Raw genomic sequence first — 56425 nt, 5'->3', positions numbered from 1 at the left:
CCAGCTTGTGTTCCAGGGCGTAGCGCACCAGGTCGGCCACCGAATGTGCCGCCAGTTTCTGCATCAGGCGCGCCTTATGGGTGCTGATGGTCTTGCTGCTCAGCGCCAGCTTGCCGGCGATATCGTTCACCGAATCGCCCTGCACCAGCCGTTCGAACACCGAATATTCGCGTTCGGAAAGCAGCGCATGGGGCGGTCGCGAATCGGTCAGACCCACCTCGAAGACCATGCGGTCGGCCAGCGCCGGGTCGATGTAGCGACCGCCGCCGGCGACCTTGCGCAACGCGGTGAGCAGCAGCGCCGGCTCGCTGTCCTTGGTCGCGTAACCGGCGGCGCCGATCTTCAGCGCCCGCGCCGCCATCTGCGCCTCGTCGTGCATCGACAGCACCAGCACCGCCGGTGGCTGGTTCAGCGCGCGAATCCGCGGGATCGCCTCGAGACCGTTGACGCCCGGCATGGAGATATCCAGCAGCACCACGTCGCAGCTGACCTGGCGCAGCTGGTCGAGCAGCTGCTGGCCGTTGGCGGCCTCGCCGACCACCTGCATGTCCTGGGCCATGCCGATCAGCTGCTTGATTCCCTCGCGGACGATGGTGTGATCCTCGGCGACCATGACTCTGATCATGACGACAGTGCTCCCGTGCTGGCGGCTGTTGAAAGCGGCGCGGGGTCCAGCGGCACCCGCGCGGTGATGGTGGTGCCCCGACCGGGCTGGCTGTCGATGCTGAGCTGCCCGCCAAGCATCTGCACCCGTTCGCGCATGCCGACCAGGCCGAACGAACTGCCCGGTCCGCGGGCCGTCTCGGCAAAGCCACAGCCGTCGTCACCGACGCGCAGGCAGAGCATGTCGCCCTCGACCGTCAGCTGCACGCTGACCGTCTGTGCCTGGGCATGGCGCATCACGTTGGTCAGCGACTCCTGCAGGATGCGAAACAGGCCGATGGCCTTGGCGTTGCCCAGCGGCAGCGGGCATTCCGGCACCTCGACCAGACAGGCCACGCCGCTGCGCTCCTCGAAACGTCGCCCCTGCCATTCCACTGCCGAAGCGAGGCCGGCGTCGAGAATTGGCGGGCGCAGCGCGGTGGCGACGTCGCGCACACGCTGGAACAGCTGGGCGATCAGCCGTTTCATGCTCTGCAGGCGTTGCGCCAGGGCCGGATCGAGGCCGGCGAAACCGAGCTCGCACATCGAGATTTCCAGCTTGAGCACGGTCAGCACCTGGCCCAGCTCGTCGTGCACTTCGCGAGCGATGTGCGCCTTCTCTTCCTCGCGCACCGTCTCCAGGTGCGCCGCCAGCTCACGCAGCTGCACGCGCGAGGCCGCCAGCTCCAGCTCAATGCGCTTGTTGTCGGTAATGTCCCAGACGATGCCGTCCCACACCTGACGGCCGCCCGGCTGGCCACGCACGGAGGCGCGGATGTCGGCCCAGCGCACTTCGCCGTCGCGGTTGAGGATGCGCCCCTGCCAGCGCCAGTCCTTACCCTGCTCCAGCGCCAGCTGCTGGCTGGCCCAGTAGTCGGCCTCGTCGTCGGCATGCACCAGACTGCGAATACCCCGCTCCGGCTCCAGCAGGCGCTCGGCGGAATAGCCCACCAGGCGCTGACTGGCCTCGCTGATATAGGCAATGCGCACCGCGCCCTGCGGCGTCTCGCGCTCCAGGCGGAACACCAGCCCCGGCACGTTGCCAGCCATGGCCTTGAGCCGCGCCTCGCTCTCCTGCAGTTGCGCACTGGCACGGCGGCGTTCGGTGATATCGGCGAGAAACACCACCAGATACTCGCGACTGCCGAAGCGCAGGAAGCTGTAGGTGATCGCCGCGGGAAAACGCTGGCCGTCGGCGCGCTGCCATTCGCACTCATGCACTTCGCGGTCGTTTTCGCCGGTGCGTGCGGCGCGCCAGCGCTCGAGCCAGGCATCCATCTGTAGCGCTGGATCGAGCGCATCCAGCGGGCAGTCCAGCAATTCGCCGCGGGCATAGCCGAGCAGCGACTCGGCCGCCTGGTTGGCGTAGCGCACGCGACTGTCCCAGTTCAGCCAGAGGATACCGACGGTGCTGTGATCCAGGCAGAACTGCGTGAGCCGCTGCGACTCCTCGGCGGCCTCGCGCAGCTCGATGTCGCGCCGCGCGGCCTTCAACCGGGTTTCCAGCAGGCCGTGTTGATGGCGCTGCCAACCGAACATCAGCAGGCAGATCAGCAGCAACACACCGAGCAGCAGGCTGAGGCTGCGCCAGTAGCCAAGCTCGCGGCCGAGGTCGATGCTGCGCGGCTTGAGCCACTGCTCCTGCAGCTGGGCGAACTCCCGCGCCGGGAACTCGCGTATGGCGCTGTCGAGCAGCGCGGCAAGCGCGGGACTGTCGCGCCGCGAGGCGATGCGCAGCAGTTGCGGGCTACCCAGATCGCCGACCACCGCCAATGGCGCGTACTCGATCTGCTGCGACAGGCGGCCGAACAGCGGCTCGTCAACGACCGCGTAGCTGGCCTTGGCTTCGAGCACCTGGCGCAGCGCATCGGCCTGGCTGGCTGCGGTCAGCACGGTGATGTTCGGGTAGTTGGTGGCGAGGAATTCGGTGACCGAGCCCGGCCCCTCGGCCGCGATCAGCTCGCTGGGATGCAGCAGCTCAAGGTCGATGGCGCGCGGGCCGTCGCGGTCGCCGACGAGCAGGCGCGCAATGCGCAGAAACGGGTCGCTGTAACGCCACAGCCGCAGGCCGGCCGGCGTCTGCCGCAGACCGGGCGCCACATCGATCAGTCCTTCGCGGGCGGCCTTTTCGAGCGCGGCCTCATCGTCGAAGCGGCGCCAGTGCAGCCGCACACCCAACTGCGCGGCGATCTGCTCCATCAGCTGCACATGGAAGCCTGACAGGCGCCGCTGACGCTGGTCATACTCGGCATAGGGCGCGCCCATCACCACTCCCACGCGCCACTCGCGCTGCCCATCCAGCCAGACTCGCGCACCCTCGTCCTGCGGCGCGGCATGCGCAGCGAGGGGCAAAAGCAGCACGAACAGAAGGAGGCGGCGCAGGGTGGAAGCAAGCATATATTCACGCAATTGATGGGCGTGCCGACACGCTGTTGTAATGCATAAACCCTGCCGGCGCCAGCATGGCTCCGGCCTCGATACGGGAGATACTTCATGCGTCGCGTGCCTGCTTTCGCGCTGGTGCTCGGCTTCGCCATTGGTGGCGTTGCGCCACAGTTCGGCGCTGCGCAAGAGCCGCAGCCGCCAAAGCAGAATCAGGCGGACGAAGCCCCGACCACGCCACGATCAGCCGTGCAGCCGCGCAGCGCCGCGCTGGCCGACGGCTTGCGCCGACAGCTCGACCGCGCCGCGCAACTGCAGCTTGGCGGCGATGACGCCTTTCTCGCACTGTGGCAGCCGGCGAATACGGCCAAGCCGCGCGGGGTGCTGATCATCGTGCCGAGCGAAGGCGAAACCGCCGACTGGCCGCGCGTCGTCGCACCGCTTCGCCGCGCGCTCCCCGAGCATGGCTGGCACACCCTGAGCCTCACGCCCACCGATGCAATGACCGACCCGCTGGCGCGCCTGACGACGCCCGCGCAAGCCTCCATCCCAGCATCGACCGAGGACGCGGCAGAAGCCGATGCGGCGGGGGACGACGCGGATGCCGATGCCGATGCCGATGCCGATGCCGATGCCGATGCCGAGCAAGCCTCGGCGCAGCCCGCCAGCGCCGGCTATCTGCCCGAGCAGACCGCTCCCGCCGATGACGAGCCGCCCGCGGAGCCGACGCCGCCGGAGCAGGACGCCACGCCCGCGAGTCACGTCGACCGCATGCAGGCGCGCCTCGCCGCCGCGGTCGAGCATGCACGGTCCGCGAAGCCGGCGGAGATCGTGCTCGTCGGCCACGGCACCGGGGCCTACTGGGCGAGCCAGTACCTGGCGCAGATGCAACCCAAGGACATCCGCCAGCTGATCGTGATCGAGCCGCAACGACCGGCATCGGCCGAGCAGTCGCTGGAAGACCTGCTGTCGGCGCTACCGACCGCGGTGGGCGACTTCCATACCGATGAACGGCCGGCGGCGCAGCGGCAGGCGCTGCAACGACGCAACGCGGCGCGCCGGACCGGCCATCCGGACTATCGTCAGGTCGCCTTGCCGACGCTGGCCGCCGATCGCGACGGCGCGCAGCAACAGCTGGTGCGCCGCGTACGCGGCTGGCTGGATCGCCAGCCGTCACGCTGAGAGGCGCTCAGCGAAAGCCGCGGCGCTCGCGGATCAGCGTGTAGGCGCTATGCAACTCGCGCGTGCGCTCGGTGGCCTCACGCACAGCGGCCTGACTGGCGCCGGCGCCGGCCTGTTTGTCCGGGTGGTGCTTGCTGAGCAGACGTCGATAGGCTCGCTTGATCGTCGCCGGGTCGGCATCGTGGCGCACACCGAGCAGACGCAACGCCTGCTCGTAGGCGCCGCCGCGACTGGCCGGCGCCTCCTGGCCGCGTGCCGCGGCCTGATCAAGCGCCGCCACGGCGGCGCCGTCCCAGCCCATCCACTTGCCCCAGAGCAGGATCAGCTCGTGCTCGCGCGTGCCCATCTGCCCGTTGGCCCGCGCCATGCGCCAGCAGGCTTCCAGCAAGCGCGTCGCCTCCTCGCGGCGCTGGCGCAGCCGGGCGAGCGGCGCACGCAAGGCCACGTCGCTTGCCTTGCCGCGATAGAACGCCTCGATCGCCGCGCGCTGGGCCGCACCGTCCAGACGCAGGCGGCGCATCTCCGCCCGTGCCGCCTGGATGTGCGCCTCGCTGACGCGGCCGCCGCTCTTGGCAAGGCGCCCGAGCAGAAAGAACAGCAGTTCGTTGCCGCGCATCTCCTCGCGACCCGCCAGCCGTTCGCGCAGGCCCGCCCACGACGTCCAGCCGAAGCGGCGATCCAGCATCTGCCCGAGCAATCCGCCGAGCAGCGCGCCGGGAATGCTCGCCAGCAGCCAGCCGATCAGCGCTCCGAGCGCGGTAAGCGGCCAGAACATCAGCAGCGCGCCCCGAGCAGCTGCTCGACTTCGGCCAGCCGCTCATGGGTGCCGACATCCACCCAACGCCCGCGGTAATGCTCGCCCGTCACCTGCCCGCTCGCCATCGCCTGGCGCAGCAGCGGCGCCAGCTTGAAGGCGCCGGCCGCGCATTCGCGAAACAGTGCTGGATGCAGCACGGCCATGCCGCTGTAGGTCAGCTTCGAGGCGGCGCCGGCCTCGCTCACCCGACCATCGAGCAAACAGAAATCGCCCTGCGGGTGATGCGCGGGATTGTCCACCAGCACCAGATGCGCAAGACCGCTCAGCGGCTGGCGCAGCGCAGTGAAATCGAAGTCGGTCCAGATATCGCCATTGACCACCACGAACGGCTGCTCGCCGAGCAACGGCAGCGCACGCTGGATGCCGCCGCCCGTCTCCAGCGGCTCGCCTTCGGCGGAATAGCGAATACGCACACCGAAACGCGCGCCATCGGCCAGGTAATCCTCGATCTGCCGGCCGAGCCAGGCATGATTGACCACCAGCTCGGCGAATCCCGCCTGCGCCAACGCCCGCACGTGGTATTCGATCAACGGCACACCGGCGGCCCGCACCAGCGGTTTGGGCGTATGCAGTGTCAGCGGCCGCAGGCGCTCGCCCTTGCCGGCGGCGAGGATCATCGCCTTCATGGACGCGGCTCCGCTGGCAGGCTGCGCAGCAGCGTGGCCAGCTCGGCCAGCTCCGGGCGCCGCGCCAGCACCGTCTCGATGTAGGCGAAGAAGCGCGGCACATCGGCCAGGTAGCGCGGCTTGCCGTCGCGATGACAGATGCGCGCGAAAATGCCGATCACCTTGAGGTGCCGCTGCACGCCCATCAGATCGCTGGCGCGCTGCAGTTCCTCGAAGCTGTCGGGCACCGCGATTCCGGCGTCGCGCGCCTTCTGCCAGTAGTCCCGCAGCCATCCCTGCACGCGCGCTTCCGGCCAGCTGACGAAGGCATCCTTGAACAGCGAGGTGATGTCGTAGCTCACCGGGCCGAGCACCGCGTCCTGGAAATCCAGCACGCCCGGATTCGGCTCGCTGAGCATGAGGTTGCGCGGCATGTAATCGCGATGCACCAGCACCCGCGGCTGCGCCAGCGCCGAGTCGATCAGCGTGCGACAGATGCGCTCCCAGGCGTCCTGCTGCGCATCTTCGAAGGTACAACCGAGATGACGCTGCACGTACCACTCGGGGAACAGCTGCAGCTCGCGCCGCAGCAGCGCCTCGTCGTACAGCGGCATCGGCACCTGCAGCGGCTGTCGCTGAAAGGTCAGCAGTGCGTCGATGGCGTCGGCGAACAGTCGATCGGCGTTGTCCGCATCGATCACGTCCAGGTAGGTCTGCCGCCCGAGATCGCTCAACAGCAGGAAGCCGCGTTCGAGATCCGCCGCCAGCACCTGCGGCACATGCACGCCGGCCGCCGCCAGCAGACCGGCAATCTTGACGAAGGGCCGGCAGTCTTCCTGCGGCGGCGGCGCATCCATGACGATCAGGTTGCGGTCATCGCCCTCCCAGCGGAAATAGCGGCGAAAGCTTGCGTCGCTGCTGGCTGCGGTCAGCTGCGCAACCGGCACGTGACCCCAGCCGTTGGCGGCAAACAGGGCAGGCAGTTCTTGCTCCAGCCAGGCACGAACGTCCTGCAGGCGGTGATCTTGGTGAGGCATCGGGCGGTCTCCACGGCGCTAGCCGATAGGCGGGTCATGCTTTATTATCCGGCATCTTTCTCAGCCCATCGAGAGGCGTGCGGCTCAGCCGGACGATGGCTCGCCGCAAGCACGGACCCCAGAACAAGATGGCAGTCAAATATCCCGCGTTTCGTAGAAAATTCCCTCTTCTGATGACTGGCGGCCTGTTGGCGATGCAGCCGATGACCGCTCCGATGCTGCTGGCTGCCGAGCAGTTCGCCTGCCAACCCGGCGCCGGCGGCGGCTGGTCGTGCGCCAGCAGCACCCCGACCGCCAAACTGCCGCCCCGGCCGAATCAGGCCACGACCGAGAGCGCCGCGGCGTTCGCTGCCAGCGATGGCAAAGCAGACACCAGCGCCAAGCTGGTGACTGAGAGCAAGGGCCGTGCCCTGGCCTCGCGCAGTGCCGACTACAGCCATCTGGACTGGGTGCCACGCGATCAGCTGACGGCCGCCCAGCTCGCCGAAACCGGCCCCTACTGCGCCGGCACCTACGTCGAACCCGACCGTCCGGGCAAGCTCGACGACACGCCGATGAGCGAAGCGCCCACCTACGTTTCCGCCAAGGCAACCCGCTATGAGCAGGAACAGGAAGTCGCCACCTTGGCCGGCGATGTCGTATTGCGCCAGGGCAGCATGCAGGCCGAAGCTGATGAAGCCAGTCTCTATCAGCTGGAGAACCGCGGCGAACTGAACGGCAACGTTCGCCTGCGTGATCGCAACGCCCTGATGGTCGGCGACCGCGCGGAAATCTTCCTCGACAACGGTGAAGCCAAGGTCGAGAACGCCGAGTACGTCGTGCACTCGGGCAAGGTGCGCGGCAGCGCGCTGTACGCCAAGCGCGAAGAGAACGCGATCATCCGCCTCAAGGACGGCACCTATACCCGCTGCGAGCCAGGCGAAAACAGCTGGCACCTGAAGGGCAACAACGTCACGCTGAACCCGGCCACCGGCTTCGGCTCGGCCACCAACGTGACGTTGCGGGTCAAGGACGTTCCGGTGTTCTACACACCGTACATCTATTTCCCGATCGACGACCGCCGCCAGTCCGGCTTCCTCGCACCGAGCATCGGCTCCTCCAGCGACACCGGCCTGTCGCTGCAGACGCCCTACTACTTCAACCTGGCGCCGAACTTCGACGCCACGCTCTACCCGCATTTGATGACCGATCGCGGCCTGCTGATGGAAGGTGAATTCCGCTACCTGACCCGCAGCAGTGAGGGCCAGATCGGCGCCGCCTACCTGGACGACAGCAACGACGATCGCAAACTGCAGTCGGAGTACGAAGACCAGCGCTGGATGTACAGCTGGCAGAACCGCAGCGGCCTGGATTCTCGCCTGCTCGCCGAGGTGGACTACACCGACCTCAGCGATCCGTACTACTTCCAGGATCTGGATACCAACCTGGATATCGACCAGCCGGATCACCTCGATCAGCGCGGCACCCTGACTTGGCGCGGCGACAGCTACACCGCAAGACTCAACGTCCACGGCTACGAGCGCGCCACGGTTGCCGACGTCACACCGTACGAGCGGTTGCCGCAGCTGACCCTGGACGGGCGCCTGCCCTTTCAGCCGGGCGGGCTGAATTTCGCCTACAAGACCGAGTTCGTCAGCTTTCAGCGCAACCTGCGTGATGGCTTCTTCACTGACGAGGATGGAAATACCGGTCTGGCAGAACACCGCTGGTACGACGATCGCCTGCGCGGCCTGACCCGCGCCGAAGGCGAGCGTATCCATCTGGAGCCCGGCGTGAGCCTGCCGCTGGACTGGAGCTGGGGCTTCGTCAAGCCATCCCTGAAATACGCTTACACCCAGTACGATCTGGATCTCGACGCCACTGGGCAGCGCACTCTGGGCGCCTACGAATCATTCGATCGCAACCAGAATCGCGGCGTACCGATCTTCAGCGTCGACAGCGGCCTGTATTTCGACCGCGATACCCAATGGTTCGGCAAGGACTACCGGCAGGCGATGGAGCCCCGGCTGTTCTATCTTTATGTGCCTGAAGAAGATCAGACCGATATTCCGATCTTCGACACGGGCGAAAGCAGCTTCAGCTATTCCTCGCTGTGGCGCGAGAACCGCTTTTCCGGCCGCGACCGCATCGGCGACGCCAATCAGGTATCGCTGGGCGTGACCAACCGCTGGATCGAATCCAACGGCTTCGAGCGGCAGCGCTTCAGCATCGGCCAGGCGTTCTACTTCGAAGATCGCAAGGTCCAGCTGCGCGGCATTGATTACCGCACGCGCGCCAACGCAACCTCTTCGGTTTCGCCATACGCGTTGGAGTACATGTACCGCTATAACCGCGACTGGAACTTCACTTCGACGTTCAACTGGGATCCGGACGAGGGGCGTACCCGCTCGGGCAGTGCCATGTGGCACTACCAGCCTGAGGACAACCCGAACAAGATCATCAATATCGGCTATCGCTACCGTAACGACACCATGCGTTTCGACCAGGCGACCGGCGAATGGACCTATGGCGGGGACTATGGACGCCCCGGCCAAGCGAACTACATCAAGGACTACTACAAGATCAATCAGCATGACTTCTCGTTCATCTGGCCGGTGGTTCCGCAGTGGAGCGTCATCGGGCGCTGGCAGCACGACTACAGCCGCAGCCGCACACTGGAAGCCTTTGGTGGCTTCGAGTACGACAGTTGCTGCTGGAAGCTGCGGCTGATCAACCGCTACTGGATCGACTACGACGAAACCAGCCTCAACCCCGCTCTCAACGACGAGCCGGACACCGGCATCTTCCTGCAGATCGTGCTCAAGGGACTGGGTGGCGTGGTCGGCAATGCGACCGAAACATTCCTCGACGAAGGCATTCAAGGCTACCGTGAACGTGAAGACCAAGCTTTCTGATTACCTGCGCCCGCTCGTGGCGGGCGCCCTGCTGGTGGGCAACGCTGCACTGATTCCTCTCGCAAGCGCCGAGGTACAGCCGCTGGATCGCGTGGTCGCTATCGTCGACAACGACGTCATCATGCAGAGCCAGCTGGAACAGCGCATTCGCGAGGTTCAGCAGACCATCGATAAGCGCGGTGCCGATGCGCCGCCGATGGACGTCCTGCGCCAGCAGGTGCTCGAGCGCCTGATCACCGAGAACCTGCAACTGCAGATCGGCGAGCGCTCGGGCATCCGTATCTCCGACGAAGAGCTCAACCAGGCGATGGGCACCATCGCCCAGCGCAACAACATGACCCTCGAGCAGTTCCGCAGCGCCCTGGCCAACGACGGCCTGAGCCTGGAAACGGCGCGCGAGCAGATCCGTCGCGAGATGATCATCAGCCGCGTGCGGCAACGGCGGATCGCCGAGCGCGTGCCGGTTTCCGACCAGGAGGTACGCAACTTCCTCGCTTCGGACCTGGGCAAGCTCCAGTTGTCCGAAGAGTACCGGCTGGCGAACATCCTCATTGCGGTGCCCGAGGGCGCCGACTCGACCACCATTCAGGCGGCCGAACGACGCGCCAACGAAACCTACGAGCAGCTCCAGCAAGGCGCTAACTTTGCCCAGCTGGCGGTCGCCCGCTCGGCCAGCGAAAACGCCCTGGAAGGCGGCGAGATGGGCTGGCGCAAGGCCGCCCAGCTGCCACCGCCGTTCGATAGCGACGTGCGTGAACTGGCGGTGGGCGAATTCACCCGTCCAGTGCGCACACCGCCGGGTTTCATCATCCTCAAGCTGCTGGAAAAACGCGGCGGCGATACCCAGGTGCGCGACGAGGTGCATGTTCGCCACATCCTGATCAAGCCAAGCGCCATCCGCAGCAACGACGAGGCGCGCCTATTGGTACAACGTCTGCGCGAGCGCATCGTCGCCGGCGAGGACTTCGCCGAACTGGCGAAGAGTTTCTCGGAGGATCCGGGCTCGGCGCTCAACGGCGGCGACCTCAACTGGATCGATCCCGCCGCGCTGGTGCCAGAGTTCCGTGAAGTGATGGCCAACACCGCCAGCGGCAAGCTGTCTCCGGTGTTCCAGTCGCCCTTCGGCTACCACATTCTGGAAGTTCTCGGGCGTCGCGCCACCGACACCAGCGAAGAGTTCCGCGAACAGCAGGCCCTTAATCTGCTGCGCAACCGCAAATACGACGACGAGCTGCAGGCCTGGCTGCGCCAGATCCGCGACGAAGCGTACGTGGAAATCAAGCTCTAAGCTGATAACCGGAAGTACTCAGGGTGATGGACCAACCGGTACGTCACCCTTTTTTTTGCGCCCCTGTTTTTTCGAGGTTGCCATGCCCCTTTCGCGCCCTTTCGCCCTGACCCCCGGAGAACCTGCCGGCATCGGTCCGGACCTGTGTCTGCTGCTGGCACGTCAGGCCCAGCCACAAGCGCTTATCGCCATCGCCAGCCGGACCCTGCTGGCCGAACGCGCGGGGCAATTGGGACTGGACATCGCTCTGCTCGATGCCGGCCCCGGCGCCTGGCCGAGCGCCCCGGCACCGGCCGGCAGTCTGTACGTCTGGGATACTCCACTCGCCGCGCCGGTGACGGCCGGCCAGCTGGACGCCCGGAATGGCCTCTATGTGCTGGAAACCCTGACCCGCGCCGGGCGCGGCTGCCTCGACGGCCACTTCGCCGGGATGATCACCGCCCCCGTGCACAAGGGCGTCATCAACGAGGCCGGTATCGCCTTCTCCGGCCATACCGAATTTCTCGCCGAGCTGACCCACACCGAACAGGTCGTCATGATGCTCGCCACGCGCGGCCTGCGCGTGGCTTTAGTCACTACCCACCTGCCGCTCAAGGAGGTCGCCGCGGCGATCACCGCCGAGCGGCTGACGCGCGTCGCACGCATCCTGCATGCCGATCTGGTCGGCAAGTTCGGCATTACCCGGCCGCGTATTCTGGTCTGCGGGCTCAACCCGCATGCCGGCGAAGGCGGACACCTGGGCCGCGAGGAAATTGAGATCATCGAACCGACGCTGCAACGCCTGCGCGGCGAAGGGCTGAACCTGATCGGCCCGCTGCCGGCCGATACGCTGTTCACCCCCAAGCACCTCGATCAATGCGACGCGGTGCTGGCGATGTATCACGACCAGGGCCTGCCGGTGCTCAAGTACAAGGGCTTCGGTGCCGCAGTCAATGTCACCCTCGGCCTGCCGATCGTGCGCACCTCGGTCGACCACGGCACCGCACTGGACCTGGCCGGCACCGGGCGGATTGATACCGGCAGCCTGCAAGTGGCCTTGGAAACGGCCTACCAGATGGCCAGCCCGAGCTGAGCCTAGGCTTGCGCGCCGCAGGCGGATGTCACTTATGCATCCGCCTGGCGCACCTGAATCCGTGGGGAGCGGGCGGACCGCCTACAGCGGCACCGCCTTTCGCTGTTAAACTGCCCGCCTTTGCCTTACCGCTCTCGGCTCCTGCTTGACGCTTGCAGCTTGAGGCTTGGAGCTGCCGTTATGTCCGACTACCAACACCGCGCACGCAAGCGCTTCGGCCAGAATTTCCTGCACGATGCCGGCGTCATCCATCGCATCCTGCGCGCCATCCATCCCAAGGCGGGTGAACGGCTGGTGGAGATCGGCCCCGGCCAGGGCGCACTCACCGAAGGCCTGCTCGACAGCGGCGCGCACCTGGACGTGGTCGAACTGGACCTCGACCTGATTCCCATCCTGCAGAGCAAATTCGCCGGGCGCGAGAATTTCACCCTGCATCAGGGCGATGCGCTGAAGTTCGACTTTGCCCGCCTGAGCCAGGAACCGGCCAGCCTGCGTATCGTCGGCAACCTGCCCTACAACATCTCCACCCCGCTGATCTTTCATCTGCTCGAGCACGCCGGGCTGATCCGTGACATGCACTTCATGCTGCAGAAGGAAGTGGTCGAGCGCCTGGCCGCCGAACCGGGCGGCGGTGACTGGGGCCGGCTGTCGATCATGGTGCAGTACCACTGTCGCGTGGAGCATCTGTTCAACGTCGGCCCGGGCGCGTTCAACCCGGCGCCCAAGGTCGATTCGGCGATCGTCCGCCTGGTGCCGCACGAGACGCTGCCGCATCCAGCACGCGACCACCGCCAGCTCGAGCGGGTGGTACGCGAAGCCTTCAACCAGCGCCGCAAGACGCTGCGTAATACGCTCAAGGGTTTGCTCGACGCTGAGGCCATCGAGGCTGCGCAGGTCGACGGCGGCCTGCGCCCTGAACAGCTCGACCTCGCGGCATTCGTCCGCCTCTCCGATCAACTCGCGCTGCGCAGCTAGCAGCGCGCCTACCGAGTCGAGTTCGCCATGACCGAAGACCGCCGCTACCGCATCGACGTCAGCGTCACGCCCCGCTATCTGTCCGCGCAGTCCGAGCCGGAACAAAACCGCTATGCCTTTGCCTACACGGTAACGATCGAAAACACTGGCGAGGTGGCGGCGCAGCTGCTGGCGCGGCACTGGATCATCACCGATGGCGACGGCAAGGTGCAGGAAGTCCGCGGTGCAGGCGTCATCGGCGAGCAGCCGTTGATTGCTCCCGGCGAGCGGCACGTCTACACCAGCGGCACCCTGCTGGCGACGCCGGTCGGCAGCATGCAGGGCAGCTACGAGATGCGCGCCGAGGATGGCCACGCTTTCACGGCACCCATCGCGCCGTTCCGTCTCGCCGTACCCGGAGCACTGCATTGACCACCTATGCTGTCGGCGACCTGCAAGGTTGCCTCGAACCCCTCAAATGCCTACTCGAGCAGGTCGACTTCAGCCCCTCGCGCGACTGCCTGTGGCTGGCGGGCGATCTGGTAAATCGCGGCCCGCAATCGCTCGAGGCCCTGCGTTTCGTGCGTGATCTGGACGGCTCGGCCATCACCGTGCTGGGCAATCATGACCTGCATCTGCTGGCGATCGCGCATGACATCGAGCGCCTGCGCAAATCCGACACGCTCAGACCGATCCTCGACGCCCCCGACTGCGCCGATCTGATCGACTGGCTGCGCCGACAGAAGCTGCTGCACTACGACGCCGAGCGCCACACCGCGATGGTGCACGCCGGCATTCCGCCGCAGTGGACGCTGGAAAAGGCGCTCAAGCGTGCCGCCGAGGTCGAGCTGGCGCTGCAGGACGACGCAATGCTGCGGCCGTTTCTCGACGGCATGTACGGCAACCTGCCCGCCAAGTGGAGCAAGGACCTGCACGGCGTGCCGCGGTTACGCCTGATCACCAACTACTTCACCCGCATGCGTTTCTGCAAAGCCGACGGCACGCTGGAGCTGGAAAGCAAAGAAGGCCTGGACAGCGCACCGAAAGGCTTCGCGCCCTGGTTCAGTCACCCGCAGCGCAAGACCCGCAACGTCAAGCTGATCTTCGGCCACTGGGCGGCGCTGGAAGGCAACTGCGACGAACCCAACGTATTCGCCTTGGACACCGGCTGCGTCTGGGGCAACGCCATGACCCTGATGAACCTCGACAGCGAAGAACTCCTGCGCTGCGATTGCGACCATGGAACCGCGGCATGACCGACTTCAAACGCATTTCCCCCGAGACCGCCCAGCAGATGCGCGCCGCCGGCGCCGTGGTGGTCGATATCCGCGACCCGCACAGCTACGCCAGTGGCCATATCGGCGGCTCGACACATCTGGACAATCATTCGCTGCCGGACTTCATCGCCGCCGCCGACTTCGACCATCCGCTGATCGTCACCTGCTACCACGGCCATTCGAGCCAAAGCGCCGCAGCCTATCTGGCCAACCAGGGATTCTCCGACGTCTACAGCCTGGACGGTGGTTTCGAACTCTGGCGCGCCACGTTTCCGCTCGACGTCGAGCGCGATGACGATCCCGCTTAAATAAATCCCAGCCTTCACGCCGCGCCAGTCGCGGCCTCCGAGCGTCCCGGCGGCACCACGCCCCGGAAAATGCCGCCCTTGCCCTTCGCTGCGCCGAATCCGAACTATCCTTGAGTTCAGGCCATCCAAGAAATGAAAGCCGTACGCGGCTTCCAGAATCAGGTTTCGACCATTAGGTGTTCGGGGGAACTCCACTGGCCGCCCTTTCGGCCGGGCTCCAGGATGCCTGATGACAACGCCGGCTCCGTGCATCGACCGAGGTGAAGTCATGAGCATTTTCAGTCACTTCCAACAACGATTCGAAGCGACCCGCCAGGAAGAATACTCGCTGCAGGAATACCTCGATCTGTGCAAGCAGGACCCGAGGACCTACGCCACCGCCGCCGAGCGGCTGCTGATGGCCATCGGCGAGCCCGAGCTGGTCGATACCTCCACCGACCCGCGGCTGTCGCGGATCTTCTCCAACAAGGTCATCCGCCGTTACCCCTCGTTCGAGGACTTCCACGGCATGGAAGACTGCATCGACCAGATCGTTTCCTACTTCCGCCACGCCGCGCAGGGCCTGGAAGAGAAGAAGCAGATTCTCTACCTCCTTGGCCCGGTGGGCGGCGGCAAGTCCTCGCTGGCCGAGAAGCTCAAGCAGTTAATGGAGCGCGTACCGTTCTACGCGATCAAGGGTTCGCCGGTGTTCGAGTCGCCGCTGGGGCTGTTCAACCCCACTGAGGATGCGCAGATTCTCGAAGAGGATTACGGCATCCCGCGGCGCTATCTGAACTCCATCATGTCGCCGTGGGCGACCAAGCGCCTGCAGGAATTCGGCGGCGACATCAGCCAGTTCCGCGTGGTCAAGCTGTACCCGTCGATTCTCAACCAGATCGCCGTGGCCAAGACCGAGCCGGGCGACGAGAACAACCAGGACATCTCCGCACTGGTCGGCAAGGTGGATATCCGCAAGCTCGAGGAATTCCCGCAGAACGACGCCGACGCCTACAGCTATTCGGGGGCGCTGTGCCGCGCCAACCAGGGCCTGATGGAATTCGTCGAAATGTTCAAGGCGCCGATCAAGGTGCTGCACCCGCTGCTGACGGCCACCCAGGAAGGCAACTACAACAGCACCGAGGGGCTGGGCGCGATTCCGTTCAACGGCATCCTGCTGGCCCACTCCAACGAATCGGAATGGCACACCTTCCGCAACAACAAGAACAACGAAGCCTTCATCGACCGCATCTACATCGTCAAGGTGCCGTACTGCCTGCGCGTGACCGATGAGGTGAAGATCTACGACAAGCTGCTGATCAACAGCTCGCTGGCCCAGGCCCATTGCGCGCCGGACACCCTGAAGATGCTCGCGCAGTTCAGCGTACTGAGCCGCCTGAAAGAGCCGGAAAACTCCAACATCTACTCGAAGATGCGGGTCTACGACGGCGAAAACCTCAAGGACACCGATCCCAAGGCCAAGTCGATCCAGGAATACCGCGATGCTGCCGGCGTCGACGAGGGCATGAACGGCCTGTCGACCCGCTTCGCCTTCAAGATCCTCTCCAAGGTGTTCAACTTCGACCCGCACGAGATCGCGGCCAACCCCGTGCACCTGCTCTACGTGCTCGAACAGCAGATCGAGCAGGAGCAGTTCCCCGCCGAGGTGCGCGAGCGCTACCTGCGCTACATCAAGGAATACCTGGCGCCGCGCTACATCGAGTTCATCGGCAAAGAGATCCAGACCGCCTACCTCGAGTCGTACAGCGAGTACGGGCAGAACATCTTCGATCGCTACGTGCTGTACGCCGACTTCTGGATTCAGGATCAGGAATACCGCGACCCGGAAACCGGCGAGATTCTCAACCGCGGCGCACTCAACGAGGAGCTGGAGAAGATCGAGAAACCGGCCGGCATCAGCAACCCGAAGGATTTCCGCAACGAGATCGTCAACTTCGTGCTGCGCGCCCGTGCCAACAACAACGGTAAGAATCCATCCTGGCTCAGCTACGAGAAGCTGCGCGTGGTGATCGAGAAGAAGATGTTCTCCAACACCGAGGACCTGCTGCCGGTCATCAGCTTCAACGCCAAGGCCAGCAAGGAAGACCAGAAAAAGCACAACGATTTCGTGGTGCGCATGGTGGAGCGTGGCTATACCGAGAAGCAGGTTCGCCTGTTGTCGGAATGGTATCTGCGGGTGCGTAAATCGCAGTAACACGGCCCCAGCTCGCCAGCCCGCGCGGACGGTGCACCTGACCGGCCGCGCAGGCTTGCGGTCTGCAGCCTGAGAAGCCTGCAGTTGGCCGGAGGGCCCTTATGAGCTACGTCATCGACCGTCGTCTGAACGGCAAGAACAAGAGCACGGTAAACCGCCAGCGCTTCCTGCAGCGCTACCGTGGGCATATCAAGAAGGCGGTGGAGGAAGCCGTCAGCCGGCGTTCCATCACCGACATGGAACACGGCGAACAGATCAGCATTCCGGGTCGCGACATCGACGAACCGGTGCTGCACCACGGCCACGGCGGCCGCCAGACCATCGTCCATCCGGGCAACAAGGAATTCATCGCTGGCGAACGCATCCCGCGGCCGCAGGGCGGCGGTGGAGGTGGCGGCAGCGGTCAGGCCAGCAACACCGGCGAAGGCATGGACGACTTCGTCTTCCAGATCACCCAGGAGGAATTCCTCGATTTCATGTTCGAGGACCTGGAGCTGCCCAACCTGGTCAAGCGCCACCTGGCCGGCACCGAAACCTTCAAAACCGTGCGCGCCGGCATCAGCAACGAAGGCAATCCGTCGCGCATCAACATCGTGCGCACCCTGCGTTCGGCCCATGCACGGCGCATCGCGCTATCGGGCAGTAGCCGCGCCAAGCTGCGCGAGATGAAAGCCGAGCTGACGCGCCTGCTGCTGGAGGAACCGGACAACTTCAACGACATCAAGGCCACCGAAGAGGAGATCGAACGCCTCAGCGCGCGGATCAACCGGGTGCCGTTCCTCGACACCTTCGACCTCAAGTACAACCTGCTGGTCAAGCAGCCGAACCCCAGCTCGAAAGCGGTGATGTTCTGCGTGATGGACGTCTCCGGCTCGATGACCCAGGCGACCAAGGACATCGCCAAGCGCTTCTTCATCCTGCTGTACCTGTTCCTCAAGCGGAACTACGACAAGATCGATGTGGTGTTCATCCGCCACCACACCAGCGCCAAGGAAGTCGACGAGGAAGAGTTCTTCTACTCGCGCGAGACCGGCGGCACCATCGTCTCCAGCGCGTTGAAAATGATGCAAGAGATCATGGCCGAGCGTTATCCGGCCAATGAGTGGAACATCTATGCCGCGCAGGCTTCGGACGGTGATAACTGGAACGACGACTCGCCGTTGTGCCGCGACATCCTGATCAACCAGATCATGCCGTTCGTGCAGTATTTCACCTACGTCGAAATCACCCCGCGCGAGCACCAGGCGCTCTGGTACGAGTACAACCAGGTCGCCGAAGCCTTCGCCGACTCCTTCGCCCAGCAGCAGCTGGTCAGCGCCGCCGATATCTATCCGGTGTTCCGCGAGCTGTTCCAGCGGCGCATCAACGCCTGAGGGGGATGCCATGAAGCGACAGCCCATCTCCACCGGCTCGGAATGGACCTTCGAGCTGATCCGCGCCTACGACCGCGAGATCGGCCGCCTCGCCGAACGCTACGCGCTGGATACCTACCCGAACCAGATCGAAGTGATCACCGCCGAGCAGATGATGGATGCTTACGCCTCCGTCGGCATGCCCATCGGCTATCACCACTGGTCCTACGGCAAGCACTTTCTCAGCACCGAGAAAGGCTACAAGCGCGGACAGATGGGGCTGGCCTACGAGATCGTGATCAACTCCGATCCCTGCATCGCCTACCTGATGGAAGAAAACACCATCTGCATGCAGGCGCTGGTCATCGCCCACGCCTGCTACGGCCACAACAGCTTCTTCAAGGGCAACTACCTGTTCCGCACCTGGACCGACGCCAGCTCGATCATCGATTACCTGGTGTTCGCCAAGCAGTACATCACCCAGTGCGAGGAGCGCCACGGCATCGATGCGGTGGAGGATCTGCTCGACTCCTGCCATGCGCTGATGAACTACGGCGTCGATCGCTACAAACGCCCCTACCCGATTTCCGCCGAGGAGGAACGGCGCCGACAGAAGGAGCGCGAGGAGCACCTGCAGCGGCAGATCAACGACCTCTGGCGCACCATTCCCAAGAGTGCTGGCAAGGGCGATGAAGCCGACGACGGCAAACGCTTCCCGGCCGAACCGCAGGAGAACATCCTCTACTTCATCGAGAAGCACGCGCCGCTGCTCGAGCCCTGGCAGCGCGAAGTGGTGCGCATCGTGCGCAAGATTGCGCAGTACTTCTATCCGCAGCGCCAGACCCAGGTGATGAACGAGGGCTGGGCCACGTTCTGGCACTACACGCTGATGAACGACCTCTACGACGAAGGCCTGGTGACCGACGGATTCATGATGGAGTTTCTCCAGGCTCACACCAGCGTGATTTACCAGCCCGGCTTCGACAGCCCGTACTACAGCGGCATCAACCCCTACACCCTGGGTTTCGCCATCTACAGCGACATCCGCCGCATCTGCGAACAGCCCACCGAGGAGGACCGCCGCTGGTTCCCCGACATCGCCGGCAGCGACTGGCTGACCACGCTGAAGTTCGCCATGCAGAACTTCAAGGACGAGAGTTTCATCCTGCAGTTCCTCTCGCCCAAGGTGATCCGCGACCTCAAGCTGTTCAGCATCCTCGACGACGACCGCAAGGACGAGCTGCTCGTGCCGGCGATCCACGACGAGAGTGGCTACCACGTCATCCGCGAACTGCTCGCCGCGCAGTACAACCTCGGCAACCGCGAGCCCAACGTGCAGGTCTGGAGCGTCGACCGCCGCGGCGACCGCTCGCTGACGCTGCGCCATCAGCAGCACGACCGCAAGCCGCTGGGCAGGTCCACGGACGAGGTGCTCAAGCACCTGCACCGCTTGTGGGGGTTCGACGTGCACCTGCAATCGATGCAGGGCGAACAGGTGGTCAACGCCCATCACATGCCGCCGCAACCCGAACCGGAGGCCGAAAGCCGCTTCCCCGGAATGAATTTCGCCTGACGGCGGCACCCGTGTCGTCCCCGCGAGATGGCGGGGGCGCGTTAATCCTTTATCCTCCGCGCCAACGGAGGTGAACATGCAGATCTACAAGGTAGGCGGCGCCGTGCGCGATCGCCTGTTGGGCCGCGAAGTGACCGAGGTGGACTGGGTGGTGGTTGGCGCCACCGCCGAAGCCATGCAGGCGCAAGGCTTCCGCCCGGTCGGCGCCGACTTCCCGGTGTTCCTGCATCCCACCACGGGCGAGGAATATGCGCTCGCGCGTACCGAGCGCAAAAACGGTCGCGGCTACGGGGGCTTTGTCTTCCATGCCAGCCCGGATGTCACGCTCGAGCAGGACCTGATTCGCCGCGACCTCACCATCAACGCGATGGCCGAGGACGCCGAAGGCCGCCTCTACGATCCTTACGGCGGCCAGCGCGATCTTGACGCGCGGTTGCTGCGACATGTCTCCCCGGCCTTCGCTGAAGATCCGCTGCGCGTGCTGCGGGTGGCGCGCTTCGCTGCTCGCTACGCGCCGCTAGGTTTTCGCGTCGCCGAGGAAACCCACGCGCTGATGGCCGATCTGGCCGCGTCCGGCGAGCTGCAAGCACTCACCCCCGAGCGCAGCTGGAAGGAAATCTCCCGCGCATTGATGGAGCCGCGTCCCGATGTGTTCATTGAGGTGCTGCGTGATTGCGGCGCGCTCGGCGAACTGTTTCCCGAACTGAATGCGCAGCTCGCGTGCTCGGCCAGCGCGGCGCAGCCGCTGCTGCGGACCCTGCGCGAGTGCGCGCTCGACCAGCAGCCGCTGCCGGTACGCTGGGCCTGCCTGCTGGCCATGCTGGACGACACGGCCATCGAGGCGCTGAATGCGCGCAGCAAGGCACCGCGCGACTGCCAGGAGCTGGCCGTGTTGGTCGGCCGCTTCCACGACGACGCCAGCCGCGCGGCCGAGCTGACGCCTGCGGAGCTGTTCGAGCTGTTGCAGCACTTCGACATCCAGCGGCGCCCCGAGCGCTTCGAACTGTTCCTGCAGGCTTGCATCCTGCTCGCTCGCGGCCGCGGCGCAGCCTTTCCTCAGGCCGACTACCTGCGTGGCGCGGCACAAGCCGTCCGCGCGGTGACCGTGCAACCGCTGATTGAACAGGGCTATCAAGGCGCCGAGCTGGGCGAAGCACTCAAGCGCACGCGGCTGGAGGCCGTCGCCCGCTTCAGCCGTGCTCGGACCGCGTGCGCAGCATCAGGCCGGGATGCCTGATCGCGGCTCCTGTAGCAGCTCCAGCGGCGTCAGCTCGACGCCTCGCCAGTGGAAACTCACCGGCCACAGCTGCTGGTCGATCCGCGCCTCGCGCCAGAGCTCGGCGAAGCTGCGGCCGACAGCGGGATGCCGCTGCTCGGGCACCAGCAACGCCAGGGGCCGGAGCACGAAGGCGTTCTTCAGGATCTCCGCGCGCGGCAGGCGCAGCCCGTCGAAGTCGCCGACCAGCGTGTCGTAGAGCAGCACATCGATATCCAGCGGCAGGCCCTTGCGCTCCGGCGCATAGCGACCGTTGTCGGCTTCGATAAATTTGAGCCGGCGATCCAGCTCGTTGAGCGGCAGCGCGGTTTGTCCGGCCACCACCAGGTTGTAGAAATTGTCGCCCTTGTAGCCCACCGCCAGGCTCTCGAATACCGGCGAGCAGCGCATGTCGGTCAGCAATTCGGCCAGCGCATCGAGGCCGGCACGCAGGTGATTCTCGCGCTCGACATTGCTGCCGAGCCCGAGCAGAACCGGAGTCAGCGGCATCCGCGTTCGATCTCCACGCCCAGTGCCCGTGCCCGTGGGTTGACACCGGGCTTGGTCACGCGCAACCGCAGCCAGACGATGCCGAATTCCTGCATCAGGCTCGCCGCCAGCCGCTCGGCGAAGGTTTCGACCAGCTCGAAACGCGCCGCCGCAGCAAACCGATCGATCGCCGCAGCGACCTTGGCGTAATCCAACGCCTTGTCCAGCTCATCCTCGGCGGCTGCCGGACGGATGTCCCAGCCCAGGGTCAAGTCCAGGCGCAGGCATTGGCGAATGCCGCGCTCCCAGTCGTAGGCACCGATCACGGTGTCGACTTCCAGACCCTCGATGAAAACTGTATCCACGTAGCATTCTCCCGCGACACGACAAGCACCGGTCGCATCGTTAGACTCAGGAGCCTCCTGCCCCGGGTGTATTCCATGTTCTGGCTGCTGACACTGCTCGCCTACCTGATCGGTTCGCTGTCATTCGCCATTCTGCTCAGCCGCCTGACCGGTCTGCCGGACCCGCGTGCCAGCGGCTCAGGCAATCCCGGCGCGACCAACATGCTACGCCTGGCTGGTCGACGCCTGGCCATCGCCACCTTGTTCGGCGATCTGCTCAAGGGACTGCTGCCGGTACTGCTTGCCGCCCGCCTGGACTTGAGCGTGCAGCAGCAGGGTTGGGTCGGCCTCGCCGCTGTGATCGGTCATCTGTATCCACTGTATTTCCGTTTCCGCGGCGGCAAGGGTGTCGCCACCGCTGCCGGTGCTCTGCTAGGGCTGTATCTGCCCGCCGCACTGCTGGCCGTCGTCGCCTGGCTCACCGTATTCCGCCTCACCCGCACCAGCTCGCTCGCTGCATTGATCGCCCTGCCGCTCTGCCTGCCGCTGCTGGCCTGGCAGCAACCCGGGGCGCTGCTGCCGATGAGCCTGCTGGCGGTGCTGATCGTCTGGCGCCACCGCAGCAACCTGCGTGCGCTGCGTGCCGGCCAGGAACGCCACTTCTGATTTTCGACTGACTATAGATGGCGGCCATGCCCAGCGCCTCCGTCAGATCGCCGGCAGCAACTCCATTGGCCAGCGCGCCTGCACGCCGATCGCCGGGCCGTCGTGCTGCCCGGCCAGCAGCCGCTGGCAGCCGGCGTAGGCGATCATTGCGCCGTTGTCGGTACAAAAACGCGGGCGCGCGTAGAACACCTGGCCGTTCAGCTCGCCTAGCATCTTTTCCAGCGCCTGGCGCAACGCACGATTGGCACTGACCCCGCCGGCGATCACCAGCGATTTCAGCCCGGTCTGCTTCAGCGCGCGGCGGCACTTGATCGTCAGCGTTTCGACGACCGCCTGTTGGAACGCCAGCGCGATGTCACAACGAGTCTGCTCGGACTCGTCGCCAGCGCTACGACACTGCTGCCAGGTATTGAGGGTGAAGGTCTTGAGCCCACTGAAGCTGAAATCCAGCCCGGGGCGATCGGTCATCGGCCGAGGAAAGACAAAGCGCCCCGGCGCACCCTGCTCCGCCAGTCGGGCGATCTCAGGACCACCCGGATAGCGCAGCCCCATCAGCTTGGCCGTCTTGTCGAAGGCCTCACCGGCGGCATCATCCACCGACTCACCGAGCAGCTCGTAGCGACCGATGCCGTCGACGCGTACCAGCTGGGTGTGCCCGCCGGATACCAACAGCGCGACGAACGGAAACGCCGGGGCCTGCTCCTCCAGCATTGGCGCCAGTAGATGGCCTTCCATATGATGCACGCCCACGGCCGGTACGCCCCAGGCTAGCGCCAGCGCCTGCGCGCAGGACGCGCCGACCAGCAGCGCGCCGACTAGCCCAGGCCCTGCGGTATAGGCCACCGCATCGATCTGCGCAGCCTCGCGGCCAGCCTCGGCAAGCACCTGGCGGATCAATGGCAGCATGCGCTTGACGTGATCACGCGAGGCCAGCTCCGGTACCACGCCGCCGTAGACGCGGTGCAGATCGATCTGGCTGAACAACGCATCGGCCAACAGGCCCTGCTCACTGTCGTATAGCGCGACCCCGGTCTCGTCGCAGGATGTTTCCAGCCCCAGCACCAGCATGGGTTCAACCTTCCACGGAGGCGAATGAAGCCGTGCATATTAATCGCCACGGCCTGCGACCGACCAGCGCTTTTCGCTCGCAGGCTTTGCATTCCCGGCGTTCAGGGGTTAACATCCGCAACCCTTAAAACCAGCGTGCTTGCGAGTCATTTGCCGAAGCGCGTTGCCACCGGTAATCAAGTGAAGGTACGTCCTGGATGCCCGCTGTCAAAGTTAAAGAGAATGAACCCTTCGACGTAGCCCTGCGTCGCTTCAAGCGCTCCTGCGAAAAAGCCGGCGTGCTGGCCGAAGTCCGTTCGCGCGAGTTCTACGAGAAGCCGACTGCAGAGCGCAAGCGCAAGGCTGCCGCCGCAGTCAAGCGTCACGCCAAGAAAGTGCAGCGCGAACAGCGCCGCAGCGTTCGCCTGTACTGATCCCGTACAGCTGACGCAGCATAAAGCCCGGCCTAGGCCGGGCTTTGCATTGAACAAGACTCCGCTTCGCCAGTCGGCGAATGATCGGAGTTTTTGTCATTTCCGGGTCGAACATCACGAGCGCACCCCGAGACTGCTATGGCCGGCCTGATTCCGCAATCCTTCATCGATGACCTGCTCAATCGCTCCGACATCGTCGAAGTGATCGGCTCGCGCATCCAACTGAAGAAAGCCGGCAAGAACTACACCGCTCGTTGCCCGTTCCATAACGAGAAGACGCCGTCCTTCAGCGTCAGCCCGGACAAGCAGTTCTACTACTGCTTCGGCTGCGGCGCCGGCGGCAACGCGCTGGGCTTCATCATGGACCACGATCACCTGGACTTCCCCCAGGCGGTCGAGGACCTGGCCCGCCGCGCCGGCCTGGAAGTCCCGCACGAGGACAGCGGACGCAGCCACAAGCCACGTCAGCCGGTCGATTCGCCGCTCTACCCGCTTCTTGCCGCCGCATCCGACTACTATCGCCAGGCCCTGAAAAGCCACCCTGCACGCAAAGCGGCGGTGGAGTACCTCAAGGGCCGCGGCCTGTCTGGTGTGATCGCCCGCGACTTCGGTTTGGGTTTCGCGCCGCCGGGCTGGGACAATCTGCTCAAGCACCTGGGCGGCGATGCGCTTCAGCAAAAAGCCATGATCGACGCGGGCCTGCTGATCGAGAATGCCGATAACGGCAAGCGCTACGACCGCTTTCGCGACCGCGTGATGTTTCCCATCCGCGACAGCCGCGGCCGGGTGATCGCCTTCGGCGGTCGAGTCCTGGGCGACGACAAGCCCAAGTATCTGAACTCGCCGGAAACCCCGGTCTTTCACAAGGGGCAGGAGCTCTACGGCCTGTTCGAGGCACGGCAGAGCAATCGCAACCTCGACGAGATCATGGTGGTCGAGGGCTACATGGACGTGATCGCGCTTGCCCAGCAGGGGCTGCGCAACGCCGTGGCGACTCTTGGCACCGCCACCAGCGAGGAACATCTCAAGCGCCTGTTCCGCCTCGTGCCCAGCGTATTGTTCTGCTTCGATGGCGACTCTGCCGGACGCAAGGCGGCGTGGCGCGCCCTGGAGGCGACCCTGCCGAGCCTGCAGGATGGCCGTCGCGCACGCTTCCTGTTCCTGCCCGAAGGCGAGGACCCGGACAGCCTCGTACGCGCCGAAGGCACCGACGCCTTTCGCGCCCGAATCAACCAACAGGCCCAGCCGCTGGCAGACTACTTCTTCCAACAGCTGAGCGAAGAAGCCGACCCGCGCTCACTCGAGGGTAAGGCCCACCTCGCCACACTGGCGGCGCCGCTTATCGAAAAAATACCCGGCACCAATCTGCGCATCCTCATGCGCCAGCGCCTGGCGGAGCTGACTGGACTGACCGGCGAAGCGCTGCAAACCATGGCGGCGCCGGTGACGGATGCAAATCCCACCGCCACGCCCTATGACGACAGTCTCTATTACGACACCAGCACAGGCGAGCACGAGAACTACTTTGCCCCGGACTCCGACCAGCCCTCCCTCGCGCCGAAGAAGCCGACGAAGGAATGGAAAAAGGACTGGAAAAAACCGGGACAGCGACCAGACTTCAAGCCACGCGGACCGCGTACACCAACCACGGTCGAGCCACCGGCTCTGACCACCCTGCGCACGCTACTGCATCACCCGGAACTGGCACAGAAGGTCGAGGATGCCAGCCACTTCGCTGCGGAAGACGACACCTATGCCCAACTGCTGGTGGCTCTGCTCGGCACACTGCAGAAGAATCCGCGGCTGCGCAGCCTGCAACTGATCGCTCGCTGGCACGGCACCGAACAGGGTCGACTTTTACGTGCACTTGCCGAGAAAGAATGGCTGATATCGGCCGATAACCTTGAACAACAGTTTTTCGACACCATTAACACCCTTGCCGCCAGACAGCGCGAACGCAGCCTCGAACTGCTGTTGCGCAAGGCCCGCCAGGGCGCGCTCAGCACCGAGGAAAAAGACCAGCTGCGTCACCTCCTGAGTCGCGACAGCACACCCGCAACAACGACCTCAACTGGCGCGTGAGGCCTTAGCTCGGCTATAATGCTCAGCTTGTTTTCAGCCCGCCAGAACCTTCAGTGGATAGGGTTATATGTCCGGAAAAGCGCAACAGCAGTCCCGCCTCAAAGAGTTGATCCAGCGTGGCCGTGAGCAGGGTTACCTGACTTACGCAGAGGTCAACGACCACCTGCCGGAGGATATTTCCGATCCGGAACAGGTGGAAGACATCATTCGTATGATCAACGACATGGGCATCAACGTATTCGAGGTTGCCCCGGATGCCGATGCTCTGTTGTTGGCCGAAGCCGACACCGACGAAGCCGCCGCCGAAGAAGCTGCTGCTGCGCTTGCCGCAGTGGAAACCGATATCGGCCGCACCACCGACCCAGTGCGCATGTACATGCGCGAGATGGGTACCGTTGAATTGCTGACCCGCGAAGGCGAGATCGAAATCGCCAAGCGGATCGAGGAAGGCATTCGCGAGGTGATGAGCGCCATCGCCCATTTCCCCGGCACCGTCGACGGCATCCTCGCCGATTACGAGCGCGTGACGAACGAAGGCGGTCGCCTTTCAGACATCCTCAGCGGCTACATCGATCCTGACGACGACGGCGCCGCCGGTGCACCTCAGGAAGTCGAACCCGTCGCTCCGCAGGTCGCAGCCAAGCCGGTTGCCGACGACAAGGACGATGACGAGGAAGAAGAGTCTGACAGCGAAGAGGAAGAAGGCGACGGCGGCCCCGACCCGGAAGTCGCCCGCGCGCGCTTCGGCGCCGTGGCCGAGCAGCTGGAAAAAGCCAAGAAAGCGCTGAAGAAGCACGGACGTGCCAGCCAGCAAGCCATCGACGAGCTCGAGGCGCTGGCCATCCTGTTCATGCCGATCAAGCTCGTGCCCAAGCAGTACGACGCCCTGGTCGAACGCGTTCGCGATGCGCTGAACCAGATTCGTGCTCAAGAGCGTGCAGTCATGCAGCTGTGCGTGCGTGATGCACGCATGCCGCGCGCCGACTTCCTGCGCCAGTTCCCGAGCAACGAAACCAATCTCGCCTGGGCCGAAGAACTGGCCGCAGGCAAGAGCAAGTACGCCGAAGCGATCGGCGCCCGCAAGGAAGACATCCAGCGCTGCCAGCAGAAGCTGATCGAGCTGGAACAGGAATGCGAACTGGCGATTGCCGACATCAAGGACATCAACCGTCGCATGTCGATCGGCGAGGCCAAGGCCCGCCGCGCGAAGAAGGAAATGGTCGAGGCCAACCTGCGCCTGGTCATCTCCATCGCCAAGAAGTACACCAACCGCGGCCTGCAGTTCCTCGACCTGATCCAGGAAGGCAACATCGGCCTGATGAAGGCGGTGGACAAGTTCGAATACCGTCGCGGTTATAAGTTCTCGACCTACGCCACTTGGTGGATTCGCCAGGCGATCACTCGCTCGATCGCCGACCAGGCGCGCACCATCCGCATCCCGGTGCACATGATCGAGACGATCAACAAGCTCAACCGCATCTCCCGCCAGATGCTGCAGGAAATGGGCCGTGAGCCCACCCCGGAAGAGCTGGGCGAGCGCATGGAAATGCCCGAGGACAAGATCCGCAAGGTCCTGAAGATCGCCAAAGAGCCGATCTCCATGGAAACGCCGATCGGCGACGACGAAGACTCGCATCTGGGCGACTTCATCGAAGACTCCGCCATGCAATCGCCGATCGACGTGGCGACCGTGGAGAGTCTCAAGGAAGCCACCCGCGAAGTTCTTTCCGGCCTCACTGCCCGCGAAGCCAAGGTACTGCGCATGCGCTTCGGTATCGACATGAACACCGACCACACCCTCGAGGAAGTCGGCAAGCAGTTCGACGTCACCCGCGAGCGTATCCGCCAGATCGAGGCCAAGGCACTGCGCAAGCTACGCCACCCAACACGTAGCGAGCACTTGCGCTCCTTCCTCGACGAGTGAACCTGAACCCCCGGCCCGCCGGGGGTTTTGCTTTCTGCACCAGCCTCACGGACGACGCCCGTTGCGCGTGGCACATTGACAACGGCATCGGTATAATCCGCCGCTCCTTCTGGGGGCCTATAGCTCAGTTGGTTAGAGCAGAGGACTCATAATCCTTTGGTCCACGGTTCGAGTCCGTGTGGGCCCACCACCTTAAAAGCCGCGCACTGCGCGGCTTTTTCATATCCGCAGCAAAGGCAGCTAGACCAGTCCTATAGTCCAAAGGTACAAATTCAGTACAGTGCCGGTACAGCGGCGCGCCTTTGGAGCAGGAAAAATGGCCACCATCGTCAAAACGGAAGCAGGTACCTGGAAGGCCCTGGTACGCAAAACAGGCTGGCCGACCAACACCAAAACCTTCCGCACCAAGCGCGATGCCGAAGACTGGGCACGCCGCACGGGTTCTACCCCGTTTCCACGGACGGTTTGAAAAGGGCTGAAAACTTCAGATCTTGCCTGGCGACTCTACGACGCATTCGTGGGTTATGAAACCGCTCGATGTAGTCGAATAAATCCGCCCGTGCTTCATCACGAGTTCGATACGACTGATGGGCAACCCGCTCCCGTTTGAGCTGACCGAAGAAGCCTTCACAGGCTGCGTTGTCGCCGCAATGCCCGACGGCACTCATGCTGCAGACCAGCGTGTTGCGATTCAGAAAGCGCTGGTAGTCGGTGCTGGTGAATTGGCTACCGCGATCCGAATGCAGGATTACTGACCAGTCACCCTGGCGCTGCCAAATCGCCATCTCCACTGCTCGAATCACCATCTGCCGATCCTGGCGGTGATGCATCGACCAACCGATCACCAGCTTGCTGTACAAGTCGAGCACCACACATAGGAAAAGCTTGCCTTCCAGTGTGGCTATTTCCGTGATGTCCGTGACCCACTTGCGCTCCGGCTCCTGCGCGGTGAAATCGCGCTCCAGCAGGTTTTTCACGCCTGCTGGGCGGCCACTGACGGCTCTTCCAAAGCCACGTCGTTTCCGGCGTGGCCAGCCTTGAATTCGCTCAGCCGCCATCAGGCGAGCAACTCGGTTCAGGCTGACGACTTCGCCCTCGTCGAGCAAATCCTCGTGCATTCGTGGCGCTCCAATCACGCCCCGGCTGTCCTCGTGAATCTCCCGAATGCGCTTCACCAAGCGCGCATTCTCCTGAGCTCGCGCACTTGGTTCACGATCCTGCCAGGCGTAATAGCCGCTGGCAGAAACCTTCAGGCAACGGCACATCAATCGTACCGGGTACTCGTTGCGGCAGCGCTGGATCACCGTGTACCGCTCGATGACTCCTTGGCAAAGTACGCTGCCGCGTCTCTTAAAAAATCACGTTCCTTGGTTACTCGGGCCAACTCGCGCTTGAGACGGGCAAGCTCCTCATCCCGCGGACTTCCCGTTCCAGGGAAGACTTTCTCAGTGCCTGGTTGCGCCTCCCGAACCCAGCGGGTGAGCAGGTTGGGAGCCACACCAATCTCTAGGGCCACCTGTCGGCAGCTGGCCCCTGAACGACGAACCAGCTCGATGGCTTCCCGCTTGAACTCGGGACTGTATTTCTTGCGCTTCATGAACACTCCTTCAGCTCGGTGTGAGCTTACTTGAAAGTGTCCGTGCTAACGGGGTAGAACCCGAACGTCAAGCGTCACGCCAAGCATCTCAAGCAAATTCATCCTGAACTGCCTTATAGCAAGCGGCTCGATCGCGCTGCGGCTGATCTTCTCGGTCTCCGGAACTATCACGAACTAAGCAGCCGGTTTCAGGCTGTAATCGATCAGTATCTGGATTCGCCGACTGGCCCGAATGCCGTCGCGCATTGCCTCTACTGCGACTTTCGGTTCGCTGCGGATCTTAAAGAGGATCAGCAACAGCACCGCCAGATTCATGAGCGGGTTATGGAGGTCCACGAGATTACGGGCTATCGCCCGGGCACTTACGTGGAGCGGGAAGCCTTGAAAAAGGAGGGTAATGCCAAGGCGCGCAGTGCCGTTCCTCTGGAAGAGCGTATTCAGGGGGGAGTCTTGGTGCTGCGCGGATGGTTCGACCGCTCATACCGCAGCGCTATCGATGAGGGACAGTGGCGTAAGCACCCATCATTCGATGAATACGTGGCCATGATGATCCCGTACCTTGAGGATCTACTTCCTGATTTGGCGCCGTCCTTGGCTGAGCGCTACGGGCGCACTCCTGGCGTGATCGCTCATGGACAGACCAACTGGCCATTGCTGTAGCAGGCAAGCAGAGCCCGGCTTCGGCCGGGCTCTTTCGTCCTAATGACGGAGGCGATTGGGGCTTCTGGCGTGAAAAAGTTGTGGGTTGTTCCGCGTCAGCAAGCCCCTCTTCCCAGACCCTACACCCTATCAGCACGGTGAGGACATTGAGTACGGCGAGTACCATCAGCACGACGAGCACCGAAATCTAAAAAATAAATTATCAAAATCATGAACTTATAAGATTTTTTTGTGCGATATCGCGCAATACGATTATATGAACTAGCCTCACACCATGTATTTGGGTGCTCTGTATCGTTCATTCGCATGCATGAAAATGCGTGATATGTGCGCGTAATGACGGTTTGTCATCGTCCATGGATGCCTGGACACTGAGCTCAACAGAAATCGGATAAGGGCTGCAAAATGGCCAACGCAAAACAGTCGGCAAAACGTCGCTTAACGATGGCAGAACGTGCCCAGCAATTGATGCTGGTTCACTTCCCCGACGTTCCCGAGGCATGGAAATGGTCGCGTAAAACTCACGACGGCTTCAGCACGATTCCTCGGACCCTACCCATTGCCATGCAAATCATCGACGCTCAGTCGAAGGGACAGCCTGCCGGCCACGTACTGTTCTGTCTATGGGCGCGCATGCCCGATCATCCTGTCATCACGATCGAGAATCCCAGCACTTTTGCTGCTGAAGCGGGATTCCTCGGTGAGCGGGCCGTGGATACCTGGCGTCGTCGGATGAAGACGCTTCGCGATCTGCAATTCATCATTACCAAGCCAGGGGCGTCTGGCGAATTTCACTATGTGATGCTCACCAATCCTAACGCTGCGGTTGAGTTGATGCGTCAAAACAGCAAGGTTCAGGATGGCCTGTATGGCCGCTTCATCGAGCGACTGCCAGAGATTGGTGCCTATGGCGATATCGAGGCAATCCGCGCTTATTGGGTTGCGCTCCAAGAGGCAGCGAATGCCGCTGTACCGCCACCGCCACCCGCTCCATCCGCCAAACCAAAACGAGCCGGGAGGGCCAAGGCAAATGCATAGGAGGGTCCGGGGCATCGGGTGCCAGTCCACCCACCTTGATGCCCACAAAATGAAAGCCCTGAACCCGCTGAGGGTCGAGTCTTGATCGGTCGGGGTGGTGGTGGTGCAACGCTAGAGTGAAGTCTTGCTGACAGGAGGCTGTATGCGGACCGCGAAGAGAAGGGTCACGGGCATTGAGTGCGAGTCCACCCACCTCAATGCCCACAAAATGAAAGCCCTGACCAGCTGAGGGTCGAATCTTGACTGGCCAGGGCTGTGGTGGCGCAACGTTAGGGTGCTAGACCCCACAAAGAGTCTAGCACCCCTTCATTTTCTTTACGGCAGGGGATATGCAGTTAGGGCATTACTGCGAGCTGGCTCTGCCTCTGACCGACAGTGAACAGCCTGCCGAGGTCGGCTATCGGCCATTGAGGCCGTCCATATACGATACTTTACGTCTACCACAAGAAGGTTGGTGATTCATGGCTGCACTGCGTTATTCGAACAGCTCTACCTCTAACAATGTGCGCGTTCTCTGCGACATCATTAGAGATCCCAAGTGTGAGAGGGTTACCTTGTTCGGTACGGTTAAAGAGGTTCCCGCCCCTGGTGAGCAAGACCCAGATATGCCGCTGATGGCAGCCACCGCGGTGTACTCGATCCCAGGTATTGATCAGGTCCAGGTGGTTTTTGATGGCCAGTTCTTGAGCGCTGTCCGCTATCCACGTTACTTGGATGTGCGTGACGTTCTGGATGTCGCTGTGGCAGCCGGAAATGTTTACTTCAGTGAGGAGAGGGCGCCACTTACCGAGGCTCTTTCACCAGAGGATGCGGCGGCGGTACTGGGGAATCTGGGCGACCTGAAACTGCTTGATGCGAGCTCCAGGGCGAGCTACTTCTCTCTACTCAGCGACCTCACTGAGCAGCAGGTGGTTGATATTTTCAAGTAGGTCTATTCACATGTGAAATTGCACTGAGTTGACCACCCATTTACACAACCACTGACCAGTCAATTGCACTCCAACTGACCGCGCGTTTGCGCTTGATTTGACCAGCGCGCATCGTAAGAACAGCCAGAAGCAGTCGTCAGCGAAGGGCTGCTAACGGCCGGTGATGCCTCTACTTACTGGCGCCACTGGGTAGCTCTCCGGTACTTATGGTTACGAAGCGCGCAGGGCAACCACACCCAAGGCTCAATCTCCAAAACGGTTGTTTTACGGACACGTACAGCTACCTCCTTCGCCGCCCAATAGTCAGCGCTCACGATTGATTTAAACTCGTCTTTAAATCAAAATACGTAAACATCCTATGTTGACGAGAATTCGGACAATGAAGATTGGGTACGCGCGAGTATCACGGGATGATCAGCAGCTCGATCTTCAGCATGACGCGCTGACTGCTGCCGGTTGTGAGCGGATCTTCAGCGACAAGATGAGTAGTGCCAAAGCATCGCGTCCCGGTCTTGATGAAGCGCTGGCATTTGCACGACCTGGCGATGTTCTGGTTGTCTGGCGGCTTGACCGCCTCGGCCGCTCGATGTCCGAGTTGCTGCGCCTCACTGCCAACCTCGAATCCACTGGCGTGGGCCTTGAAAGCCTGAAGGAACAGATCGACACCACCAGTGCTGCCGGCCGCCTGGTTTTCCATGTTTTCGCTGCGATGGCGGAGTTCGAGAGAAACCTGATTCGAGAACGCACCTTTGCCGGTCTCGAAGCGGCGCGTGCCAGGGGGCGGCAAGGCGGGCGGCCTGGTGTGCCGCCAGAGACGATTGCTGCGATACAAGCCCTGGTAGGTGATCAGAATCGTACGCCCGACGAGATATGCAAGGCGCTGAAGATCAGCCGAAGCACCCTCTACAAGTATCGCCAACAGGCCAGCAAGTCGTGATCGAAACCGAACTCGAAGTGCTCTACCTCGGCGCGCTGCTGCTCTTGGCTGACTGCATTTGTTGCCTCGTCGCTGCGTATCGCAGAGCGCCTGTGCTTGGAGCTGTCGCTGGTGGCGGCACTGCCGGCGCGCTTGCTCTTGTGCTGATTACCAGAGTGATGCCGTTTGCTCTAGCCGCAGTGGCCAGCATCGTCATCGGAGGAGTGATTGCCTGGATGAAAGCGAAATCACTTGAACCCAGTGATAGCGAGGTAGCCCATGGATAAGAACCTGAGTAAGACAGAGGAAGCTGCGTTGCTCTTATCTGATGGCATGTCCACGGCGGAGATTGAGGTGCACCTGGCCATCGCCAACTATCTGATCCCCAGAATCGCCGGAACCCCGGCCGCGCGGGAAGCGTTCAACGCATTGGTTGGCAGATTTCAGGGGCGCTACCCGCACCACAAGCTGCTCACTCACCTGCTGATCGCGCCTGAATACCTGGAGCACGCCTCTGACACCCAGTAGTGATCGTGTAACAACGCAACCACGGTCCATATAGCGAGGGACTCATGCGAAACCGAGAGCGTACCTATAGCGGATGCCCTGTGCTGCCCCTGGTGACACAGATTGCCTCCTACCTGGATCATGGGGCCGTCCCGTGCAACACGGAATTCTTGGAGGTTCCGCCTGGCAAGGTAGTGCGCAAGCGTGGATTTTGGCTGAACCCTGGCTATCGCATTCACCACACGGCAATGCTGTTCTTGATCAGCACCGATGTGTACGCGATGAACGTCGACGACTTCTACGCGCGGCGGGATCAGATCCATTGCTACCTCAGCCACAAGGCTGGCACAGCCTATATAGGCAGGGTCGAGCATGCGGGTGAGTCTCAGCAGCTACTGCACCCGCTACTGCCCGACTTGCACGAGCCTATTGATATCCAGCTCAACGAGCTTGCTTACGTAGGACGCGTGATTTCTGCCATCTGAGGTGCTCCATGCTTTTAGGAATCCAGGCGGATGATTACCGCCAACGCAGGGCGAGGCTGCTAGGCGTACCAGAGCACGCAACTGATGTAGACGTGCATTCGCACATCATCAACGGCATCCCTGTAGCTCACTTGGCAACGCTGCTCAGGAACGGTGACATCGATGCCCATGCGTGTGAGCAAATCACGCCAGCCATTGGGCAAAAGCAACACCCAACAGACAGAGTTACGGCTCCGGACGCCTCACCAGATAATCGACTGTCTGCAGATGAGAGCGACCGACTCTTTCGCGTCGTGCATGCGATCGTGGTGGCCGAGATCCTTTTTGGTTCTCGTGATAAGGCGCAGCGCTGGCTCTCGAAGCCCAAAGACAGGTTCTCCGGCAACTCGCCAATACAGATGCTGACATCTACGGCAGGGGCCTGGCTCGTCGAGGAACTGCTGACACAGCTGGCGGAGGGTTTCGTTTTGTAGTCAGTGCGGCCGGGCAGTGGGTCGATGGATGACACACCAAGACTCGGATTTCGCTTCACTGCCGACAACACAAACTCTACAGCCGGGATCGACACGCAAACCCGATCTCATTACTACGCTGAGCGGCCATTTTCAGGCCTCGGTGTATCACCCTATTTGTCTACCCGTAATAGTCTCGCACTGATTTTTGAGCGTGCAGCGTGTGATACAGGAGCCGCGTGCAGCCTGTGATACACCAATAGCGTTCAGCCTGTGATACAGCGACATTTATGCCGCCTGAATGCGGCAATTCGGCCAACCCCGAAGACATTTACCGACAGCGCAACCCAAGTAAGCGAAGAGCCGCACTCAGGCGCGAGCAAGAGAGCTGCCGGCAGCCGAAAAGATGGCAATCATTGGCAATGAAAGCCAATCATTGCCATCTAATTACTCCTTGATGATCCGTGATTGCGTCATTACATGCCAATCATTGCCATTGAATGGCAATGATTGGCATGTAATTGAGCGAGGTTCGGACGTGTAAGCCTGGGAAGCCCGCCATCTGAGCTTTCATCCCATAGCGCGCATGGACGAGCTCAAAAAAGCGAACGCACCCAGGTCTGGATGGGATAGAGGATGATGCCGATCATCAGGCCTATGTACACCAGGTAGCCAAGAGTTACCTGCGGCGCGCGCAGCTCAGCGAGCTTTTCAAAGTCGCTACCCAGGTACATGGCCGCCTGAGTCGAGTTGAACGGCAGAGCCTCAAGCTGGGCCTTGGCGTTGCGCGCAGCTATGAAACGCAGGGAGACGTACCAGAACGCTGCTGCCGGGATCACCGTCCAGACCATGCCAAATAGGATACCCACCGCAATCACGACAGGGATCATCAACAGAACCTGAGGCCCAGGATCGACCATGCTTGCCATGAATTCGCTCGCGAAGGCCGAGAAGCCACTAGCGATGAAGCTCACCACCGCCCCCACATCCCACTCGGCGCCCATCGCCAGCCACAGGTAGGAAAGCCCCGCCATTGCCGCCGCCCAGTTGATGACCTGGGCACAGCCATAACCACCAAAGCCACCGCCATTGATAGGCGCTATCGCCGCGAAGTGAGTGCCACGCCCCAGGAGGGCCCGAGGCAGGAAGCAGATCACCAGCAGCAACCCGGCCATCAGAAGCATTAACCCCTCATATCCGGGCAACGGCGCCCACTCTCCGATGGAAAAGGAGTCTTGCTTGACGAAGGTGCGCCCCCGGATCACGTCCCGCGCCATGTCCACAAATGGGATGGCCAGTGCGGCTGCAATGACGCCGGACTTCGGCACCGACCAGATTTCGGCAAACCAGTTACCGGTCAGGCTACGGCGGTAGTAGTAGCGATAGGTGCGCTTGGGTTGGTACTGGGTACCGGAGTTTTTCACCGCCACCCCAAACCAGCCGCTGGCGATAGCCACATAAGAGAGTAGGCGCCCCGTATTGTTCATCACCAGCGAGTGGGTTGCCGAGCTATCCACCCAGGGTAGACGGACGGACTGCCCGGCAGGGCGATTGGCGCATTCCTCGACGAACGCATCCGCCATTTGGTTGCACGGCCTGTAGCCACGTGGGTAGACGAAATCGCAGGCCGCCCTCACGGAACTGACGATAAGGCTCCATATCACGTACAGCGGCAGAGAAACGCCATACGACCAAACCGCCCCAAGGAAAGACCTGACTGCCGCCATAGCCGCAACTCCTTTGCCATCAGTAGATTTGAACGATCAATTCCTACAGGTCTGCATTGCTTCCGGTCAGACTCTTGAAGAGCGCATCGATCAGCACTTCCCGCACAGCCAGCTTGCATTGCCGCTGCCAATTGGCGCGAGCCAGATAGCCGGCATCAATGCTCAGCGGGTGTAACCGTCGCCACTCTCGCTCAAGCAGGGTAGCCTCGCTCTGGAGATAGCCCTGCCTCCGCTCGATATAGGCTTGAAGCGCCTGGCATTCCGCCAGTCGACACATGAGGTGCGGATTAACCTCTTGGAGAACCTCGTGGACTCTCCGCCCCCAATACGAAAGGCCTTGGAGCTCCGGCAGCAGGGTGGCTTCCATCGGCATGGACAGGTAGACGTCATGGAACCGCGAATTCAGGGCCACCACCTGTTCCACCCGGCAAACATGCCTCAGCTGAGCCAGCCCCAAATGGCTGGCAAGAGAGTTTGATATAGAGGAAATATAGGGGGATTGCTTAAATTACGCAACTTACGTAAGTTGTTTTTTTATTCCGGCATCTCACCTTGCGCGCGACACCACACGAACCAGCTACTCACGGCGGACCTTATCCAGCAGAGCCACGAGTTGCTCTTCCGGCATTGCAGCAAGGGCCGCGACACCAGCACGAACAACATCGGAACGGGAGGCTCGGAAATTCCGCGGGATAAGGCTGAGGCGGTCAATCTCTTCGCTGATTTGGTCCGTCAGCGAGAAAGTGACGCGCTTGAAGACTGCTGCACTCTGGGTAGGAGCATTCGAGGTGGGCATGGTGGCTCTCTATTGGTTACCTAAGACCCGCAAATTACGTAAGTTATGCGAGTTATTCAATCATTGCGCCGGTGCTACACCGGTAAGCAGTCGAAGAACTGAATTGGCTAGACGATCCAGAATCAGTCTGACGCTGCTTTATGCAAAAGGGTGAGTGGTCCAATGCCATGGCCAAACTCGGCTCACCTTCGTTAAGCTGCAGCCACTTACGCGTAATAGAGCCCGTTTGGCGTAATGAGTGGAACGCAACCGAAGGATCGACCATGGCAGCCAGCAGTAATTTCGCCTTTCTCCAGGAGCACGACCCCGTTTTCCTGCAGCTTGCGAGCACAGCCGAGCAGGTCTTCGCTAGCGATCCCAACACCACACTGATCAAACTGCGCCAACTCGGCGAGGCGCTGGCTCAAGACTTGGCCAGCCGTGCCGGTATCGAGTTCGATGCCACCACCACGCAGTCCGACCTGCTCTACAAGCTCAGCCGCGAGATCCAGCTGGATCAGAACATCCGCAGCCTGTTTCATACCCTGCGCGTCGAGGGCAACAAGGCCACTCATGAGTTCCGCACCCAGCACCGTGAGGCCATGGATGGGCTGAAGATCGCCCGTGCTCTGGCCATCTGGTATCACCAGTCGTTCGGCAAGAATGCTCATGCGTTCAAACCTGGCCCCTTCGTCACCCCCGCAGACCCCAGCGCTCCGCTGCGCGATCTGCAAAGTCAGATCGAACAGCTCAAGACGCAGCTCAGCGAGTCCAGCCAGCAACTGGAGAGCAACCAGAAGTTGGCTGACCTGCTCAAGCAGGAAGCCGAAGAATACGCCGTGCTTGCCGAGCAGATGGATGCCGAATCACGCAGCCATAAGCAGCTAGCAGCCGAACACGAAGCCGCATTGCAAAAGCTGCGCAGTGAGCACGAGCAAAGCCTCAAAGCTCTGCAGCAGCAACTGGCAGCCCAGCCACAAGCCAGCCAACAGGTCGCCAAGCTGACTCAGCAGGCCAGTAGCAGCTTCGACCTATCCGAAGACCTGACCCGCATCTTGATCGACCAACAGTTGATAGATGTCGGCTGGGAGGCCGACTCCCTCGACCTCACCTACGGTAAGGGAGCCCGCCCGGAGAAGGGTAAGAACAAGGCCATCGCCGAATGGCCCACCAGCAGCCCCAAAGCCTGCGCCGACTACGTACTGTTCGCCGGTCTTACGCCCATCGCCATCGTTGAAGCCAAGCGTAAGCGCATCAATATCGCCGACCGCATCCCCCAGGCCGAGCGCTATGCCCGTGAGTTCAACTTGGCGACCGAACATCAGCAGCCCTGGCTACTGGCTGGTCAAAATCAGCCCTGGAACGATGGCCAGGGTGGCCACTTCCGCGTGCCCTTTGCCTTTGCCTGCAACGGCCGGCCCTTTATCAAGCAGCTCGCCGAACAGTCCGGCACCTGGTTCCGTGACCTGCGCAGCCCGGCCAACACACGTCGTCCGCTGCAAGACTTCCACAAACCCGATGATCTGCTCGATCTGCTCAAACGCAGCCAGGGAGACGCCGAGGCCAAGCTGAAAGCCGAAGGCTTCACCTACCTAAAGCTGCGCGACTACCAGGAGAAAGCCATTCAGGCTGTCGAGCAGGCGCTGGCCAACAACCAGCGCGATTGCCTGCTGGCCATGGCCACCGGCACCGGTAAAACCCGCACCATCATTGGCCTGATGTACCGATTCCTGAAGGCTGAGCGCTTCAAGCGCATTCTGTTTCTGGTTGACCGCAGCGCCCTCGGCCAGCAAGCCATCGACTCGTTCAACGACACCACGCTTGAGCAGAATCACACCCTTGCGCAAATCTACGACATCAAAGAGCTGGGAGACATGGCTGCCGAAGCGGAAACCCGCATTCAGGTGGCCACCGTGCAGGCTATGGTCAGCCGCATTTTCCGCTCGGATAACCCGCCGCCCGTGGGCGAATTCGACTGCATCATCGTGGACGAAGCCCACCGGGGCTACACCCTCGACCAGGAAATGACCGAAGGTGAGTTGGCCGTGCGCGATCACAGCCAGTACCTCTCGCAATACCGCCGCGTGCTCGACCACTTCGACGCCTGCCGTATCGGCCTCACCGCCACCCCGGCCAAGCACACCAGTGAAATCTTCGGCAAACCGGTATTCACCTACAGCTACCGCGAAGCCGTGGCCGACGACTGGCTGGTGGATCACGAACCACCGATTCGCTACGAGACCCAACTCAGCAAGCATGGTATTCGCTTCGAGAAAGGCGAGTCGGTCAGCGTTATCAATACCCAAACCGGTGAAGTAGACGTAGCCGAATTGGACGATGAACTCACCTTCAACATCGAGTCGTTCAACCGCCGCGTGATCACCCCGGCCTTCGACAAGGTCATCTGCGACGAGTTGGCCAAAGAGCTGGACCCGTTTGGCGACGAGAAGACCATGATCTTCTGCGTCAATCAGGCCCATGCCGAGCGGGTCAAAAACCTACTCGACGACGCCTTCAAAGAAGCCTATGGCGAGCAGTACAACCAGGCCGCCGTGGAAATCATCACCGGCCAGAGCGATAAGGTTGAAACGCTGATTCGCCGCTACAAGAACGAGCCCACCCCCAATATCGCCATCACCGTCGACCTGCTCACCACCGGCATCGACGTACCGAAAATCTGCAACCTGGTGTTTATGCGCCGGGTGCGCTCGCGCATCCTCTACGAGCAGATGAAAGGCCGCGCCACTCGCCGCTGCGACGACATCGGCAAAACCGTTTTCCGCATCTACGACCCCGTCGACCTCTACGCCAGCCTGGAAGCGGTCGACACCATGAAGCCCCTGGTGAAGAACCCCAACATCAGCCTGGAGCAACTGGTCAGCGAACTAACCAGCGGAGCCAGTCATGACACGCCCGGCAGCCAGGACGACAGCAGCCACGCCCATGACGTGCTCGATCAACTGAGCCAGCGCGTGATGCGTATCCTGCGCAAGGCCCAGCACAAGGCCGAGGACAAACCCACGCTGAAGAAAAAGCTTGATGAGCTGCAAGACGTGTGGGGCGTTGAGCCGGCCCAATTACATAAACACCTGCACGACCTTGGCCCGCAGCAAGCGGCCAACTTCGTCCGCCAGCACAGCCAGCTGATCAACCAGCTCGCCGCCGTCAGTGCCCTGCTCGGCTCGGAGAACTACCCCGTTATTTCCACCCACAGCGATGAACTGCTGGTGCGTGAGCAGAACTACGGGCAAAACCAGAAACCAGCCGACTACCTGGAAAGCTTCAATGACTTTATTCGCAACCAACTCAACCAGTCCGCCGCCCTTGGCGTGGTGGTCAACCGCCCCAAGGATCTGACCCGCGAGCAACTGCGAGAAGTCCGCCTGCTGCTCGACCAGCACGGTTTCAGCGAAGCCAGCCTGAAAAGCGCTTGGCGCAACCAGACCAACCAGGAAATCGCCGCCAGCATCATTGGCTACATTCGCCAGGCTGCCATCGGCGAAGCCCTACTGCCCTTCGACCAACGCGTGGCCAAGGCCATGCAAACCATCTACACCCAGCAACCTTGGACGCCCGTACAACGCAAATGGCTGGATCGCCTGGCCAAGCAACTGGTGCATGAAGTGGTCATCGACCCGCAGCAGGTCAACGATGCCTTCCGTAACGACGGCGGCCTCAAAGCCCTGGATCGCAACCTGGGCGGCAACCTGGATCGGGTGCTGGAAGCCTTGAACGAGAACCTGTGGCAAGCGGTTAGCTGAGTGATTGACAGCTGCTATGCATGAACGCTTAAACTGTCCTCAGTCCTAGGACAAAGGACAGTCGCTAGCCGAGGCCGCAATGAAGAGTCAAGACGTTCTGTTGCTGATCAAATTGATCTGCCTTGAGCAGCGCGAGCGCCTGCAGCAAAGGCTCAACAGCGAAACTGCAGAGCTAATTAAACTCGGCGATATCTACGCATCCGACCAATGGCAAGGCTGGGAAGATCATTCAGAGCAAGATCCTCCCGTCCACCACGACAGCTACTCCGTTCGCGCACTGCAAGCATCACTCGGCATCAGCAAAACCGAGATTGCCTCCGCATTGAAGCGCTGCCAGCAAATCGGGCTATTGCGCGTAGACCCAAGCACCCAGCTACCGAGGGTCAACAGCAAAGCGCTACTGGGCTTTATCGAACATGGCTTGCGCTACGTATTTCCAGTCAAACCGGCAGAAATTGTCCGAGGTATTCCTACAAGTTTTTCCGCGCCCGTGCTGCAGGACAAGCTAATGAGCGGCGGTGACCTTATCCATGTCTGGCCAGACGCTTACGGCAATCGCAAGGGGCAATCCATCACCCCCCTATTCAAGACAGTGCCAGGAGCGGTCAAGAAAGACCCTCGCCTGTATGAATATCTGGCCCTGATAGATGCAATTCGCCTGGGTAATGCCAGGGAGGCCAATCTCGCCAACCAGATGCTGCGTGAAAAGGTGCTGCAGGCATGAACCATACACACAACATTCAAATGCTCGAGATGGTCGCCCAGGCGCTCGGCCAAGAACTGCGTCAAGAGATTGCTTTCGTGGGCGGCTGTATAACGGCCTTGCTGTTGACTGACGAATTCAGTCGGGAAGAAGTGCGCTACACCGATGATGTCGATTTGGTTGTACACCTGACCGGCTATGCCCAATGGCCAAGGCTAGTCGAACAACTACGGCAAAAAGGCTTCAAGCAATCGCAGCAGGACGAGGTTATCTGCCGCATGCGCCTCGGTGAGTTGAAGGTCGACTTTATGCCCGAAAATGCTGAAGCCGCCGATTTACTGGGCTGTAATAACCGCTGGTTCAAAGACGGCCTGGCCAATGCGCAGTGGCACGAATTGCCGAGCGGCTGCCCCATTCGTCTATTCACCCCGCCCTACTTTCTCGGCAGCAAACTGGAAGCCTATGCGGGGCGCGGGGCGCAGAACCCACTGGGTAGCCAGGATCTTGAGGACATTCTCAACCTGGTCAACGGGCGCGAAGAACTGCTGCAGGAGGTCGACGCTGCCGCCCCCGAACTACGCGTCTACCTGGCACAAAAGCTCGCCGCACTACTGGACAATAACGACTTCGGCTACCTGGTGCAGAACACCGCCCATGGCGATAACGAACGTGAGCAGATCATTTGGCAGCGCTTGCGTCATATCGCACAGGTAACCGCCTGAATGCGCGCAACCCTGCAATGGCGTACCCAGATCGGCACCATCACAGCCGACAACCGAGATGCCTTCGCCCATATCGAGCAGGCACATGCCAGCCTCTACCTGATCGCCGATGGCAGCAGCAGTCACCCGCGTAGTGGCGAGTTGGCTACTGCCCTGCTGGTAGAGCTTGCACAGGGATTCAACCACTTGCCTGCGACAGAGCTGAACCCAGAGCAATTGGCCGAGGCGCTGCTGCAGCTAATCGCCAGCAGCCATCAAGCCCTGCGTGATGCACATCCACAGGCGGCTTGTAGTTACCTGGTGCTATGCCTGCTAGGCGATGCAGCGTTCAGTATCCATGAAGGTGACTGCTGCCTGGGGCTAAATGATCCCAGTGGCAAAATTAGCTGGCTGAGTCCCGCACATTGCGTCGCCAACTGGCAAGGCAACCTCACCCATGCGGAACTTGCGCAAATGCAATCACGCCACCGCCTGACTCGCTGCTTCAGCGCCAGGCGAGCGAGCAATCCCGAGATAAACCACTGGTCTCTTGAGCCAAACCAGCATTGGCTGCTGGCCACTGACGGCTTCTGGGCAGGCCTTAGCCCTCAGGAACAACAGGATTTTTTACGCGACGGCCATCTGCCCGCGCCGCCCACCGATGACGACATCAGCTGCCTGAGCATCATCACACCGCCTACTTGATGAGCCGAATAACACTCCCTATTCGGCTCACGACCCTATAAATCAGTTTGAGACCCCACCATGACCAACTCTGACATTGTCCAGAAGCTCTGGAACCTCTGCGACGTACTGCGCGACGACGGCATTAACTACAGCGACTACGTCACCGAGCTGGTCCTACTGCTGTTCATCAAGATGGAATACGAGCAGGTCCAGAACAACGACAGCTTCGCCCACAAGCTGCCCGAGGGGGCGCGCTGGCCGGATCTGGCAGGTAAATCCGGTCTCAACCTGCTCGACCACTACCGGCAGATGCTGCTCGACTTGGGCAAAAACAGCGACCCACTGATCGCCGCCATCTATGCCGACGCGCAAACCCGCCTGAAAGAGCCGCGCCACCTGGAGCAGCTGATCAAGAACCTGGACGGCATCGACTGGTTCAGCGCCCGCCAGGACGGTCTCGGTGACCTCTACGAAGGCTTGCTGGAAAAGAACGCCAGCGAAACCAAATCCGGTGCCGGCCAGTACTTCACCCCGCGCCCGCTGATCGACAGCATCATCAACTGCCTCAAGCCTCAGCCCGGTGAAACCATCCAGGACCCGGCCGCCGGCACCGCGGGCTTCCTGATAGCTGCCGACGCCTATATCAAACGCCACACCGACGACCACTACGACCTCGACGCCAAGGCCCAGGCCTTCCAGCGCAACCGCGCCTTTGTCGGCATCGAACTGGTGCCTGGCACCCGCCGCCTGGCCCTGATGAATACCCTACTGCATGGCATGGAAGGCGACGAAGAAGGCGTGGTGCACCTAGGCAACGCCCTCGGCCAGACCGGGGCCAACCTGCCCAAGGTCGACGTGATCCTCTCCAACCCACCGTTCGGTACCGCCAAGGGCGGCGGCGGCCCGACCCGCGACGACCTCACCTACAAGACCAGCAACAAGCAGCTGGCCTTCCTCCAACACATCTACCGTGGCCTCAAGCCCGGTGGCCGCGCCGCCGTGGTGCTGCCGGACAACGTGCTATTCGAAGCCGGCGTCGGCACCGAGGTGCGCCGTGACCTGATGGACAAGTGCAACCTACATACCGTCCTGCGTCTGCCCACCGGCATCTTCTACGCCCAGGGCGTGAAGACCAACGTGCTGTTCTTCCAGAAAGGCACGCAGGACAACCCACGCCAGGAACAAGGCTGCACCCAGCGCGTGTGGGTCTATGACCTGCGCAGCAATATGCCGAGCTTCGGCAAACGCACCCCCTTCGGCGCACAACACCTCAAACCCTTTGAGGATGCCTATGGCGAGGATGCAAACGGCAACAGCCCCCGCGCCGAGAATGTGGAAGGCATCGGCGAACTCAGCCGCTTCCGTGTGTTTACCCGCGAGCAGATCCGCGAGCGCGGCGACTCGCTGGATATCAGCTGGCTTAAGGATGCCGACAGCCTGGATGCCGCCGACCTGCCCGCCCCGGAAGTGCTGGCCGGTGAAGCCATGGCCGAACTGACCGAAGCCCTGCATGAGCTGGAAGAGTTGATGAAGGCGCTGGGTGCGGGGGATGAAGTGGCGGCGCAGAAGCAGTTGATGGCGGAGGTGATGGGACTTTCGGTCGTTGCGGAGGCTGGGGATGAGTGAGTTGCCGAAGGGGTGGGTGACTGCAGCCTTGGGTGATGTTTGCGAACAGCCTGCTCAGCGTGTACCCAGTGCTGATGAGGAATTCACTTATATTGATATCGCAAGCATTGACCGAGAACGAAAGATTATCTCGGAGCCACAGAGACTACCCGGAGCTGAGGCACCGAGCCGTGCCCGTAAGTTGGTCAAAACTGGTGACGTTATCGTTTCAATGACTCGACCTAATCTGAACGCGGTTGCCTTAGTTGGTGAAGAGCATAACGAGTGCATCGCCTCGACAGGCTTTGATGTGCTGAAACCCATTGAGGTGGAACCCCGCTGGGTTTTTGCCGCAGCCAGGTCTGCGCAGTTTGTTAATGCCATGTGCGACAAGGTGCAAGGCGCTCTTTATCCCGCGGTGAAGGCAGCAGACATTCGTGAGCATGAAATACCACTGCCGCCCCTCGCAGAACAAACCCGCATCGCCGCCAAACTCGATGAACTGCTGGTCCAGGTCGACAGCCTCAAAGCCCGCATCGACGGCATCCCCGCCCGGCTAAAACGCTTCCGCCAATCCGTCCTCGCCGCCGCCGTTTCCGGGCGGTTGACGGAGGAGTGGCGGGCTGGAAATCCTTACGCTGAAAGTGCTGAGCAGCAAGTTGCGAAAGTTGATGCCTCAAAAACGGGCAGGCTCAAAGTGCGCAAGGCCGAAACCGGATTTAGCGATGATCAGCTTTTCGTAATACCAGATGGCTGGGGCTGGGTAGAGAATCATCGTCTCGCCGAAGACTCCAATACTGCCATCTGTGCTGGCCCTTTCGGGACGATCTTCAAGGCGAAGGATTTCCGTGATGCCGGCGTTCCGATCATTTTTCTTCGGCATGTTGCTGAGGGTGTTTACAAGACGGAAAAGCCGGGTTTCATGGATGAAGCTGTCTGGGAAGAGCTTCATCAAGAGTACAGCGTTTACGGTGGGGAGCTTCTCGTCACGAAGCTCGGCGATCCTCCAGGGACTGCATGTCTATACCCACAAGGGATTGGGACAGCGATGGTGACCCCAGACGTTATAAAGATGAGCGTCGATGAGCGTGTTGCCCTGCCAAAGTACCTCATGTTTTTCTTCAACTCCCAGCACTGCAAGGGACTGATTGAAAAGTTGGCTTTTGGTGCAACACGGTTACGTATCGACATTGCGATGTTCAAGGGCTTTCCAATTCCCCTGCCGCCGCTTGAAGAACAAACCGAAATCCTCCAGCGCGTCGAACAACTCTTCGCCTTCGCCGACCAATTGGATGCCAAAGTTGCCGCAGCCAAAAGCCGTATCGACCACCTGACCCAAAGCATCCTGGCCAAAGCCTTTAGAGGCGAACTGGTGCCGCAAGACCCGAACGACGAGCCGGCCAGCGTGCTACTGGAACGCATCAAAGCCCAACGCGCCGCCACACCCAAGGCCAAGCGCGGGCGCAAGGCGTCGGCCTGAGCGAAGGAGTCGTTATGCTCAATGCAGTTTTTTCAGGGAAGAAACGCGGTACCGGCCTGCAGACGCTGGAGCTGGCAGAGGGTGCCGAAGATGTGCTGACCGCCAGCGTCTTCGAGCGCCTGGCCTATCTGCCTGATGGACTGTTGACGGCGGTGCTATCGGAGCTGCTCGGAGAACCCTTCGGCCCGCTGCAGGCTATCGCGTACTGGCCGAAGTGGCGCCTGCAGGATGGCACCCGCGTCGAGCCCGATGTGCTGCTGCAGGATGCCCAGCGCTGCGTGCTGATTGAGGCCAAACGGAATGACCATGTACGCCAGCAGAGCGCTAGGCAACTCGCCAATGAGTTGCTCGCCGGCTGGCACGGGAAGTACCTGGGCGATAGCTGCATTCTCCTGACGCTGGGAGGCCTGGAGGATACGAGCGAAGCCGGGCACCATCTGCTGCTCAGCGAGATACTTGGCCGTCTGCCAGCGGGCAGCGCAACACGCTTCTCGCTGGTATGCCGCAGTTGGCAACAGCTGTATCAGGTGCTGGAAAGCCAGGTCGATCCGGATTCGCCAGCGGGCCTCCAGCGCCTGCTTGATGACATCGCTAAATGCTATGCCTGGCATGGCCTGAGAACCCACCCGATGCGCTGGCTGGCTGACCTGCAACCGCCTGAGCTCGACGTACACGCCGGAGCTTTCACCGCATGGAGCCGCAAATGAGCACCAACCTGCAAGACGCCCTGCTGGATGTACGCAAAGCCTATCGCCTGCTCGCCGACTACCAGCAACGTATGTTCGAGCTGCTGGGTTTTATCCGTGAGCGGCTAGGGGCAGAAGACTATTACCACAAGTACCTTTATCCACTGCCGCAGGGGCTGGAAGGGCTGGATCAGCGTGACAACAGCGGCCTGCGCTATCTGCCCTTCTACGATCTGTCGGCGATCTGGCTGCAGAACCAGGGCCAGGATGCGCCCTGGGACAACCACATGCCCGGCGACTTGATGTTCGGCGCATGGGTGCGCAGCGACACGGGCTTCGACAAGTACTCAGGCCAGTTCAACGGCCTACCTGCCGAGCAAAGCCGCAGTGTTCTGGTGTTGTCCGTCGTGGTCTGTGAAAAACCCATGGCCAAGCCATGCAACTGGTACGGAAAAATCTGGGACTACATGGGCTACCCAGAGGACGACCAAGTTAACGACACCGACGTCCCTGGCTACCGCTGCTACGCCAAATCGATTGACCTCGAACAGCTATCAGATCGCGACGCAATCAAGACAGCTATTGCCGACTGGTGCAAGCGCGCCAGCCAGAAGCTGAATACGCCGATTGGCTCCTGAGCAATCGGAGGAGCAGCGAACCAAGGCGGCCCATTACTGCGTCCAAGAGGCGAAAAACACGATGCCGACAAAAAAAATAGAGTGCGATAACGAACTGTTTCTCAGCTTGCGCCAGGCCTCCCCGGAGGAAGTGGATGTGCTGGTGGACATTGTTACCGACTTCGCCAGGGGCCGCGCAGGCCTGGATGCAGATGACAAGAAAACCCTGGTGCAGGCCAAGCACGCATCCAGGCCCAATGGATATTCCGAAGACCAGCTCATGTTGCTGGGGCACGAGCTGCAGCAGTTCGGCGGCCATTCGGCATTCAACCTTGCCCGCCGCCTGCTCCAAAAGCCCGCAATTGACTACACGGAAATCGTCAACGACGTTTACCGGAAGCTGAACGGAGATCAGGCGAAGCAGAAGTCCGTGGCGAACAAGGAGCGCGAGATCGCCCTAGCCCTGTTCGGGGAAAACTGGCGCGAACTGCCGCCAAAGGAGCGGTTCAATCGCAGTACCAGCGTCAAGGTGCTTTCAGGTCTATTCAAGTTGAAGGACGCCCTGCCTTTAGGCAGGGCGGGTGCGTTAGTCGGTCTCTCGGCTGCAAACAGTGCGGCCTTGTTCACCGTGGCCTCCACGGGCATGAGACTGAACCCTCTCGGCCTGGCGGCTACAGCCGGCCTAGGCCTCAACAGTGCGGTCGCGGAAGCCTACCGCGTGACTGTCCCCTTCGTTGCCCAGATGGGGTGGATACGGCTGCGACGAGAAGCAAGCTCCTCGACTCAGCCTGCGCACACCACAGCACAACCACAGGCTCATGAGAGCGCGGATAGCTCAGACCTCGTCTTGCGTGATGAGAACGACGGCACGCTGATGAAGATTCGCATCATCGAGCGAGCCTCCGAGCAATCGGGTCGGCAGATGTCGCCAGAGCAGATCAACGCGCTAAACCCTCTTCTATCCAATGTACCGGGGCTCGCAGCCTTGGCCGAGCTGCACCAAGGAAACTATGTGGTTTGCAGTCTACCTTTCGACACGCTCACCAAGAGCACTAGCAACGATGGGAGTGTCAGGGCCTTCGTCACCAGCGGCGGGCGAATTACCGAGCACGCCCATCTTTCGATGCCGGACGGCTTGCAGAATGTGCTGATCAGCGGTGCGGTATGGAACGCCCTTTCATCGGCGGTAGGCCAGAAACACCTGCACGATATCAACGAAAAGCTAACCGCCATCAAACGTCAGTTGGATGCTGTCCAAAAAGGTCTGGAGGACCAACGCTGGGAAAAGCTGGCAGGGCTTCTGGACTACGTGCAAAGCCTGCTGGATCACTACCCGCAGGAAGGCATCACCGATGCGGCCCTAACAGCTCTGGAAATGCAGCAGGCCGAAATGATCGGACTGACACAGTTTTTCGAGGGGAAGATTAAGGATGAATTGAGGTTCGCCGAAGGTGTAGAAGCCAGCAAGGTATTTGGCGTCGAAGCCTCCCGAATGGCTTTACAGGAAAGCCTTTCCAGGATGAACGACTGGGTCAGTGGCTACCTGCAGGTAACTCAACTGCAGGTCGTCAGTGCTGCTTTACGCTACATGGCGCAACCACGCGAGCTCTACCGAAGCGCTGCAGCCAAAGTACTTGAAAACCTGAGCCAACTCAGCAACAGGGCTGCCGAGAGCCGCAAGGTCTATGGTTCCCAGATGGAACTGACCAACTCACTGGTATTCAGCCTTGAGGAGTCAAGGCGCAAGCACTTCACCGCGAGTCTAGACTCGCTGACCAACACATTGACCGCAGGCCCACTAGACACTCGCCGCCTACACCGAATGCTGTTCGAGCAAGGGGAGCACCAGGTGTTACTGCAGATTGAAAACGGACAGTTCACAAAGGGACAGTTACTAGATTCGAATATTTGAACCTGACCGTTTCGCGGTACAAAAAACAGTACACTGGCGGTACAGTGCCCAGCTTTTACAGATTTCGCTCAATTACGCTTAACCCGCTCTAAAACGCTGCTTTCAACTAACTGTACCTGCGCTAAGCTACGCCCGATTTCACTGGGTTTGCAGCGTTTCTAGGCAACTCATAATCCTTTGGTCCGCGGTTCGAGTCCGTGTGGGCCCACCACCTTATAAAGCCGTGCTCTGCGCGGCTTTTTCGTTTCTGCCCCTTCCCCGCCCTCATCGCTTCAGCATCCGCTACATGCCGCGGTAGATGAATGCAGCTGCGGCGTCGTTGGCCTCGCCCAAAACAGCTAAATAACTAAAACGCATATAAACAGCAGTATTGGTTTCTGGACTCTCTAAATCGGGGCCACTATCGTGCGCGCGGGGTCGCTGGCGCGGCCTGTCGTTTTCAGGTCACCGCCACGCTTTAAGGATCCCCATGCTTTCGGAATCGCTGCCGCTGCTGTTCGTCTGCGCTCTGCTGGTCTGGGTGCTGGTCGCGTTCGTTCGCGAGACCTGGAGCCCGGATATCGTGGTGGCGATCGCGGTGGCCGTGCTATTGGCGACGCAGCTGCTCAGCCCAGGCGAAGTGCTGAGTGTGCTGTCCAACTCCGCGCCGGTGACCATCGCCTGCATGTTCATTCTCTCCGCCGCGCTGGAGCGCACCGGCTGTATCGATGCGCTAGGCAACTGGCTGGGTGATCTGGTCGGCGACAGCCCCACGCGCGTGCTGGCCGGGCTGATGATCACCGCGCTGGTGGTGTCCGCCTTTCTCAACAACACACCGGTCGTGGCCATTCTCACGCCAGTGGCGATTGCGCTGGCCAAGCGCGCCAGCAGTTCGCCGTCGAAGCTGCTCATCCCGCTTTCCTACGCCACGGTGCTCGGCGGCATGCTGACCATGATCGGCACCTCGACCAACATCCTCGTCGACGGTGTCGCACGCAAGGCCGGCCTGGAGCCATTCGGCATGTTCGAGATCACCCCCGCGGCGCTGGCCTTCTGCGCGGTTGGTTTCGTCTATCTGATGCTGTTCAGCCGACGTCTGCTGCCGGATCGGGAAACCCTGTCCAAGCAGTTGCGCCCGGATCTGGACCGCACCTTCATGAGCGAGCTGCGGGTGCCGCATACGTCGCCGATGATCGGCAGGACGCTGAGCGAGGCCAATCTCAATGGCGGTAGCGGTCTGCAGGTGCTGCAGGTGAGCCGTGACGATCAGCAGATCAGCCGCCCCGAGCACGATTTCGTCCTGCAGGCCGGCGACCTGCTGGTGCTACACGGCCAGGTGCGCAACGTGGTCGATCTGCGCGAAAGCGGCCACCTCAGCTTCAACCGCGGCGATGCCTTCGAGACCGTCAGCAGCCAGGACCTGGTGCTGGCCGAGGCCATCGTCGGACGCGGCTCGCGCTACAGCCACCGACCGATGCGCGATCTCGACCTCAGCGTGCGCTACGGCATCAACGTGCTGGCGGTGCATCGCCAGGATGCCAACGTCAGCGGCAACCTCGACGATTTCGAGCTGCAATTCGGCGATGTCATGCTGGTCGAAGGCACCCCGGCGCAGATCAAGCGCTTCGCTGACAATGGCGAGCTGATCAGTCTCAACGCCGTGCAGGAGCGCGCCTACCGCCGCGACAAGGCGCCGATCGCCATTCTCGCCACGCTGGCGGTGGTGATTCTGTCCGCCTTCAGCTTCATGCCCATCGAAGGCCTGGCGATCATCGCCGGCGCGGTGGTGCTGGCCACTCGCTGCCTGGATGTTGAGGAGGCTTACAAGGCGGTCGACTGGAAGGTGCTGAGCCTGATTTTCGGCATGCTGGCGATCAGCATCGCGATGGACAAGGTCGGCCTGGTCGATGTGGTGGTGGCCAAGACCATGACTGCGCTGCCCGACGCCAGCCCGCTGCTGATGCTCGGTTTCGTCTACCTGCTGACCACCATCCTCACCGAGATCCTGTCCAACAACGCCGTGGCGGTGCTGGTCACGCCGGTGGCCATCGGCATCGCCCAGAGTCTCGGTCTCGATCCACGGCCGTTCGTGATAGCAGTGATGTTCGCCGCCAGCGTCAGCTTCGCCACGCCAATCGGCTATCAGACCAACACCTTCGTCTACAACGCCGGCGGCTATCGCTTCAGCGACTTCCTGCGCATCGGCATCCCGCTGAATCTGCTGATGGTAGGGGTCGCGATTGTGGTCATCCCGCTGGTGTGGCCGTTGCACGCGGCCTGAGCGCTGAGCCCCTAATCCCGTGCCGCTTGCGCTGAGTCATTGATCCCGCGCGCATTCCGTTTCAAGCTCCGGTTTTTCGTCGAACAACAACAGGAGCGCGACATGAAACTGGAAACGCTGGCCATCCACGCCGGTTACAGCCCGGACCCGACCACCAAGGCGGTCGCCGTACCGATCTACCAGACCACGTCCTACGCCTTCGACAATACCCAGCACGGCGCCGACCTGTTCGACCTCAAGGTGCCGGGCAACATCTATACGCGCATCATGAACCCCACCACCGACGTGCTCGAACAGCGCGTCGCTGCGCTGGAAGGCGGGGTTGCCGCGCTGGCGGTGGCGTCGGGGATGGCGGCGATCACCTACGCCATCCAGACCATCGCCGAAGTCGGCGACAACATCGTCTCGGTGGCCAAGCTCTACGGCGGCACCTACAACCTGTTCGCCCATACCCTGCCGCGCCAGGGCATCGAAGTACGCTTCGCCCCCCACGACGACATCGCCGCGCTGGAAGCGCTGATCGACGAGCGCACCAAGGCGGTGTTCTGCGAGTCCATCGGCAACCCGGCCGGCAACATCATCGATATCCAGGCCTTGGCCGACGCCGCGCATCGCCACGGTGTGCCACTGATCGTCGACAACACCGTCGCCACGCCGGTGCTCTGCCGTCCCTTCGAGCACGGTGCCGATATCGTCGTGCACGCGCTGACCAAATACATGGGCGGCCACGGCACCAGCATCGGCGGTATCGTCGTCGACTCCGGCAAGTTTCCCTGGGCGCAGCACAAGTCGCGCTTTCCGCTGCTCAACACACCGGATGTCTCCTACCACGGCGTGACCTACACCGAGGCCTTCGGCCCGGCGGCGTTCATCGGCCGCTGCCGTGTGGTGCCGCTGCGCAACATGGGCGCGGCGATCTCGCCGTTCAATTCGTTCCTGATCCTGCAGGGCCTGGAAACCCTGGCGCTGCGCATGGAGCGCCACTGCGAAAATGCGCAGAAGGTCGCCGAGTTCCTGCAGGCCCACCCGCAGGTGGCCTGGGTGAAGTACGCCGGGCTGACGGACCATCCCGAACACGGCCTGGCGCGCCGCTACATGGGCGGCCGCCCGGCGTCGATTCTCTGCTTCGGCATCGTCGGCGGCATGGAAGCCGGCGCACGCTTCATCGACGCGCTGAAACTGGTCCTGCGCCTGGTCAACATCGGCGACGCCAAGTCGCTGGCCTGCCACCCGGCGAGCACCACCCACCGCCAGCTCAACGCCGAGGAACTGGCGCGCGCCGGAGTCTCGCAGGACCTGATCCGACTGTCGATCGGCATCGAGCACATCGACGACATCCTCGCCGACCTCAGCCAGGCGCTCGACGCCGCCCGAGGCTGACCGCCGCCCGCGGCGCGATCCTTGATATCGCGCCGCGCGGCTCCACATTGTTCGGCATACCGCCTGTGGAGCCTTGCCATGACCGACTCGCTGATCATCCCCTGCGCACACTGCGCCGGCCTCAACCGGATTCCCGCCGGCCGTCTGCATGACGCGCCGCATTGCGGCCGCTGCAAGGCCGCAGTCCTGCCGGACAAACCCTTCGACCTGCAGCACAGCCAGTTCGCCAGCCAGCTCAAGGGCGATCTGCCGCTATTGGTGGATGTCTGGGCCAGCTGGTGCGGGCCGTGTCGCAGCTTCGCACCGACCTTTGCCGAAGCCGCCCGCCAGCTGCAGGGCCGCTGCCGCCTGGCCAAGCTCGATAGCGAAGCCAACCCACAGCTTTCCACGCAGCTGGGCATTCGTTCGATTCCCAGCCTGTTGCTGTTTCGCAACGGTCGCGAGGTGGCTCGCCAGAGCGGCGCACTGCCGTTGCCGCAGTTGCTGACCTGGCTGCGCCAGCACGGCATCTGACCGCAGGTCCGGAGTGCCTGAACGATCAGGATGGCAACTCGGTCCACCGCACAGATTCATATCTGTCCGGAGACCGCCCCTATGTTCGGCAATACCACCCGCACGTTTGAAGTGAACTACATCTACCAGAACGATCCGCGCGCAGATCATCGAGTCGCAGGACGAAAGCCTGTCGAATGCTGCGGCGGCTGCGCACCTGATCCGCCTGCATCATGCCGATGCGGAAAATGGCTTGGTGATGCCTGACGTGGATGCCGCGGGCGAGGAACTGCTCAAGCAGGCCGAGATTCTCGGCATCACCGATATCCGGGTACCCCGGCTGGTGCACGAGCACGCGCCGGGCACCACGCCGGGCCATCATCAGCAGCCCTGATACACCTGCCGCCGCGTCAGTAGAAGTACCAGCGCAGCTGGACCTGAAACTCCGTTTCCGGCTCGGCGCGGTGACTGAAGCTGCGCTCAAGGCCCACCCGCAGGCCGGCGGTGTCGCGCACCTCGAACTGCTGAGCGAGGCTGATCCGCCGCCGCACCTCGCCGTTGTGGAAGTAGTCGCCGCGCGCCTCCAGCAGCAAGTTGCCGGCGCCGTTGCGCCAGAGCAGCCCGCTGTCGAAGCCCGCTGCCGGACTGATTACTGCGCCGAATTCCGGGTGGTGCTCCAGGCGTGCCGTCGCCATGGCGAAACCGAGCAGGTCCTCGTGCAGCTGCCAGGTAAAGCCGCCGCCACCATTCAGATGGCCGACCAGCCGATCGTCGCCGTCGCCCTCGGCGATCCGCTCCAGCCCGGCCGCGATCTGCCACGACCAGGGCCGCAACAGCGGGGTGAGGGGCGTCAGCGAGCGGATTCCAGCAAGGTCCAGCCGCTGCAGCTTCCAGTGGTTGCCCTCGTACTGACGCAGACGCAGCTGGGCGATCTCGATCTGAGCGCCGAGCGGGAAGCCTTCCAGGTTGTCGATCAGGTCGTGATAGGCCATGCGCAGCCCGTATTCGGCAAAGGCCCGCTCATCGCGGCTGCCGACGCCGAACTGCAGGGTGCGCGATTCATGGCCGTTTTCCGGGAGCACCGGGCGCTCGACGTCCAGGCGCGGCGGCGGGTTGCGATTGATCGCCTGCAGCAGACGATAACTGTGCGCGGCATTCACCGGATCGCGCTCCTCACCAGTCACCCGGTAGCGCACCAGACGATAGGCGCCGTCCTGAATCAGTGCCCGCCGCTCGCTCGGCAGCGCCTGGAAATCGTCGCGTTCGAGCTGCTGGGGATCGTCGGCCAACTGGCGTACCCAGCGCAGCTCCTCGCTCTCGAGCGGTGCGGTACGGGCCAGCAGTTCACGCTCGCGCGACGGCCGATAGTCGATGTCGGCGACCAGCCCGGCGTCGATCACCGCGCGCACGGTATCGGCCGGAATCGCGGTCAGCGGGAACTGTTCAGTCAGTTTCAGGCCGGGCCGGGCGACCTCCAGCAGCTCAAGCAGACGGTAGGAACAGTTTTCGTCGAAGAAGAAGTAGTCGAAGCGGATCTGCTTGAGCTCCCAGACATGCTCGAGCATCCGCCCCGTTTCATCCGGCGTCAGATTCAACCGGTACTCCCACAGATCGCGATTCTCCAGGCGGCTGTATTCACCGATCTTCTCGCGGTAGGGCAAGAGCGAGAAAAGCCCCGGATAACCGCCCATCAGGCCCTTCCATGCGTAGAGGACGCTGTTATCCATCCCCTCGATGTAGGCGCCGAAGTTGAGTGCCGAACTCAGCAGCGGACTGCCTTGGGTATCGATATCGGCCTGGTCGATGCGCAGCAGGGTGTGGCCGAACATCGACGACGGGCTGTTGAGATAGGCCGCCGGAAAGACCAGCACGGTACTGTGCGGCGCGACGTCGGCGTACCAGGTGCGAAACTCCTTGCACTCGACGGTCGGCAGGTCGGTGAGGCTCAGCCGCTCGCGCAACCAGCGCGTGCGCGCCGGGAAAACACACTGGGGGTGACGGTCGCCGGCGCTCGCCGGCGCGTAGAGCGCGGCAAGGGTCGCCGCCAGCTCGGCAGCAGGATCATGTTCACCGCCGTCGGCCAGGAAGAAATCGTCGTCATCGACATAGCTGCGCCAACCGCCCAGCTTGCCGCTCTCGTAATGTCCGAGCGAGTGCCAGTAGGGCTCGTCGGCCAGCGATCGCAGCGTGGAATCGTCAGGTGGGGCAGACAGCACGAGGGGGCTCGCGCCACACAGCGCCAGCAGTAGCAGGGGTCGAAGCATATTCGGCCAATGGCAAGCAGATACGAAAGTGCCCGCCGGAGCGGGCACGAGAGAAGGAACGCGAAACTCAGGCCCGCTCGGCGTACTGAGCCAGGCGAGCGTCCTGCTTGAGCACCGCCAGAGTGGCGGCATGCACCTGCTCGGCGGTCACGTCAGCGGAGCTGAAGATCTCGTCGAAGTGTGCCTGGGTGACGCTGGCGAAATGCGCGCGATCCTCGGGCTTGATGCCGAGCACGACGGCGTAGGTGGTCAGAGCCTCACCTTCGCCCATCGCCATGTCTTCGGACAGCTCGGTCATGATGCTGCCCAGCACGATCATGGACTTGCCGTTGTACTGCAGCGCGCCATCGGTCGAGCAACCGTTGGTGCCGGAGGTCATGCCGAAGGTGGCGTTACCGGAAGTGCCGTTGGTGGTCGAAGCCACCAGGTGGGAGGGCAGGCCGCGCTGGCCTTCGAACAGCATGTTGCCCCAGCCGCAACCTGGGCCACCCGGTGCGGTGGCGAAGGCACTGGCCGATGCGGAGAGGAGCAGGGACGCTAGCAGAATCCGTTTCATGATCGTTCTCTTGTGCGTGAAGGAAAGGCCGGCGCCCTCGCCGGCTGCGTTGTAGCTTTGGCAGAGCGGCGAGCGGTGTCAAGCCAGAAAGCCATTCGCTGCTGAATGGTTCAAGCTAAAGCGGTTGCAGCCACGCATCCACCCCTCGTCTGTGCACACAAAAGAGCAGGTACCTGCGCAAAATCATGTCAATTTGCCATCACCACATGATAGCTTCCGCGCCGCGCGTCACGGAGCGCGCATGAAAAACAGACAACAAGGAGCTGTCGTGAAACTCACCCCTATTCTTCTCGCTGGTGCGATTCTGGCTTCCACCGGCTGCGCGAGCGGCCTGAATTCGTATCAGGAATCCGAGCTGCGCCACTTCGAAGCCGCCGGCCTGGCGGTCGAGGAAAAGAGCCCTGCCCTGGGTACCGCGCT

General features: G+C 62.1%; 52 protein-coding genes, 1 tRNA gene and 1 pseudogene (2 of these 54 running past the window's edge). 40 read left to right on the top strand and 14 right to left on the bottom strand.

All coding sequences use genetic code 11. The features are described 5' to 3' along the window. Together AC0ZJQ_RS02585 and AC0ZJQ_RS02580 are read right to left on the bottom strand one after the other, a co-directional pair. A protein-coding gene (locus AC0ZJQ_RS02585) for a response regulator (protein ID WP_314020078.1) crosses the window boundary here: on the bottom strand, positions 1–625 show its 5' portion. The gene continues 5 nt to the left of window position 1, outside the view; only the first 625 of its 630 coding nucleotides appear in the window; the start codon lies at positions 623–625; its stop codon lies beyond the left edge, outside the window. Beyond that, complete coding sequence (locus tag AC0ZJQ_RS02580; RefSeq protein WP_476477306.1) at positions 622–3039, bottom strand: PAS domain-containing sensor histidine kinase; 2418 nt, start codon at positions 3037–3039, stop codon at positions 622–624. Before AC0ZJQ_RS02580 ends, AC0ZJQ_RS02585 begins: the two co-directional genes overlap by 4 nt. A gap of 96 nt (positions 3040–3135) precedes the next feature. On the opposite strand from AC0ZJQ_RS02580, the gene AC0ZJQ_RS02575 reads away from it, so the two are divergent. Next, positions 3136–4206, top strand: coding sequence for a DUF3530 family protein (locus AC0ZJQ_RS02575; RefSeq protein WP_476477305.1), 1071 nt, complete (start codon positions 3136–3138; stop codon positions 4204–4206). A 7-nt stretch (positions 4207–4213) separates the two neighbouring features. Here AC0ZJQ_RS02575 and AC0ZJQ_RS02570 read toward each other — a convergent pair whose 3' ends face one another. From AC0ZJQ_RS02570 to AC0ZJQ_RS02560, 3 genes are read right to left on the bottom strand one after another with little or no spacing between them, the layout of a single operon-like run. Next, positions 4214–4981, bottom strand: a complete 768-nt coding sequence (locus AC0ZJQ_RS02570; protein WP_237265117.1) for a DnaJ domain-containing protein — start codon at positions 4979–4981, stop codon at positions 4214–4216. Further along, positions 4981–5649 (bottom strand): N-acetylmuramate alpha-1-phosphate uridylyltransferase MurU, encoded by a 669-nt coding sequence (murU, locus tag AC0ZJQ_RS02565; RefSeq protein ID WP_155551097.1) that lies wholly within the window; start codon positions 5647–5649, stop codon positions 4981–4983. Before murU ends, AC0ZJQ_RS02570 begins: the two co-directional genes overlap by 1 nt. Continuing rightward, complete coding sequence (locus AC0ZJQ_RS02560; RefSeq protein ID WP_237265118.1) at positions 5646–6665, bottom strand: phosphotransferase; 1020 nt, start codon at positions 6663–6665, stop codon at positions 5646–5648. Before AC0ZJQ_RS02560 ends, murU begins: the two co-directional genes overlap by 4 nt. A 128-nt stretch (positions 6666–6793) precedes the next feature. Between AC0ZJQ_RS02560 and AC0ZJQ_RS02555 the strand changes: the two genes are divergently transcribed. The 11 genes from AC0ZJQ_RS02555 to AC0ZJQ_RS02505 all read left to right on the top strand — a co-directional run bounded on the left by AC0ZJQ_RS02555 (position 6794) and on the right by AC0ZJQ_RS02505 (position 20811). Further along, on the top strand, positions 6794–9559 hold the full coding sequence (locus tag AC0ZJQ_RS02555) for an LPS-assembly protein LptD (RefSeq protein ID WP_155551099.1): 2766 nt from the start codon (positions 6794–6796) through the stop codon (positions 9557–9559). Beyond that, a complete protein-coding gene (locus AC0ZJQ_RS02550; protein ID WP_476477304.1) occupies positions 9540–10847 on the top strand; it encodes a peptidylprolyl isomerase in 1308 nt (435 codons plus the stop codon). Before AC0ZJQ_RS02555 ends, AC0ZJQ_RS02550 begins: the two co-directional genes overlap by 20 nt. 82 nt (positions 10848–10929) lie before the next feature. Next, positions 10930–11919: a 4-hydroxythreonine-4-phosphate dehydrogenase PdxA gene (gene pdxA, locus AC0ZJQ_RS02545; protein ID WP_155551101.1), complete on the top strand. Its 990-nt coding sequence runs from the start codon at positions 10930–10932 to the stop codon at positions 11917–11919. Positions 11920–12099: 180 nt separating this feature from the next. Continuing rightward, on the top strand, positions 12100–12894 hold the full coding sequence (gene rsmA / locus AC0ZJQ_RS02540) for a 16S rRNA (adenine(1518)-N(6)/adenine(1519)-N(6))-dimethyltransferase RsmA (protein ID WP_102828980.1): 795 nt from the start codon (positions 12100–12102) through the stop codon (positions 12892–12894). 27 nt (positions 12895–12921) lie between these two features. Further along, entirely contained in the window at positions 12922–13305 is a 384-nt protein-coding gene (apaG, locus tag AC0ZJQ_RS02535) for a Co2+/Mg2+ efflux protein ApaG (protein WP_138300963.1), read from the top strand. Beyond that, entirely contained in the window at positions 13302–14129 is an 828-nt protein-coding gene (locus AC0ZJQ_RS02530) for a symmetrical bis(5'-nucleosyl)-tetraphosphatase (protein ID WP_008568269.1), read from the top strand. Before apaG ends, AC0ZJQ_RS02530 begins: the two co-directional genes overlap by 4 nt. Next, the gene (gene glpE / locus AC0ZJQ_RS02525; RefSeq protein ID WP_102828982.1) at positions 14126–14458 is read left to right on the top strand and encodes a thiosulfate sulfurtransferase GlpE; all 333 of its coding nucleotides are present in this window, start codon (positions 14126–14128) and stop codon (positions 14456–14458) included. Before AC0ZJQ_RS02530 ends, glpE begins: the two co-directional genes overlap by 4 nt. 268 nt (positions 14459–14726) lie before the next feature. Next, positions 14727–16649, top strand: a complete 1923-nt coding sequence (locus tag AC0ZJQ_RS02520; protein ID WP_008568271.1) for a PrkA family serine protein kinase — start codon at positions 14727–14729, stop codon at positions 16647–16649. A gap of 101 nt (positions 16650–16750) precedes the next feature. Next, positions 16751–18022 (top strand): YeaH/YhbH family protein, encoded by a 1272-nt coding sequence (locus tag AC0ZJQ_RS02515; protein ID WP_102828983.1) that lies wholly within the window; start codon positions 16751–16753, stop codon positions 18020–18022. 10 nt (positions 18023–18032) lie between these two features. Continuing rightward, a complete protein-coding gene (locus AC0ZJQ_RS02510) occupies positions 18033–19574 on the top strand; it encodes a SpoVR family protein (RefSeq protein WP_102828984.1) in 1542 nt (513 codons plus the stop codon). A gap of 76 nt (positions 19575–19650) precedes the next feature. Continuing rightward, positions 19651–20811 carry a multifunctional CCA addition/repair protein gene (locus AC0ZJQ_RS02505; RefSeq protein WP_476477303.1) on the top strand — a complete coding sequence of 387 codons (1161 nt, stop codon included), beginning with the start codon at positions 19651–19653 and terminating at the stop codon, positions 20809–20811. Here the strand turns inward: AC0ZJQ_RS02505 and folK are convergent. Together folK and folB are read right to left on the bottom strand one after the other, a co-directional pair. Continuing rightward, complete coding sequence (gene folK, locus AC0ZJQ_RS02500) at positions 20794–21339, bottom strand: 2-amino-4-hydroxy-6-hydroxymethyldihydropteridine diphosphokinase (protein WP_008568276.1); 546 nt, start codon at positions 21337–21339, stop codon at positions 20794–20796. The two genes, AC0ZJQ_RS02505 and folK, sit on opposite strands and share 18 nt — an antisense overlap. Then, on the bottom strand, positions 21330–21683 hold the full coding sequence (folB, locus tag AC0ZJQ_RS02495) for a dihydroneopterin aldolase (protein WP_458989200.1): 354 nt from the start codon (positions 21681–21683) through the stop codon (positions 21330–21332). The genes folK and folB overlap by 10 nt, the downstream gene beginning before the upstream one ends. Positions 21684–21758: 75 nt before the next feature. Between folB and plsY the strand changes: the two genes are divergently transcribed. Beyond that, positions 21759–22328, top strand: a complete 570-nt coding sequence (gene plsY / locus AC0ZJQ_RS02490; RefSeq protein ID WP_155551104.1) for a glycerol-3-phosphate 1-O-acyltransferase PlsY — start codon at positions 21759–21761, stop codon at positions 22326–22328. Between the two features lie 42 nt (positions 22329–22370). Here the strand turns inward: plsY and tsaD are convergent, their stop codons facing one another. Next, positions 22371–23396 carry a tRNA (adenosine(37)-N6)-threonylcarbamoyltransferase complex transferase subunit TsaD gene (gene tsaD / locus AC0ZJQ_RS02485; RefSeq protein WP_237265123.1) on the bottom strand — a complete coding sequence of 342 codons (1026 nt, stop codon included), beginning with the start codon at positions 23394–23396 and terminating at the stop codon, positions 22371–22373. Positions 23397–23593: 197 nt separating this feature from the next. Between tsaD and rpsU the strand changes: the two genes are divergently transcribed. From rpsU to AC0ZJQ_RS02460, 5 genes and pseudogenes are all read left to right on the top strand, one after another. Then, positions 23594–23809, top strand: a complete 216-nt coding sequence (gene rpsU, locus AC0ZJQ_RS02480) for a 30S ribosomal protein S21 (protein WP_003290642.1) — start codon at positions 23594–23596, stop codon at positions 23807–23809. A gap of 138 nt (positions 23810–23947) precedes the next feature. After that, on the top strand, positions 23948–25891 hold the full coding sequence (gene dnaG / locus AC0ZJQ_RS02475) for a DNA primase (RefSeq protein ID WP_476477302.1): 1944 nt from the start codon (positions 23948–23950) through the stop codon (positions 25889–25891). A gap of 67 nt (positions 25892–25958) precedes the next feature. Then, positions 25959–27815 (top strand): RNA polymerase sigma factor RpoD, encoded by a 1857-nt coding sequence (gene rpoD / locus AC0ZJQ_RS02470; protein ID WP_155551107.1) that lies wholly within the window; start codon positions 25959–25961, stop codon positions 27813–27815. Positions 27816–27928: 113 nt separating this feature from the next. Continuing rightward, positions 27929–28005 (top strand) — tRNA-Ile (locus AC0ZJQ_RS02465). A 126-nt stretch (positions 28006–28131) separates the two neighbouring features. After that, a pseudogene (locus AC0ZJQ_RS02460) lies at positions 28132–28254 on the top strand (site-specific integrase); the annotation flags it as partial. A 4-nt stretch (positions 28255–28258) separates the two neighbouring features. On the opposite strand, the gene AC0ZJQ_RS02455 reads toward AC0ZJQ_RS02460, so the two are convergent. Next, positions 28259–29412, bottom strand: a protein-coding gene (locus AC0ZJQ_RS02455) for an IS3 family transposase (protein ID WP_253165161.1) whose coding sequence is annotated in 2 segments (ribosomal slippage) — positions 28259–29166 and positions 29166–29412 — 1155 coding nt in all. Because the reading frame shifts where the segments join, the coding sequence is not laid out codon by codon here. Positions 29413–29736: 324 nt separating this feature from the next. Between AC0ZJQ_RS02455 and AC0ZJQ_RS02450 the strand changes: the two genes are divergently transcribed. The 8 genes from AC0ZJQ_RS02450 (at position 29737) to AC0ZJQ_RS02415 (ending at position 34420) form a co-directional block, all read left to right on the top strand. After that, positions 29737–30072, top strand: coding sequence for a hypothetical protein (locus tag AC0ZJQ_RS02450; protein ID WP_476477301.1), 336 nt, complete (start codon positions 29737–29739; stop codon positions 30070–30072). Between the two features lie 405 nt (positions 30073–30477). Beyond that, positions 30478–31110, top strand: a complete 633-nt coding sequence (locus AC0ZJQ_RS02445; protein ID WP_476477300.1) for a hypothetical protein — start codon at positions 30478–30480, stop codon at positions 31108–31110. 461 nt (positions 31111–31571) lie between these two features. Further along, positions 31572–32039 (top strand): hypothetical protein, encoded by a 468-nt coding sequence (locus AC0ZJQ_RS02440; protein ID WP_476477299.1) that lies wholly within the window; start codon positions 31572–31574, stop codon positions 32037–32039. 379 nt (positions 32040–32418) lie between these two features. Further along, positions 32419–32976 (top strand): recombinase family protein, encoded by a 558-nt coding sequence (locus AC0ZJQ_RS02435; protein WP_476477298.1) that lies wholly within the window; start codon positions 32419–32421, stop codon positions 32974–32976. Then, on the top strand, positions 32973–33242 hold the full coding sequence (locus AC0ZJQ_RS02430; protein ID WP_476477297.1) for a hypothetical protein: 270 nt from the start codon (positions 32973–32975) through the stop codon (positions 33240–33242). The genes AC0ZJQ_RS02435 and AC0ZJQ_RS02430 overlap by 4 nt, the downstream gene beginning before the upstream one ends. Beyond that, complete coding sequence (locus AC0ZJQ_RS02425; protein WP_476477296.1) at positions 33235–33483, top strand: hypothetical protein; 249 nt, start codon at positions 33235–33237, stop codon at positions 33481–33483. The genes AC0ZJQ_RS02430 and AC0ZJQ_RS02425 overlap by 8 nt, the downstream gene beginning before the upstream one ends. Before the next feature lie 80 nt (positions 33484–33563). After that, positions 33564–33947, top strand: coding sequence for a hypothetical protein (locus tag AC0ZJQ_RS02420; RefSeq protein ID WP_476477295.1), 384 nt, complete (start codon positions 33564–33566; stop codon positions 33945–33947). Positions 33948–34039: 92 nt separating this feature from the next. Further along, the gene (locus tag AC0ZJQ_RS02415) at positions 34040–34420 is read left to right on the top strand and encodes an antitoxin Xre/MbcA/ParS toxin-binding domain-containing protein (RefSeq protein WP_476477294.1); all 381 of its coding nucleotides are present in this window, start codon (positions 34040–34042) and stop codon (positions 34418–34420) included. Positions 34421–34995: 575 nt separating this feature from the next. Here the strand turns inward: AC0ZJQ_RS02415 and AC0ZJQ_RS02410 are convergent. The 3 genes from AC0ZJQ_RS02410 to AC0ZJQ_RS02400 all read right to left on the bottom strand — a co-directional run bounded on the left by AC0ZJQ_RS02410 (position 34996) and on the right by AC0ZJQ_RS02400 (position 36922). Beyond that, positions 34996–35982: a hypothetical protein gene (locus AC0ZJQ_RS02410; protein WP_476477293.1), complete on the bottom strand. Its 987-nt coding sequence runs from the start codon at positions 35980–35982 to the stop codon at positions 34996–34998. A 187-nt stretch (positions 35983–36169) separates the two neighbouring features. Further along, positions 36170–36538, bottom strand: a complete 369-nt coding sequence (locus AC0ZJQ_RS02405; RefSeq protein ID WP_476477292.1) for a hypothetical protein — start codon at positions 36536–36538, stop codon at positions 36170–36172. A gap of 165 nt (positions 36539–36703) precedes the next feature. Beyond that, positions 36704–36922 (bottom strand): hypothetical protein, encoded by a 219-nt coding sequence (locus tag AC0ZJQ_RS02400; RefSeq protein WP_476477291.1) that lies wholly within the window; start codon positions 36920–36922, stop codon positions 36704–36706. A 263-nt stretch (positions 36923–37185) separates the two neighbouring features. Between AC0ZJQ_RS02400 and hsdR the strand changes: the two genes are divergently transcribed. The 13 genes from hsdR to AC0ZJQ_RS02335 all read left to right on the top strand — a co-directional run bounded on the left by hsdR (position 37186) and on the right by AC0ZJQ_RS02335 (position 53579). Then, positions 37186–40662, top strand: a complete 3477-nt coding sequence (gene hsdR, locus AC0ZJQ_RS02395) for a type I restriction-modification system endonuclease (protein WP_476477750.1) — start codon at positions 37186–37188, stop codon at positions 40660–40662. 79 nt (positions 40663–40741) lie between these two features. Continuing rightward, a complete protein-coding gene (locus tag AC0ZJQ_RS02390; RefSeq protein WP_476477290.1) occupies positions 40742–41386 on the top strand; it encodes a hypothetical protein in 645 nt (214 codons plus the stop codon). Further along, on the top strand, positions 41383–42087 hold the full coding sequence (locus AC0ZJQ_RS02385; protein WP_476477289.1) for a hypothetical protein: 705 nt from the start codon (positions 41383–41385) through the stop codon (positions 42085–42087). Before AC0ZJQ_RS02390 ends, AC0ZJQ_RS02385 begins: the two co-directional genes overlap by 4 nt. Further along, positions 42088–42771 carry a PP2C family protein-serine/threonine phosphatase gene (locus AC0ZJQ_RS02380; protein ID WP_476477288.1) on the top strand — a complete coding sequence of 228 codons (684 nt, stop codon included), beginning with the start codon at positions 42088–42090 and terminating at the stop codon, positions 42769–42771. 60 nt (positions 42772–42831) lie between these two features. Beyond that, positions 42832–44379, top strand: coding sequence for a class I SAM-dependent DNA methyltransferase (locus AC0ZJQ_RS02375; protein ID WP_476477287.1), 1548 nt, complete (start codon positions 42832–42834; stop codon positions 44377–44379). Continuing rightward, complete coding sequence (locus AC0ZJQ_RS02370; protein ID WP_476477286.1) at positions 44372–45838, top strand: restriction endonuclease subunit S; 1467 nt, start codon at positions 44372–44374, stop codon at positions 45836–45838. Before AC0ZJQ_RS02375 ends, AC0ZJQ_RS02370 begins: the two co-directional genes overlap by 8 nt. Before the next feature lie 14 nt (positions 45839–45852). Next, positions 45853–46545 carry an F-box protein gene (locus AC0ZJQ_RS02365; RefSeq protein ID WP_476477285.1) on the top strand — a complete coding sequence of 231 codons (693 nt, stop codon included), beginning with the start codon at positions 45853–45855 and terminating at the stop codon, positions 46543–46545. Continuing rightward, the gene (locus AC0ZJQ_RS02360) at positions 46542–47162 is read left to right on the top strand and encodes a hypothetical protein (RefSeq protein ID WP_476477284.1); all 621 of its coding nucleotides are present in this window, start codon (positions 46542–46544) and stop codon (positions 47160–47162) included. The genes AC0ZJQ_RS02365 and AC0ZJQ_RS02360 overlap by 4 nt, the downstream gene beginning before the upstream one ends. Then, positions 47152–49053: a hypothetical protein gene (locus AC0ZJQ_RS02355; RefSeq protein ID WP_476477283.1), complete on the top strand. Its 1902-nt coding sequence runs from the start codon at positions 47152–47154 to the stop codon at positions 49051–49053. The genes AC0ZJQ_RS02360 and AC0ZJQ_RS02355 overlap by 11 nt, the downstream gene beginning before the upstream one ends. A gap of 469 nt (positions 49054–49522) precedes the next feature. Beyond that, positions 49523–51313 carry an SLC13 family permease gene (locus AC0ZJQ_RS02350; RefSeq protein ID WP_008568287.1) on the top strand — a complete coding sequence of 597 codons (1791 nt, stop codon included), beginning with the start codon at positions 49523–49525 and terminating at the stop codon, positions 51311–51313. Positions 51314–51415: 102 nt separating this feature from the next. Continuing rightward, the gene (locus AC0ZJQ_RS02345; protein ID WP_314020069.1) at positions 51416–52693 is read left to right on the top strand and encodes a bifunctional O-acetylhomoserine aminocarboxypropyltransferase/cysteine synthase; all 1278 of its coding nucleotides are present in this window, start codon (positions 51416–51418) and stop codon (positions 52691–52693) included. 78 nt (positions 52694–52771) lie between these two features. Continuing rightward, entirely contained in the window at positions 52772–53206 is a 435-nt protein-coding gene (trxC, locus tag AC0ZJQ_RS02340; protein ID WP_155551109.1) for a thioredoxin TrxC, read from the top strand. 232 nt (positions 53207–53438) lie between these two features. Further along, entirely contained in the window at positions 53439–53579 is a 141-nt protein-coding gene (locus AC0ZJQ_RS02335; RefSeq protein ID WP_476477282.1) for a hypothetical protein, read from the top strand. A 16-nt stretch (positions 53580–53595) separates the two neighbouring features. Here AC0ZJQ_RS02335 and AC0ZJQ_RS02330 read toward each other — a convergent pair whose 3' ends face one another. Then, the gene (locus tag AC0ZJQ_RS02330) at positions 53596–55449 is read right to left on the bottom strand and encodes an Lnb N-terminal periplasmic domain-containing protein (protein ID WP_476477281.1); all 1854 of its coding nucleotides are present in this window, start codon (positions 55447–55449) and stop codon (positions 53596–53598) included. Positions 55450–55516: 67 nt separating this feature from the next. Further along, entirely contained in the window at positions 55517–56005 is a 489-nt protein-coding gene (locus tag AC0ZJQ_RS02325) for a DUF3015 domain-containing protein (RefSeq protein ID WP_237263938.1), read from the bottom strand. A gap of 268 nt (positions 56006–56273) precedes the next feature. On the opposite strand from AC0ZJQ_RS02325, the gene AC0ZJQ_RS02320 reads away from it, so the two are divergent. Then, positions 56274–56425, top strand: the 5' end (the start) of a protein-coding gene (locus AC0ZJQ_RS02320; RefSeq protein WP_008568297.1) for a hypothetical protein. It continues 274 nt past the right edge of the window; the window shows 152 of its 426 coding nt (coding positions 1–152); the start codon lies at positions 56274–56276; the stop codon falls past the right edge of the window.

Source organism: Stutzerimonas sp. 21-1, from assembly GCF_056336065.1.
The sequence above is the reverse complement of the archived record's forward strand: the minus strand, read 5'-3'. Positions and strand labels throughout refer to the sequence as shown.

What these genes read in the sequence shown, in the direction of transcription:
- AC0ZJQ_RS02580 (WP_476477306.1), bottom strand. Translation starts at nt 3,039, where the DNA reads ATGCTTGCTTCCACCCTGCGCCGCCTCCTTCTGTTCGTGCTGCTTTTG.
- AC0ZJQ_RS02575 (WP_476477305.1), top strand. Translation starts at nt 3,136, where the DNA reads ATGCGTCGCGTGCCTGCTTTCGCGCTGGTGCTCGGCTTCGCCATTGGT.
- AC0ZJQ_RS02570 (WP_237265117.1), bottom strand. Translation starts at nt 4,981, where the DNA reads ATGTTCTGGCCGCTTACCGCGCTCGGAGCGCTGATCGGCTGGCTGCTG.
- murU (WP_155551097.1), bottom strand. Translation starts at nt 5,649, where the DNA reads ATGAAGGCGATGATCCTCGCCGCCGGCAAGGGCGAGCGCCTGCGGCCG.
- AC0ZJQ_RS02560 (WP_237265118.1), bottom strand. Translation starts at nt 6,665, where the DNA reads ATGCCTCACCAAGATCACCGCCTGCAGGACGTTCGTGCCTGGCTGGAG.
- AC0ZJQ_RS02555 (WP_155551099.1), top strand. Translation starts at nt 6,794, where the DNA reads ATGGCAGTCAAATATCCCGCGTTTCGTAGAAAATTCCCTCTTCTGATG.
- pdxA (WP_155551101.1), top strand. Translation starts at nt 10,930, where the DNA reads ATGCCCCTTTCGCGCCCTTTCGCCCTGACCCCCGGAGAACCTGCCGGC.
- rsmA (WP_102828980.1), top strand. Translation starts at nt 12,100, where the DNA reads ATGTCCGACTACCAACACCGCGCACGCAAGCGCTTCGGCCAGAATTTC.
- apaG (WP_138300963.1), top strand. Translation starts at nt 12,922, where the DNA reads ATGACCGAAGACCGCCGCTACCGCATCGACGTCAGCGTCACGCCCCGC.
- glpE (WP_102828982.1), top strand. Translation starts at nt 14,126, where the DNA reads ATGACCGACTTCAAACGCATTTCCCCCGAGACCGCCCAGCAGATGCGC.
- AC0ZJQ_RS02520 (WP_008568271.1), top strand. Translation starts at nt 14,727, where the DNA reads ATGAGCATTTTCAGTCACTTCCAACAACGATTCGAAGCGACCCGCCAG.
- AC0ZJQ_RS02515 (WP_102828983.1), top strand. Translation starts at nt 16,751, where the DNA reads ATGAGCTACGTCATCGACCGTCGTCTGAACGGCAAGAACAAGAGCACG.
- AC0ZJQ_RS02510 (WP_102828984.1), top strand. Translation starts at nt 18,033, where the DNA reads ATGAAGCGACAGCCCATCTCCACCGGCTCGGAATGGACCTTCGAGCTG.
- AC0ZJQ_RS02505 (WP_476477303.1), top strand. Translation starts at nt 19,651, where the DNA reads ATGCAGATCTACAAGGTAGGCGGCGCCGTGCGCGATCGCCTGTTGGGC.
- folK (WP_008568276.1), bottom strand. Translation starts at nt 21,339, where the DNA reads ATGCCGCTGACTCCGGTTCTGCTCGGGCTCGGCAGCAATGTCGAGCGC.
- plsY (WP_155551104.1), top strand. Translation starts at nt 21,759, where the DNA reads ATGTTCTGGCTGCTGACACTGCTCGCCTACCTGATCGGTTCGCTGTCA.
- tsaD (WP_237265123.1), bottom strand. Translation starts at nt 23,396, where the DNA reads ATGCTGGTGCTGGGGCTGGAAACATCCTGCGACGAGACCGGGGTCGCG.
- rpsU (WP_003290642.1), top strand. Translation starts at nt 23,594, where the DNA reads ATGCCCGCTGTCAAAGTTAAAGAGAATGAACCCTTCGACGTAGCCCTG.
- dnaG (WP_476477302.1), top strand. Translation starts at nt 23,948, where the DNA reads ATGGCCGGCCTGATTCCGCAATCCTTCATCGATGACCTGCTCAATCGC.
- rpoD (WP_155551107.1), top strand. Translation starts at nt 25,959, where the DNA reads ATGTCCGGAAAAGCGCAACAGCAGTCCCGCCTCAAAGAGTTGATCCAG.
- AC0ZJQ_RS02450 (WP_476477301.1), top strand. Translation starts at nt 29,737, where the DNA reads ATGGAGGTCCACGAGATTACGGGCTATCGCCCGGGCACTTACGTGGAG.
- AC0ZJQ_RS02445 (WP_476477300.1), top strand. Translation starts at nt 30,478, where the DNA reads ATGGCCAACGCAAAACAGTCGGCAAAACGTCGCTTAACGATGGCAGAA.
- AC0ZJQ_RS02440 (WP_476477299.1), top strand. Translation starts at nt 31,572, where the DNA reads ATGGCTGCACTGCGTTATTCGAACAGCTCTACCTCTAACAATGTGCGC.
- AC0ZJQ_RS02435 (WP_476477298.1), top strand. Translation starts at nt 32,419, where the DNA reads ATGAAGATTGGGTACGCGCGAGTATCACGGGATGATCAGCAGCTCGAT.
- AC0ZJQ_RS02425 (WP_476477296.1), top strand. Translation starts at nt 33,235, where the DNA reads ATGGATAAGAACCTGAGTAAGACAGAGGAAGCTGCGTTGCTCTTATCT.
- AC0ZJQ_RS02410 (WP_476477293.1), bottom strand. Translation starts at nt 35,982, where the DNA reads ATGGCGGATGCGTTCGTCGAGGAATGCGCCAATCGCCCTGCCGGGCAG.
- AC0ZJQ_RS02400 (WP_476477291.1), bottom strand. Translation starts at nt 36,922, where the DNA reads ATGCCCACCTCGAATGCTCCTACCCAGAGTGCAGCAGTCTTCAAGCGC.
- hsdR (WP_476477750.1), top strand. Translation starts at nt 37,186, where the DNA reads ATGGCAGCCAGCAGTAATTTCGCCTTTCTCCAGGAGCACGACCCCGTT.
- AC0ZJQ_RS02390 (WP_476477290.1), top strand. Translation starts at nt 40,742, where the DNA reads ATGAAGAGTCAAGACGTTCTGTTGCTGATCAAATTGATCTGCCTTGAG.
- AC0ZJQ_RS02385 (WP_476477289.1), top strand. Translation starts at nt 41,383, where the DNA reads ATGAACCATACACACAACATTCAAATGCTCGAGATGGTCGCCCAGGCG.
- AC0ZJQ_RS02380 (WP_476477288.1), top strand. Translation starts at nt 42,088, where the DNA reads ATGCGCGCAACCCTGCAATGGCGTACCCAGATCGGCACCATCACAGCC.
- AC0ZJQ_RS02375 (WP_476477287.1), top strand. Translation starts at nt 42,832, where the DNA reads ATGACCAACTCTGACATTGTCCAGAAGCTCTGGAACCTCTGCGACGTA.
- AC0ZJQ_RS02370 (WP_476477286.1), top strand. Translation starts at nt 44,372, where the DNA reads ATGAGTGAGTTGCCGAAGGGGTGGGTGACTGCAGCCTTGGGTGATGTT.
- AC0ZJQ_RS02365 (WP_476477285.1), top strand. Translation starts at nt 45,853, where the DNA reads ATGCTCAATGCAGTTTTTTCAGGGAAGAAACGCGGTACCGGCCTGCAG.
- AC0ZJQ_RS02360 (WP_476477284.1), top strand. Translation starts at nt 46,542, where the DNA reads ATGAGCACCAACCTGCAAGACGCCCTGCTGGATGTACGCAAAGCCTAT.
- AC0ZJQ_RS02350 (WP_008568287.1), top strand. Translation starts at nt 49,523, where the DNA reads ATGCTTTCGGAATCGCTGCCGCTGCTGTTCGTCTGCGCTCTGCTGGTC.
- AC0ZJQ_RS02345 (WP_314020069.1), top strand. Translation starts at nt 51,416, where the DNA reads ATGAAACTGGAAACGCTGGCCATCCACGCCGGTTACAGCCCGGACCCG.
- trxC (WP_155551109.1), top strand. Translation starts at nt 52,772, where the DNA reads ATGACCGACTCGCTGATCATCCCCTGCGCACACTGCGCCGGCCTCAAC.
- AC0ZJQ_RS02330 (WP_476477281.1), bottom strand. Translation starts at nt 55,449, where the DNA reads ATGCTTCGACCCCTGCTACTGCTGGCGCTGTGTGGCGCGAGCCCCCTC.
- AC0ZJQ_RS02325 (WP_237263938.1), bottom strand. Translation starts at nt 56,005, where the DNA reads ATGAAACGGATTCTGCTAGCGTCCCTGCTCCTCTCCGCATCGGCCAGT.